General features: G+C 53.2%; 46 protein-coding genes and 6 pseudogenes (2 of these 52 running past the window's edge). 27 read left to right on the top strand and 25 right to left on the bottom strand.

Annotation, left to right across the window (positions count from 1 at the left end):
• Nucleotides 1–272 carry the 3' portion of a lipoprotein gene (locus DBR02_RS06315; RefSeq protein ID WP_107533778.1) on the top strand. It extends 43 nt beyond the left edge of the window, so the window shows 272 of its 315 coding nt (coding positions 44–315); its start codon lies off the left edge, out of view; the stop codon is at nucleotides 270–272.
• Between the two features lie 116 nt (nucleotides 273–388).
• Nucleotides 389–3,451, top strand: coding sequence for an autotransporter family protein (locus DBR02_RS06320; protein ID WP_107533779.1), 3,063 nt, complete (start codon nucleotides 389–391; stop codon nucleotides 3,449–3,451).
• Between the two features lie 61 nt (nucleotides 3,452–3,512).
• Here the strand turns inward: DBR02_RS06320 and DBR02_RS06325 are convergent, their stop codons facing one another.
• Nucleotides 3,513–4,040, bottom strand: coding sequence for a helix-turn-helix transcriptional regulator (locus DBR02_RS06325; protein WP_063451244.1), 528 nt, complete (start codon nucleotides 4,038–4,040; stop codon nucleotides 3,513–3,515).
• A 669-nt stretch (nucleotides 4,041–4,709) separates the two neighbouring features.
• Here DBR02_RS06325 and pgaA point away from each other — a divergent pair.
• The 4 genes from pgaA to pgaD are packed head-to-tail and all read left to right on the top strand — an operon-like array spanning nucleotide 4,710 to nucleotide 10,849.
• The gene (pgaA, locus tag DBR02_RS06330) at nucleotides 4,710–7,148 is read left to right on the top strand and encodes a poly-beta-1,6 N-acetyl-D-glucosamine export porin PgaA (protein WP_107533780.1); all 2,439 of its coding nucleotides are present in this window, start codon (nucleotides 4,710–4,712) and stop codon (nucleotides 7,146–7,148) included.
• Nucleotides 7,149–7,156: 8 nt separating this feature from the next.
• Entirely contained in the window at nucleotides 7,157–9,094 is a 1,938-nt protein-coding gene (gene pgaB / locus DBR02_RS06335; RefSeq protein ID WP_107533781.1) for a poly-beta-1,6-N-acetyl-D-glucosamine N-deacetylase PgaB, read from the top strand.
• Nucleotides 9,087–10,418 carry a poly-beta-1,6-N-acetyl-D-glucosamine synthase gene (pgaC, locus tag DBR02_RS06340; protein WP_063451196.1) on the top strand — a complete coding sequence of 444 codons (1,332 nt, stop codon included), beginning with the start codon at nucleotides 9,087–9,089 and terminating at the stop codon, nucleotides 10,416–10,418. Before pgaB ends, pgaC begins: the two co-directional genes overlap by 8 nt.
• Nucleotides 10,415–10,849 (top strand): poly-beta-1,6-N-acetyl-D-glucosamine biosynthesis protein PgaD, encoded by a 435-nt coding sequence (gene pgaD, locus DBR02_RS06345; protein ID WP_063451195.1) that lies wholly within the window; start codon nucleotides 10,415–10,417, stop codon nucleotides 10,847–10,849. The genes pgaC and pgaD overlap by 4 nt, the downstream gene beginning before the upstream one ends.
• 51 nt (nucleotides 10,850–10,900) lie before the next feature.
• Here pgaD and gss read toward each other — a convergent pair whose 3' ends face one another.
• Nucleotides 10,901–12,763, bottom strand: a complete 1,863-nt coding sequence (gss, locus tag DBR02_RS06350) for a bifunctional glutathionylspermidine amidase/synthase (RefSeq protein ID WP_107533783.1) — start codon at nucleotides 12,761–12,763, stop codon at nucleotides 10,901–10,903.
• A 182-nt stretch (nucleotides 12,764–12,945) separates the two neighbouring features.
• On the opposite strand from gss, the gene yghU reads away from it, so the two are divergent.
• Nucleotides 12,946–13,812, top strand: a complete 867-nt coding sequence (gene yghU, locus DBR02_RS06355; RefSeq protein ID WP_063451193.1) for a glutathione-dependent disulfide-bond oxidoreductase — start codon at nucleotides 12,946–12,948, stop codon at nucleotides 13,810–13,812.
• A gap of 91 nt (nucleotides 13,813–13,903) precedes the next feature.
• Nucleotides 13,904–14,638, top strand: coding sequence for an L-fucose operon activator (fucR, locus tag DBR02_RS06360; RefSeq protein ID WP_233157820.1), 735 nt, complete (start codon nucleotides 13,904–13,906; stop codon nucleotides 14,636–14,638).
• A gap of 2 nt (nucleotides 14,639–14,640) precedes the next feature.
• Here fucR and DBR02_RS06365 read toward each other — a convergent pair whose 3' ends face one another.
• Nucleotides 14,641–16,188, bottom strand: a complete 1,548-nt coding sequence (locus DBR02_RS06365) for a methyl-accepting chemotaxis protein (RefSeq protein WP_064909947.1) — start codon at nucleotides 16,186–16,188, stop codon at nucleotides 14,641–14,643.
• A 331-nt stretch (nucleotides 16,189–16,519) separates the two neighbouring features.
• Between DBR02_RS06365 and DBR02_RS06370 the strand changes: the two genes are divergently transcribed.
• Nucleotides 16,520–17,560 (top strand): aldo/keto reductase, encoded by a 1,041-nt coding sequence (locus DBR02_RS06370; RefSeq protein ID WP_107533787.1) that lies wholly within the window; start codon nucleotides 16,520–16,522, stop codon nucleotides 17,558–17,560.
• Between the two features lie 67 nt (nucleotides 17,561–17,627).
• Here DBR02_RS06370 and DBR02_RS06375 read toward each other — a convergent pair whose 3' ends face one another.
• Nucleotides 17,628–18,116: a TIGR00645 family protein gene (locus DBR02_RS06375; protein WP_003862473.1), complete on the bottom strand. Its 489-nt coding sequence runs from the start codon at nucleotides 18,114–18,116 to the stop codon at nucleotides 17,628–17,630.
• 43 nt (nucleotides 18,117–18,159) lie between these two features.
• Nucleotides 18,160–18,663, bottom strand: a complete 504-nt coding sequence (locus DBR02_RS06380; protein WP_107533789.1) for an ESA_00282 family adhesion-associated protein — start codon at nucleotides 18,661–18,663, stop codon at nucleotides 18,160–18,162.
• Between the two features lie 102 nt (nucleotides 18,664–18,765).
• Between DBR02_RS06380 and DBR02_RS06385 the strand changes: the two genes are divergently transcribed.
• Together DBR02_RS06385 and DBR02_RS06390 are read left to right on the top strand one after the other, a co-directional pair.
• The gene (locus tag DBR02_RS06385) at nucleotides 18,766–19,170 is read left to right on the top strand and encodes a hypothetical protein (protein ID WP_063867777.1); all 405 of its coding nucleotides are present in this window, start codon (nucleotides 18,766–18,768) and stop codon (nucleotides 19,168–19,170) included.
• Between the two features lies 1 nt (nucleotide 19,171).
• Nucleotides 19,172–19,600 carry a cytoplasmic protein gene (locus DBR02_RS06390; protein WP_107533791.1) on the top strand — a complete coding sequence of 143 codons (429 nt, stop codon included), beginning with the start codon at nucleotides 19,172–19,174 and terminating at the stop codon, nucleotides 19,598–19,600.
• Nucleotides 19,601–19,692: 92 nt separating this feature from the next.
• Here DBR02_RS06390 and exbD read toward each other — a convergent pair whose 3' ends face one another.
• Together exbD and exbB are read right to left on the bottom strand one after the other, a co-directional pair.
• Nucleotides 19,693–20,118 carry a TonB system transport protein ExbD gene (gene exbD / locus DBR02_RS06395; protein ID WP_001251472.1) on the bottom strand — a complete coding sequence of 142 codons (426 nt, stop codon included), beginning with the start codon at nucleotides 20,116–20,118 and terminating at the stop codon, nucleotides 19,693–19,695.
• 4 nt (nucleotides 20,119–20,122) lie between these two features.
• Nucleotides 20,123–20,854 carry a tol-pal system-associated acyl-CoA thioesterase gene (gene exbB / locus DBR02_RS06400; RefSeq protein ID WP_063451187.1) on the bottom strand — a complete coding sequence of 244 codons (732 nt, stop codon included), beginning with the start codon at nucleotides 20,852–20,854 and terminating at the stop codon, nucleotides 20,123–20,125.
• 250 nt (nucleotides 20,855–21,104) lie between these two features.
• On the opposite strand from exbB, the gene metC reads away from it, so the two are divergent.
• Nucleotides 21,105–22,292, top strand: a complete 1,188-nt coding sequence (metC, locus tag DBR02_RS06410; RefSeq protein WP_107533793.1) for a cystathionine beta-lyase — start codon at nucleotides 21,105–21,107, stop codon at nucleotides 22,290–22,292.
• Nucleotides 22,293–22,434: 142 nt separating this feature from the next.
• On the top strand, nucleotides 22,435–23,094 hold the full coding sequence (gene yghB / locus DBR02_RS06415; protein WP_023323743.1) for a DedA family general envelope maintenance protein YghB: 660 nt from the start codon (nucleotides 22,435–22,437) through the stop codon (nucleotides 23,092–23,094).
• Nucleotides 23,095–23,139: 45 nt separating this feature from the next.
• Here yghB and DBR02_RS06420 read toward each other — a convergent pair whose 3' ends face one another.
• On the bottom strand, nucleotides 23,140–24,039 hold the full coding sequence (locus tag DBR02_RS06420; RefSeq protein ID WP_107533795.1) for an AraC family transcriptional regulator: 900 nt from the start codon (nucleotides 24,037–24,039) through the stop codon (nucleotides 23,140–23,142).
• 195 nt (nucleotides 24,040–24,234) lie between these two features.
• Between DBR02_RS06420 and yqhD the strand changes: the two genes are divergently transcribed.
• Together yqhD and dkgA are read left to right on the top strand one after the other, a co-directional pair.
• Nucleotides 24,235–25,398, top strand: a complete 1,164-nt coding sequence (yqhD, locus tag DBR02_RS06425) for an alcohol dehydrogenase (RefSeq protein WP_107533797.1) — start codon at nucleotides 24,235–24,237, stop codon at nucleotides 25,396–25,398.
• A gap of 105 nt (nucleotides 25,399–25,503) precedes the next feature.
• On the top strand, nucleotides 25,504–26,331 hold the full coding sequence (gene dkgA, locus DBR02_RS06430) for a 2,5-didehydrogluconate reductase DkgA (protein WP_063451183.1): 828 nt from the start codon (nucleotides 25,504–25,506) through the stop codon (nucleotides 26,329–26,331).
• A gap of 33 nt (nucleotides 26,332–26,364) precedes the next feature.
• Here dkgA and DBR02_RS06435 read toward each other — a convergent pair.
• The 5 genes and pseudogenes from DBR02_RS06435 to DBR02_RS06455 all read right to left on the bottom strand — a co-directional run.
• Nucleotides 26,365–27,372: pseudogene (locus DBR02_RS06435) on the bottom strand (DUF3362 domain-containing protein); the annotation flags it as partial.
• 114 nt (nucleotides 27,373–27,486) lie between these two features.
• Nucleotides 27,487–27,816: a hypothetical protein gene (locus DBR02_RS06440; protein ID WP_000140246.1), complete on the bottom strand. Its 330-nt coding sequence runs from the start codon at nucleotides 27,814–27,816 to the stop codon at nucleotides 27,487–27,489.
• Nucleotides 27,817–28,020: 204 nt separating this feature from the next.
• Nucleotides 28,021–30,735: a P-loop NTPase fold protein gene (locus DBR02_RS06445; protein WP_157843391.1), complete on the bottom strand. Its 2,715-nt coding sequence runs from the start codon at nucleotides 30,733–30,735 to the stop codon at nucleotides 28,021–28,023.
• Nucleotides 30,736–30,859: 124 nt separating this feature from the next.
• Nucleotides 30,860–32,010 (bottom strand): IS3 family transposase gene (locus DBR02_RS06450; protein ID WP_087855188.1). Its coding sequence is split into 2 segments (ribosomal slippage): nucleotides 30,860–31,752 and nucleotides 31,752–32,010, totalling 1,152 coding nucleotides; the frame shifts between segments, so codons are not numbered across the junction.
• Between the two features lie 44 nt (nucleotides 32,011–32,054).
• Nucleotides 32,055–32,543 (bottom strand): P-loop NTPase fold protein, encoded by a 489-nt coding sequence (locus tag DBR02_RS06455; RefSeq protein ID WP_023280967.1) that lies wholly within the window; start codon nucleotides 32,541–32,543, stop codon nucleotides 32,055–32,057.
• 858 nt (nucleotides 32,544–33,401) lie between these two features.
• Between DBR02_RS06455 and DBR02_RS06460 the strand changes: the two genes are divergently transcribed.
• Nucleotides 33,402–33,698, top strand: a complete 297-nt coding sequence (locus DBR02_RS06460; RefSeq protein WP_017384073.1) for a helix-turn-helix transcriptional regulator — start codon at nucleotides 33,402–33,404, stop codon at nucleotides 33,696–33,698.
• Nucleotides 33,699–34,121: 423 nt separating this feature from the next.
• The gene (gene acuR, locus DBR02_RS06465) at nucleotides 34,122–34,778 is read left to right on the top strand and encodes an acrylate utilization transcriptional regulator AcuR (protein WP_023280966.1); all 657 of its coding nucleotides are present in this window, start codon (nucleotides 34,122–34,124) and stop codon (nucleotides 34,776–34,778) included.
• A gap of 62 nt (nucleotides 34,779–34,840) precedes the next feature.
• On the opposite strand, the gene acuI is transcribed toward acuR, so the two are convergent.
• Nucleotides 34,841–35,824: an acrylyl-CoA reductase (NADPH) gene (acuI, locus tag DBR02_RS06470; RefSeq protein WP_023280857.1), complete on the bottom strand. Its 984-nt coding sequence runs from the start codon at nucleotides 35,822–35,824 to the stop codon at nucleotides 34,841–34,843.
• A gap of 400 nt (nucleotides 35,825–36,224) precedes the next feature.
• On the opposite strand from acuI, the gene DBR02_RS06480 reads away from it, so the two are divergent.
• The 5 genes from DBR02_RS06480 to fghA all read left to right on the top strand — a co-directional run bounded on the left by DBR02_RS06480 (nucleotide 36,225) and on the right by fghA (nucleotide 39,798).
• Nucleotides 36,225–36,922, top strand: a protein-coding gene (locus DBR02_RS06480) for an IS1 family transposase (protein ID WP_223195083.1) whose coding sequence is annotated in 2 segments (ribosomal slippage) — nucleotides 36,225–36,474 and nucleotides 36,474–36,922 — 699 coding nt in all. Because the reading frame shifts where the segments join, the coding sequence is not laid out codon by codon here.
• Between the two features lie 113 nt (nucleotides 36,923–37,035).
• Nucleotides 37,036–37,311, top strand: coding sequence for a formaldehyde-responsive transcriptional repressor FrmR (gene frmR / locus DBR02_RS06485; RefSeq protein WP_017384071.1), 276 nt, complete (start codon nucleotides 37,036–37,038; stop codon nucleotides 37,309–37,311).
• A gap of 34 nt (nucleotides 37,312–37,345) precedes the next feature.
• Complete coding sequence (frmA, locus tag DBR02_RS06490) at nucleotides 37,346–38,455, top strand: S-(hydroxymethyl)glutathione dehydrogenase (RefSeq protein ID WP_017384070.1); 1,110 nt, start codon at nucleotides 37,346–37,348, stop codon at nucleotides 38,453–38,455.
• Nucleotides 38,456–38,498: 43 nt separating this feature from the next.
• A complete protein-coding gene (locus DBR02_RS06495) occupies nucleotides 38,499–38,897 on the top strand; it encodes a VOC family protein (protein ID WP_012561111.1) in 399 nt (132 codons plus the stop codon).
• 64 nt (nucleotides 38,898–38,961) lie between these two features.
• Entirely contained in the window at nucleotides 38,962–39,798 is an 837-nt protein-coding gene (gene fghA / locus DBR02_RS06500) for an S-formylglutathione hydrolase (RefSeq protein ID WP_012561110.1), read from the top strand.
• A gap of 199 nt (nucleotides 39,799–39,997) precedes the next feature.
• Here the strand turns inward: fghA and DBR02_RS06505 are convergent.
• The 3 genes and pseudogenes from DBR02_RS06505 to DBR02_RS06520 all read right to left on the bottom strand — a co-directional run.
• Nucleotides 39,998–40,454 (bottom strand): annotated as a pseudogene (locus tag DBR02_RS06505) (IS3 family transposase); the annotation flags it as partial.
• 80 nt (nucleotides 40,455–40,534) lie between these two features.
• Nucleotides 40,535–42,043 carry a group II intron reverse transcriptase/maturase gene (gene ltrA / locus DBR02_RS06510; RefSeq protein ID WP_001189109.1) on the bottom strand — a complete coding sequence of 503 codons (1,509 nt, stop codon included), beginning with the start codon at nucleotides 42,041–42,043 and terminating at the stop codon, nucleotides 40,535–40,537.
• A 672-nt stretch (nucleotides 42,044–42,715) separates the two neighbouring features.
• Nucleotides 42,716–43,401 (bottom strand): annotated as a pseudogene (locus tag DBR02_RS06520) (IS3 family transposase); the annotation flags it as partial.
• A gap of 616 nt (nucleotides 43,402–44,017) precedes the next feature.
• Here DBR02_RS06520 and DBR02_RS06535 point away from each other — a divergent pair.
• On the top strand, nucleotides 44,018–46,669 hold the full coding sequence (locus DBR02_RS06535; RefSeq protein WP_012561117.1) for an excinuclease ABC subunit UvrA: 2,652 nt from the start codon (nucleotides 44,018–44,020) through the stop codon (nucleotides 46,667–46,669).
• Between the two features lie 71 nt (nucleotides 46,670–46,740).
• On the opposite strand, the pseudogene DBR02_RS06540 reads toward DBR02_RS06535, so the two are convergent.
• Both DBR02_RS06540 and DBR02_RS06545 read right to left on the bottom strand, forming a co-directional pair.
• A pseudogene (locus DBR02_RS06540) lies at nucleotides 46,741–47,040 on the bottom strand (IS66 family transposase); the annotation flags it as partial.
• Between the two features lie 569 nt (nucleotides 47,041–47,609).
• Complete coding sequence (locus tag DBR02_RS06545) at nucleotides 47,610–48,743, bottom strand: glutathione-independent formaldehyde dehydrogenase (protein WP_022651297.1); 1,134 nt, start codon at nucleotides 48,741–48,743, stop codon at nucleotides 47,610–47,612.
• Between the two features lie 431 nt (nucleotides 48,744–49,174).
• On the opposite strand from DBR02_RS06545, the gene DBR02_RS06550 reads away from it, so the two are divergent.
• Both DBR02_RS06550 and DBR02_RS06560 read left to right on the top strand, forming a co-directional pair.
• Nucleotides 49,175–49,501, top strand: coding sequence for a four-helix bundle copper-binding protein (locus tag DBR02_RS06550; protein WP_022649401.1), 327 nt, complete (start codon nucleotides 49,175–49,177; stop codon nucleotides 49,499–49,501).
• Nucleotides 49,502–49,948: 447 nt separating this feature from the next.
• Nucleotides 49,949–50,545 (top strand): annotated as a pseudogene (locus DBR02_RS06560) (LysR substrate-binding domain-containing protein); the annotation flags it as partial.
• A gap of 41 nt (nucleotides 50,546–50,586) precedes the next feature.
• Here DBR02_RS06560 and DBR02_RS06565 read toward each other — a convergent pair.
• The 5 genes from DBR02_RS06565 to DBR02_RS06585 all read right to left on the bottom strand — a co-directional run bounded on the left by DBR02_RS06565 (nucleotide 50,587) and on the right by DBR02_RS06585 (nucleotide 55,301).
• A complete protein-coding gene (locus tag DBR02_RS06565) occupies nucleotides 50,587–51,246 on the bottom strand; it encodes an SDR family oxidoreductase (RefSeq protein ID WP_007897903.1) in 660 nt (219 codons plus the stop codon).
• 294 nt (nucleotides 51,247–51,540) lie between these two features.
• A complete protein-coding gene (locus tag DBR02_RS06570; protein ID WP_023279881.1) occupies nucleotides 51,541–52,377 on the bottom strand; it encodes a helix-turn-helix transcriptional regulator in 837 nt (278 codons plus the stop codon).
• 75 nt (nucleotides 52,378–52,452) lie between these two features.
• The gene (locus DBR02_RS06575) at nucleotides 52,453–53,304 is read right to left on the bottom strand and encodes a DMT family transporter (RefSeq protein WP_023279882.1); all 852 of its coding nucleotides are present in this window, start codon (nucleotides 53,302–53,304) and stop codon (nucleotides 52,453–52,455) included.
• A gap of 106 nt (nucleotides 53,305–53,410) precedes the next feature.
• Nucleotides 53,411–54,286, bottom strand: coding sequence for an MBL fold metallo-hydrolase (locus tag DBR02_RS06580; RefSeq protein WP_017384065.1), 876 nt, complete (start codon nucleotides 54,284–54,286; stop codon nucleotides 53,411–53,413).
• A gap of 82 nt (nucleotides 54,287–54,368) precedes the next feature.
• On the bottom strand, nucleotides 54,369–55,301 hold the full coding sequence (locus DBR02_RS06585; protein WP_158002126.1) for a LysR family transcriptional regulator: 933 nt from the start codon (nucleotides 55,299–55,301) through the stop codon (nucleotides 54,369–54,371).
• 260 nt (nucleotides 55,302–55,561) lie between these two features.
• Here DBR02_RS06585 and DBR02_RS06590 point away from each other — a divergent pair, with 260 nt between their 5' ends.
• The gene (locus DBR02_RS06590) at nucleotides 55,562–56,686 is read left to right on the top strand and encodes an alkene reductase (RefSeq protein ID WP_023279877.1); all 1,125 of its coding nucleotides are present in this window, start codon (nucleotides 55,562–55,564) and stop codon (nucleotides 56,684–56,686) included.
• Between the two features lie 95 nt (nucleotides 56,687–56,781).
• Nucleotides 56,782–57,090 carry an ArsR/SmtB family transcription factor gene (locus DBR02_RS06595; RefSeq protein ID WP_032415288.1) on the top strand — a complete coding sequence of 103 codons (309 nt, stop codon included), beginning with the start codon at nucleotides 56,782–56,784 and terminating at the stop codon, nucleotides 57,088–57,090.
• Nucleotides 57,091–57,636: 546 nt separating this feature from the next.
• On the opposite strand, the pseudogene DBR02_RS06600 reads toward DBR02_RS06595, so the two are convergent.
• Nucleotides 57,637–57,671, bottom strand: a pseudogene (locus tag DBR02_RS06600) (IS3 family transposase); its annotated part runs 654 nt beyond the window's last position; the annotation flags it as partial.

Here is a 57,671-nt window from a genome sequence, read left to right on the forward strand (position 1 = left end):
CGGGTTGTTCCACGTTGAAAACCGATCAGGCTATTCCACTTCTACAGGCAGAGACCGCTAAAATGCTGGGGCTGGGCTCATCAGATGAAATAACCGTGACCAACGTTAACGGCGCCCAGCCGGACGCACTGGGAGGACAAAAACTGACTTATCGCGCTACGACGGAAAAAGGGCGCATTTTCGATTGTTCATCAACGATGATGCCGGGAATTTTAGGATCCGCACCGACGCTAAGCGCGCCAACCTGTACACCTGTTGTCACACATAAATAATTAACGCCACATCAAAAGGCGTACATAAATAACGCCTTTTACATTATTCGACGTATCTGAGTTTTCATATAAAAACGATTTTCCTGACATCACGCTAATGAGTACGGAGATAGCCCGTGAATAACTCTACATCGCATTCTTTAGCGGTTAAGACGCCGCTTTCCAGACTTTACCTCGCTCTTTTTTCCGCACCGCTGCTACTGCTTTTACCTGTCGATGTCGCGCGTGCGGCTGATGCCATTTTTGATGGCGACTCGCGTATTACCGAAACGCTGGGTTACACCGGAGATGTTTATGTTGGACGTAACCAACGCGGAAACCTGCTGATCGATAACGGCAAAATCACCGCCTATAACATCAATATCGGTCGGCTGTTCGACGGCCAAATTTATGAAAGCGTGGTCACGGTCCGCGGGCCAAACGCTGAGCTTAATGCGGTGAACGATCGGTACGTCCTGCGCGGCGACCTGAATCTTGGTCTCGGCACCCTGCGGGTCGAAGAAGGCGCACTGGCGAGCGCAAAGGAGATCGTTGTCGGCACCACCCGCGGCTACGACAGCCACCTTATCGCCACGGGTGCCGGCTCTCGTGTGACCAGTAATTTTCTTAGCGTAGGCACCGATCTGGGGGCACGCTCCACGCTGGCGATTGAGGACGGAGCGGCGCTCAGCACCGCCTACGATGCGCGCATCGGCAACGGTACCGGGCCGGGAGAAACCGACACGCTAAGCCCGAAAGCCACCGTCACGGGGAGCGGCTCACAGTGGAACGTAGGCCGTACGTTGACGCTTTATGGCGACCTGGACGTGCTGAACGGCGGTGCGGTTAACGTGGGCGGCGTGCAGGTGGCGGGCGTCTCCGGGGCAGGTAAAACGGCTGAGCTGGTTATTGCGGGCAAAGACTCGCGTTTTACCAGCGGCAGCAGCGTGAGCGTGGGCGATTATGGCAATGGCGTGCTGTCGGTGATTGACGGCGGTTCATTTTCCGCAGGCAGCAATGCGCTGATCGTGGGGACATCGGGTTCCGGCTCGATCCGGGGAGCGCTCATCATCGGCAGCCGCGGCAATATGGACACCGGCACGGGTTTAACTGAGCCAACGCTTGGCACAGCGGGCGGCGCAGGTACCCTTGATGCGAAGACGGCAATCAGCCTGCGCGGCGGGCTGTTCGGCAGCTATGTGTACTTCAACCATACCGACGCAAATTACGTCTTCAGCAACAAGATGAGCGGTGAAGGTGAGGTGATCAACACCTCCGGGCAGACGACGCTGAACGGGGATCTTTCCGGACTCAAGGCGAACGTAACCGCGCGGGGCGGTAAAGTCATCATTGCCAGCAATATTAACACCCAGCCAGAAGACGATATTTTTGATATTCAGACGCTTAGCGCGGAGAACGGCGGCACGCTGATCCTCAACGCGACGGCGGGTTCAGACGTCAGCAACGGGGCGGGTTACAGCAGCGCCGCGTCAATCAAGGCCGGCGGCACGCTGGGTGGCAACGGCACGCTGGGCCAGACCGAGATCTTGTCCGGCGGGCATATCTCGCCCGGCGACGGCACTATCGGTAGGTTGACGCTGAAACGCTATCTGAACTTTATCGGCGAATCCTTCTATGACGTAGATATCGCGGGAGATGGCAGCAGCGACCAACTGCTGGTATCGGGCAAAACCACCATCAGCGATCAGGCTAAGGTACAGGTCACCGCGCTGGACCCGCAAACCAGCTATAAAACGGGCCAAAGCTACCGCATTTTAACCTCCGAGGGAGGGATTGACGGTGAGTTCGCTGGCGCGATTTCCAAATCCGCCTTCCTGGACGTGGCGCTCAAGCAAGGCACCAACGCCGTGGATCTGACCATCGCGCAGAAAGAGACCGGCGGCGAGAATCCTGGAGGCGAAAACCCGGGAGGTGAGAATCCTGGAGGAGAAAACCCCGGAGGCGAAAATCCGGGAGGTGAGAATCCTGGAGGAGAAAACCCCGGAGGCGAAAATCCGGGAGGTGAGAATCCTGGAGGGGAAAACCCTGGCGGTGAAAACCCGGGCAGCGGCAAGCCGGGGATTTTCCAGACCGTGGCCAAAAGCAGCAACCAGTGGAATACCGCCGGCGCGCTCTCCACGCTGACGCAAAGCGGCCCGTCGCTGGCGCTGTATAACTCGCTGCTGCTGCTCAGCGCACCGGAAGCGCGCGAGGCGTTCAACCAGCTGTCTGGCGAAGTTTATCCGTCAATGCAGTCCAACCTGATCGCCAGCAGCACGCAGGTTTTTAACGTGTTAAACCAGCGTATGCAGCGCGCGTTTGATAACGACAGCCTGCCGATACCACCGTTAGCAATGTCGCTGGTGCAGCAACCGGAGCCGCAAAATAATGGCGTCTGGGGCCAGACCTTCAGCTCCTGGAGTAAAAACAGCGGCGACGGCAATGTGGGCAAGCTGGACGGCAACACCACCGGCTTCCTGCTGGGGGCAGATCGCAAGCTGGCGGATCATAACGTGCGTGTCGGTGGCTATTTCGGCTACAGCCGGGGTGATTACGACGTCGACAGCCGTCGTTCCTCAGCGGATACCGATAACTACCATCTTGGCCTGTATGCGGCGGGTCAACAGGATGCGTTCTCCCTTCGCGGCGCGCTGGGTTACACCTGGCACAAGATTGAAGGCGAGCGCAATGTTGATTTCAGCGGCTTCTCGGATCGGCTGAAGTCGGATTACGACGCCAACTCGCTGCTGGCGTTCACCGAAGCGGGCTACCGTTTCGGCCAGCCTGATATGAATATTGAGCCGTTCGTCAATTTATCGTACATCCGGCTGCATACCGACAGCTTCAGGGAAGACGGCGGTGCCGCTGCGCTGAGCGTACGTAACGAAACGATGAACACCTTCTATTCCACACTCGGGGTTCGCGGTGTGACCGAGCTGCCGAAGAACGTTAACCTCTACGGTTCGCTGGGCTGGCAGCACGCTTATGGCGATAAGAATACCTCTTCGCGCATGGCGTTTGCGGGCAGCGACGCGTTCATTACTCAGGGCCAGGCCGTCGATGAAGACGTAATGGTGGGTGATATCGGCGTGAGCGTACAGCTGTCGCGTGCTGCGACGCTGGATGTGGGTTATCAGGGACAATATGGTGCGGATACCCGCGTCAACTCGGTTAACGCCAATCTGCGCTGGTCGTTCTGAATTATGTCCATTAAAAGAACCCGCCCTCGTGGCGGGTTTGTGCTTTTGGCTTCTGACTGAGCTAGGGATCGTTCCCAACTGCGTCCAGCAGTTTGTTTTTGAAGATGAACAAACACGCCTCGTTGAAGTTCCCCGCCCCTAACCGCTCCGACAGCACCGTTCGCTTGCGATAGAGGCTTTTGACCGACATATTCAGCTTATCTGCAATCTCTTCCATTGACCTCCCTGCCTTCAGCAACCGGATCATTACCGCTTCGTGTCGACTCAGGCGTAAGTTAAGCAGCCATTTGGTTGTCAGACGCCTGCCTTTCATATCGAGCACCAGATTGAATAACGACGCCATATCCGGAGCCGTAAGCGACGTGTTCATAAACAACTTCATACTGAGAAGATCCTCCTCTCGAGGGTGCATATCCAGCATAACGCAGCAGATCGTTTTTCTCGTTCTGGCCGGATGGCGTATCAGGTAATCATATAAACGGAGCGGCGTACGGCTATCAATCAGTACAGTATATTCATCTGCACCGGTATCAAATATGTTTCTGTCAATCGAACTGAGGCAAATTATATCCGGGAAAAATAGCCGCATCCCCCTGACAAGGAAACAATCCTGAGTCACTAACACAATTGAAGTCGCCACTAACCATCCCTTTTAGATTAAAGCAAGCCCGCCTCTTAAGAAAGAAGAACGCTTTCGCTTATAGCGCTTTACATTAACGGCAAATGTTTTCTGGCTTTGATCATCCCTCAATATGCACATTGGTGAGCTAGACTTTTCGTAGACTATCACTCAATGGCTGACGTTAATTATAAATAAAAAAGAATTTCAGAAAAGTCACTTCCCTGAACATTAAGAATTTTTGTCATGAAACTTCCCAAACACGCACCGGAAAGTACTTTAATTAACTGAGAAGAACTTCATTTCGAATATAACAAAAAGAAAAACAACCGAATAAAAAATCAATATTATCAATAATTTAAAAACAAACGCCGCGAATTAAATTATCTAAAAAACCGTCATCTTCCAGAATTATCTCAAAACACCCCACCCGCTTTTCAACTTATTTATCCCCCAACACATCGGGTGTACATTACCCCCAACTGAATCACCGAGATGAGGGCTCATAATTACCTTTAAGTAAGTATCCCGTAACGTAGCACCATTCAGATTTAATGTTCTCCTTTATGGCCTTTAACGCTGAGTTAAAAGGCGGCCGTGTTATGCAATGGATTCATGATAAACAAATGGCAAATAGATATGGAAAGATCGCTTCGCTTCACTACGTTATTCTTTTATCGCACCACAATATTATTACTCCTGCCTTTACTCTTTCCTGTTCTGGTTCAGGCTGATGAATCCGCTTATGCGCATCAGATTCAACAGGCACGTAACGGTAATTACGCTCAGTTTCTTGATTATCTACAGCGCTATGAGCAACAACATGCTTTAACGCCCGAACAGGTTGCGGACTGGTTACAGGTTGCCTCCTGGGCAGGGCGCGATGATGAGGTTATTCAGGTCTGGCAGCGTTATGGCGTCTATATGCCGCTGCCCGCTCGCGCCATCGCTGCTGTCGCGCAATCCAGGAGAAACCAAAAGGCCTGGCCATCTGCCCTGTCGCTGTGGAAAGAGGCGCGCAGCCTTGCGCCGGATAACGACGATTACCGCATCGGCTATGTGAAGACCCTGGCCGATGCCCGCATGGATCGTCTCGCGCTATCGGAAGCCCGGCAACTGGTAAAGGAAGAGCCTTCTTCCGCGCACCTTGAGACGCTCTCCTATGTCTGGATGCGCCAGGGAAAAAACAGGGATCGGCTGCTGGCGGACATGCGCGCGCTGAGCGCCGCGCCAGGGAATGAGGCCCTTCTTCGCGAGACGATCGATGCGCTAACGGATAACCGGGTAAGCACGCCCGCACTCTGGCTGTCACAAAACGCGGCGCTCTCTCCTGCGGAGCGCCGGCGCCTTGAGCGTAACGCCGCGGCTGAACGGGTACGCCTGGCGGATGTGCCGGGCAGAACGGAGAAAGAGCGCCTGCGGCTGGCACAAAGCGCATTAGATCGTTACCAGGCCCTGCTTTCTCGCTGGCAAAACGACCCGCAGGCGGCTGAAGACATCGTCCTTGCCCGTATCGATCGGCTTGGTGCGCTGTATGCGCAGGGTGATTACCGGCAGGTCATTAGCGAATATCAGGCGCTGACAGCCGCACAGCATCCGGTGCCGGAGTGGGCCATCGGCTGGGTGATCTCTGCATATTTGCAGGAGAAAAACGCCGTCGCCGCCTTCTCGCTTGTGCAACGCTATCCACAATACGCCTCCGATCCGCAGGACGAGGAACATGCGCTTTTCTACGCCTGGCTGGATACGGGACAGTATCAGGCCGCCCGCCGCTACGTTGAGCGCGAGACCCGCAGCGTTCCCTGGACCCGCTACGATTTCGGGTCCCCCACCGCCCAGCCAAACGATCGGTGGCTTACCGGGCAGTCACTCAACTTTAACTATTTGCTGGCAACCAACGCCCTGCCGGAGGCCGAAAAGCTGGCGCATCGTCTGGCGTCAACGGCACCGGGCAATCAGGGGTTACAGATTGATTATGCCGCCCTGCTTCAGGCGCGGGGCCTGCCGCGCGCGGCCGAGCAAAAGCTTAAGCAAGCAGAGGCGCTTGAACCGTCGAATCTGGAGCTTGAAAAACAGCAGGCTTACGTCGCAATGGACCTTCAGGAGTGGCGACAGATGGATTTACTGGCTGAGGACGTGCTGTCTCGCGCGCCCACCGATCGCAGCGCCCGCCGCCTGGACCGGCTCAGAGCGGTCCACCATATGTCTGAACTGCGTCTGAACGCGGGTAAAGGATTGCACTCAGATAACCCCGTCAGCGGTACCCACGACATGAGCTGGGACGCCACGCTCTATGGCCCGCCCGTGGCGGATAGCTGGCGGCTGTTTGCCGGCGCCCGCTATGCACAGGGCAATTTTGACGAAGGCAAAGGCATCAGCCGCCACCTGTTGGGCGGCGTTGAGTGGCGGCCCCGTGACCTGACGCTCGAAGCCGAGATCTCCAGCAACCGCTATCACGGTGAAAACAAGCCGGGTGCCCGGCTCTCAACGACTTACAGCCTTAGTGACAGCTGGCAGTTCAGCGGTAGCCTCGAACGGTTGTCCCGCACCACGCCCTTACGGGCGCTACGCAATGGCATAAGCGCGAACCGTGGCGAAGGCGGAGTGCGCTGGTATCAAAACGAGCGCCGGGAGTATCAGCTTAGCGCCGCCGTCAGCCGCTTCTCAGACCATAACCGCCGTCAGGAATATGTCCTCACGGGGAAAGAACGCCTCTGGCAGACCCCGTCCCTGACGCTGGATCTCGAACCGGGGATCGCCGCCAGTAAAAACAGCCTGCGGGATACGCTTTATTACAACCCGGCACGGGATCTGTCCGTCACGGCCGCCCTGTCCGTTGACCATGAGATGTACCGCCACTACGACACCCTCTGGAGCCAGCAGATTGTCGCCGGCGGCGGCAGATACTGGCAGAAAAATCAATCACCTGGCGCCATTACCCTGCTGGGTTACGGGCAACGCATTCAGTGGAATAACGTCGTGGATACCGGGGTAATGCTGAACTGGGATAAACGCCCTTACGACGGCAAACGCGAAAGCAATCTCTCCGTCTCGTTTGATGCGACTTTACGCTTTTAAGGATGACTATGCTGAACACACGTTTTTCAGTGAGACTGTTACTCACCGCCTGTCTCTGCCTCAGCGCGAGCGTTTACGCGCAGGCGCTCTCGTTTATTGCGCCCAAAGAGAGGCCGCAGCAGGAGGCAAGCAAACCCTGGCCGACAAACCAGTTTCTGGTGCTCGCCTATCACGACGTTGAAGATGATGCTGCCGATCAGCGCTACCTCTCCGTTCGCACCAGCGCGTTAAACGAGCAGATTAGCTGGCTTTTGCATAACGGCTATCACGCCATCAGCGTGCAGGACATTCTCGATGCCCATGACGGAAAGAAAACGCTGCCGCAGAAAGCCGTTTTGCTCAGCTTTGACGATGGCTACAGCAGCTTTTATACCCGCGTCTGGCCGCTGCTTCAGGCATGGAACGTTCCTGCGCTGTGGGCGCCGGTGGGCAGCTGGGTGGATACGCCGTCAAATCAAAAGGTTAACTTCGGCGGTCTGATGACGCCCCGCGATCGGTTCGCGACGTGGGACATGGTGCGCGAGTTAAGCCGCTCCCCGCTGGTTGAAATCGGCGCGCATACCTGGGCCTCACATTACGGCATTCCGGCCAACCCGCAGGGCAGCCGTGAACCGGCCATCGCCAGCCGCTTTTATGATAAAGCGACGGGGCGCTATGAAACTGACGCACAGTTCATCCAGCGGATCGGCGATGACGTGCGCAAGGTGACGGATAAAATAACTCAGGTAACCGGAAAAGCGCCGCGCGCCTGGGTCTGGCCGTACGGAGCAGCCAACGGCACGTCACTGTCTATTGCCAAAAAAGAGGGCTACCGGCTGGCCTTTACCCTGGAAGATGGACTGGGCGACGTGGGCAATCTCAGCAGCATTCCCCGCCTGCTGATTGCCGGGAATCCCTCGCTCAAAACCTTTGCCAGTACGGTCAGCCAGATCCAGGAGCACGATCCCGTGCGCGTCATGCACGTCGATCTCGACTACGTTTACGATCCCGACCCGGCTCAGCAGGCCCAGAATATCAACAAGCTGGTCCAGCGGGTCTACGACATGAAAATAAGCCATGTTTTCCTCCAGGCCTTTGCCGACCCGCAGGGCGACGGCAAAATCAAAGCGCTCTATTTCCCCAACCGCCGGCTTCCGGTTCGGGCCGATCTCTTTAATTTTGTCTCCTGGCAGCTCCAGACCCGGGCGGGCGTGAAGGTCTTCGCGTGGATGCCGGTGCTCTCGTTCGATCTCGATCCTGCCCTGCCGCGCGTTCAGCGTCGGGATCGTCAGACAGGGGCATTGCACGAGGCCACCGATCCCTATATCAGGCTTTCGCCATGGAACCCGCAGGTTCGCCAGCAGGTGACGGAAATCTATGAAGATTTGGCCCGGCATGCCAGCTTCAACGGGATTGTGTTCCATGACGATGCGGTGCTGACGGACGTTGACGATGCCGGGCAGGATACCGCGCGCCAGAGGAGCCAGTTGCTTATTGGGTTCACCCAGGCCTTAAGCCAGGCGGTAAAGGACATTCGTGGTCCGCAAATTAAAACTGCGCGGAATATGTTCGTCTTGCCCATTCTACAACCCGAAAGCGAAGCGTGGTTTGCGCAGAATCTTGATGATTTTCTGGCGGCCTATGACTGGACGGTACCGATGGCAATGCCCCTGATGGAGTCCGTCCCGGTAGAGGAGAGCAATGCATGGCTTACGCGTTTGGTTAAAGCCGTCGCCGCGCGGCCCGGCGCGCTCAATAAGACCATTTTTGAACTCCAGGCGAGAGACTGGTCGCAAACACCGCAACGCCCCGTTCCCGACGAACGTCTGGTGGAGTGGATGCGCGTGCTCCAGCTGAACGGCGTCAAAAACTACGGTTACTACCCCGACGATTTCATTAACAACCAGCCTGCTATGTCCCGCATCAGGCCTGAATTATCTTCCTACTGGTATCCTGACAATGACTGATCGCATTATCGCATTCTCTATTTTATGTCTGGTGTTCGGGCTGCCATTAGGCGTTGCCGCCCTGTTTACCGGCGAGCTGATCCTGGATTTTGTGTTCTTCTGGCCGCTGTTCATGTCCGTATTGTGGATAACCGGCGGTCTCTACTTCTGGTTTCAGCTCGAACGACGCTGGCCGTGGGGCAAAGAAACGCCAGCCCCGATGCTCGCCGGTGAGCCGTTAATTTCCATCCTTATTCCCTGTTTCAACGAGGAAAGGAATGCCAGAGAGACCATCAGCGCAGCGCTGGCTCAGCGGTATGAAAATATTGAAGTTATCGCCATTAATGACGGTTCTTCCGACAACACCGCCCGGGAGCTGCACCAGCTCGCGCTGGAGCAGCCGCGCCTGCGGGTGATTAACCTCGCGGAGAACCAGGGGAAAGCCGTTGCGCTCAAGGCCGGGGCAGCGGCGGCCCGTGGCGATCTGCTGGTCTGCATTGATGGCGACGCCCTGCTTGACCGCGACACGGCGGCGTATCTGGTGGCCCCGCTGATCCAGTATCCCCACGTTGGGGCCGTCACCGGGAATCCGCGCATTCGCACGCGCTCGACGCTGATTGGCCGTATTCAGGTGGGCGAGTTCTCATCCATCATTGGGCTTATCAAACGGACGCAGCGGATCTATGGCCGGGTCTTTACCGTCTCGGGCGTAATCGCCGCCTTTCGCCGCCAGGCGCTGGCGGACGTCGGGTACTGGAGTCCGGACATGATCACGGAAGACATCGACATCAGCTGGAAGCTCCAGCTGCGCCACTGGGATATCTTTTTCGAGCCGCGGGCGCTGTGCTGGATCCTGATGCCGGAGACCCTCAAAGGCCTGTGGAAACAGCGTCTGCGCTGGGCGCAGGGCGGCGCGGAGGTGTTTCTGGTCAACCTTCGCAGAATAGTGCGCTGGGAACACCATCGCATGTGGCCCCTGTTTATGGAGTACGCGCTGTCAACGCTGTGGGCATTTGCTTACGCGGTGACGGTACTGTTATTCCTCATCAGCCATGTCGCGCCGGTGCCCGCCAACCTGACCGTTGAAACCCTCTTTCCACCGGCGTTTACCGGGCTATTGCTGGGCGTTATGTGCCTGATGCAGTTCCTTGTCAGCCTGTACATCGAGCGGCGGTACGAGCGAAAAGTGGCGAGCTCGCTTTTCTGGGTGATTTGGTTCCCGATGGTCTACTGGATGATTGGCCTGTTCACCACCCTTGTTGCATTTCCAAAAGTTATGCTTAAGCGCCAGCGCGCACGCGCACGCTGGATCAGCCCGGACCGGGGAAAAGGACGTCTTCAATGAACGAAAATACCTTAATTTTGACTGAACACCGGCTACTCCCACGCCTTTTCGATACCGCGTTAACGCTGCTGGCGTGGGGAGGATTTCTGTTTTTTCTGTATGCCCGGCTGTGGATGCAGTTAACTGAAGAGAGCGAGTACCGGTGGGGAGACATCATTGCTTCCTTTAACACGGTGCTAATTTATTTGCTGCTCGCCGTGCTCAACGGCTGGCTGCTGATTTTATGGTATCAGTACAATCGTCGACGTACCCACGTAAGACGCCGTCGTGCGGGCTATTTGCACCATGACGAGCTTGCCAGAAGCTTTGACGTTTCACCGCAGCTTATCTCGGAGATGAGCCAGTACAACCTGCTGACGGTCTATCATGACCAGATCGGCCGCATCATTGATCTCAAGATTAGCGAACAGCAGGACGAGGAAGAAGCGTAAGAAAAAGCCCCCGCCGGTTATCCGGCGGGGGCTTTTTGTCGCGGGTATGAATTACTTATCCTTCACCACAATCAGCGGTTCAATATCGCTCTCTTTTTTCACCACCAGCGAGTCATCCCCGCGCAGACAGGTTCCGCCATAGTTCCCGCCCACGGTAAAGGTGCAGACCTGAATGTATTTGCCGTCAACCTTCGGCAGGCACCACAGCTGCTGATAGATATTTTTACGATCGACAAACTTGCCGCTGGATTTATCCAGCAACTCATCCTGAGCGCTGATGAGGTCGATGTTGCTCCCGCAGCGTCCGGCAATAGGCTTAACGGCGTAACCGGTCTGCTTCAGCAGGTCGTTCACCTCGAAGTCGGTATCCAGCAGATAGCGGTGGTTCGGGAACAGCTGCCACAGCACCGGCAGAATCGCCTTGTTACCGGGGATCACCGTCCACAGCGGTTCGAAGACCAGCACTTCAGGGCGCAGAAGGACGTCGATCAGGCGTACTTCACCCTGCGGGTGTCCGGTGCGGATAGGCACGGCGGCGAACTCGGTTTCGCTCACCTCGCGGATCTGCTCAATCGCCGTTTCCCACGCCCAGGTTTTCCATACGCAGTTGACGTGACGGCCTTCATTATCAATCAGTTGCCCGGCAGCATCCCAGCTCAGCGCGCCCAGGCCATGGAGGATTTTGGTTTCAAACCCGGCCTGGATCAGCGAGCGCTGAATAAAGAGCGCGTGGTAATCCTCTTCAGTATCGTTGTCCTGCATGATATGCACGAACGGCCGCGCGTGGCTGTGCTTCCAGGCGCCGGTCAGCTCCTCCAGCAAGCCTTCCGCCGGATTGTGGCCGGTGCCGCGATAGCCGTTTTTCACCCACTCTTCGAGAATGAGCCCGCCCTCGGTATGGCAGGAGGCGGAATCCGCGTTGTACTCGTAAACCTTGATGCCGCGCTCATCCATGCAGAAATCCATACGACCGGTGATCATATGGTGACGACGCCACTGCCAGGAGAGGCGCAGGCGCGGCCAGAGGATTTTCGGGATGTCGAAAAGTGCGAGGAGATTGTCGTCTTTCAGCACCTTGTCTGTGGCGTGGAGGTACATCAGGTGCAGTTCGTTGGTGGCTTTGATCAGCTCCTGCTCGGCGCTTTCGGTAATGGTGAAGTACTGGCAGGGATCTTTGTTGATAACGTGGCCGTTGGCGCGAACGTACGCCTGTTGCAGGGCGTCGTTTTCATTGAGCCATTTCCCGTCAAACTGACGGCTGTTCTTCAGCCGCGCGCCGCTGATTTTCAGCAGCTCACCGTCGATCTCCGGCTGAGGGATGCTGTGTTCAGTCTCCTCCGTCTGGATCATCCAGCCGAGGATCTCGGTATCGCTGAACGTGTCATGAAGCGTATAGCAGCCGTTTTCAACGCTCAGACGCAGCTCGCGCGTCCACTGCTGCCCCAGCGGCAGCGGAGCATGGATCACGTTCTGCTCCGCAATGCGCACCCTATCGTCCAGCAGTTGGGTGATGACGGCCACGTGTCCGGTCTCCTGAAACTCACCGCCCTTTTGCCAGATAAGCAGCGCCCCGGCCTGCGGCGCGCGCTTCGAGCCATTGGCAAAGGCCTGTAACGGCAAAATGTTGTCGTTCACCACCTGGCGTAAAAAACGCAGAGAGAAGATCTCCCACGCCATCCCGACGTCGGTAAAGACAAACCCGTGGTTGAGAAACAGGAAGCGGCGCGCAAACTCAACGCACTGCCATTTATGACCCATGTATTCGTTGCCGATATAGCTGCGAAACTCCGCGTCTTCCGGGTAGTGGCGCGGATCGAGACTGCCATAATTTGAAGAGTAAATCGCCACGCCACCCGGCGCATAACCTAATAACGTCCCGAAGGGTGCGTCACTGCTTAACGTTCCTTTACGCATGTGTCCAACCTAAAACAGGCAGGCGGCAATTTTTTGTGGGGTTGTCGTCGTCTGCACGTTGTAATTAACTGACAGAGGTGGCGTTATCATACACCCGCCCTGACCATTACGCTCGCATCGTTAAACGGTTCCTATATCTCCTGCTACACTGCCTCAACACAACACCAAAAAGGCAGGCCAACATGTCCGAAAATACCTATCAGCCACCGAAAGTGTGGGAATGGAAACAGAATAACGGCGGCGCGTTCGCCAATATCAACCGTCCCGTCTCGGGCGCCACGCACGAGAAAGAGCTCCCCGTGGGCGCGCACCCGCTCCAGCTGTACTCTCTGGGTACGCCGAATGGACAGAAAGTTACCATCATGCTGGAGGAGCTGCTGGCGCTGGGTGTAACGGGCGCGGAATACGACGCATGGCTAATCCGCATCGGTGAGGGCGATCAGTTCTCCAGCGGGTTTGTCGACGTGAACCCGAACTCGAAGATCCCGGCGCTGCGTGACCACTCCACCACCCCGCCGACGCGCGTCTTTGAATCCGGCAATATCCTGCTCTATCTGGCCGAAAAGTTTGGTCACTTCCTGCCAAAAGATCCGGCAGGACGAACGGAAACCCTGAACTGGCTGTTCTGGTTACAGGGCGCGGCCCCGTTCCTCGGCGGCGGTTTCGGCCACTTCTACAACTACGCGCCGGTGAAGATTGAGTACGCTATCGATCGCTTCACCATGGAAGCTAAACGCCTGTTCGACGTGCTGGACAAACAGCTGGCGCGCGGCCGCTACGTGGCAGGCGAAGAGTACACCATCGCCGATATGGCGATCTGGCCGTGGTTTGGCTGCGTGGCGCTGGGCAGCGTTTACAACGCCGCCGAGTTCCTCGACGCCGGGAAGTACACCAACGTGCAGCGCTGGGCAAAAGATGTGGCGAATCGCCCTGGGGTTAAACGCGGACGCATCGTTAACCGCACCAACGGCGAGCTGAGCGAGCAGTTGCATGAGCGCCATTCAGCGAGCGACTTCGATACCCAGACGGAAGATAAACGTCAGGCCTGACGGATGACCGGGCGGTTCGCCGCCCTTCTTCTGCGATGAGAAAAGTGAGTCAGCACGCGTGCGCAAGGAACCTCGTATGTCAGACCAGACGCTGAAAGCAACCCGACAGCAGCGCCTTATCGCTTTGCTGAGTAAAAGCGACTGGCTGACCACCGATGCGCTGTCTGAGAAGCTCTCCGTCAGTAAAGAGACAATCCGCCGGGATCTGAAGTCGTTGCAGCAGCAGGGGAAGCTCCTGCGTCAGCACGGACGAGCGCGTCTGATTCATCCCGATAGCCGCGACAGCGGTGAACCCTTTGGCGCACGGCTGAAAAGCCACTATGCCGACAAAGCCGATATTGCCCGCCACGCGCTAGGCTGGATCAGCGAAGGGATGACCATTGCCCTTGATGCCAGTTCGACCTGCTTTCATCTGGCGCGCCAGCTTCCGGATATCGAACTCACCGTGTTTACCAATAGCCTGCCTATCTGCCACGAGATGGCAAAGCGCGAGCGGATCACGCTTATCTGTTCCGGCGGAACGCTTGAGCGTAAGTATCGCTGCTATGTTAACCCGGCGCTGGTGACGCAGCTAAAAGGGCTGGAGATCGATCTGTTTATCTTCTCGTGTGAAGGGGTCGATGAGCATGGCGTCCTTTGGGATCCGTCCGAGCACAACGCGGGCTTTAAGGCGCTGCTGTTAAGCCGCGCCAGCCAGTCGCTGCTGCTGATCGACAAAAGTAAATTTATGCGGGCAAGCGAAGTGAAAATCGGCCAGCTGTCGCAGGTGACACAGATGATTCAGAGCGATAAACGTCAGGCCGCCAGTGACGGCCTGACGCGATGATGTTACGCGGAGAGACGGAACTTCTGCACTGAGCGCTGAAGCTCTTCAGTCTGCCGCTCCAGTGCGGCGGCGGCGGCAGAAACCTGCTCCACCAGCGAGGCGTTCTGCTGGGTCACGCCGTCCATCTGGGTGATGGCCACGCCCACCTGCGAAATGCCTTTACTCTGCTCCTCTGACGCGGTGGCGATCTGCTTCATAATGACGGTCACCTCCGTCACGTCCCGCAGGATGGCTTCCATCGTCGTGCCGGTATCGTTCACCAGCTGCGCCCCCTGCGCCACGCGGGAAACGGAATCTGCAATCAGCCCTTCGATCTCCTTTGCCGCGTTCGCGCTGCGGCTGGCCAGATTACGCACCTCACCCGCAACGACCGCAAAGCCACGCCCCTGCTCCCCTGCCCGGGCCGCCTCGACCGCGGCGTTAAGCGCCAGAATGTTGGTCTGGAAGGCGATACTGTTAATCACGGAGGTGATTTCAGCAATCTTCTTCGAGCTGGCTGAGATGCCGCTCATGGTGGTGACGACCTCGTCGACCAGCGAACCGCCGCGGCTGGCCGTGCCGGAGGCAATGTCCGCCAGCTGGCTGGCCTGGCGTGCGCTTTCGGCGTTCAGCTTCACGGTTGCGGTAAGCTGCTCCATGCTCGCCGCCGTCTCTTCCAGCGCAGCAGCCTGCTCTTCGGTACGCGAAGAGAGATCGTTATTCCCGCTAGAGATCTCCGTTGCCCCGCGCCAGATATTCTCGCTGCCGGAACGGATGGTGCTGACCGCCTCACGCAGGCTGTCCTGCATGGCGCTCAACAGCGGCACCAGCTGGCCCACGCAGTTGCGGCCAATGGGTTCAATCGGCTGGCTGAGATCGCCCTGCGCAATCTGGCGGAACTGCTGGCGGATGCGTTCCAGCGGCTTCACCAGCAGCGCCACCAGGTAGCGGTCGGTGAAGAGCAGGATCAGCAGACCGACGATCGTGGCGGTAACGATCACCGTCCGGGTTATGCTGGTGAGGCTATCGACCACCACGCGCGTACTGTCGAGCGCCGTCACCGCAGAATTGTTAAAGTTCTCAACCGCGGCGCCAAACGCGCGGCTCAGCGGCGGCGTGACGTTGTTGGCCTGCTGACGATAGCCTTCGAGCGTCGCCTGCTTCGCCTGCGCCATCTGCGGCGTAACGCCCCGATCGAGCAGCGCCTGCCAGGTGGAAATGACCTGCGCAGAGACCTTTTCATCCATCGGGCCCGGGGAGATGGCCTTCATCTCCGCCAGCTTTTTGCTCATGTTATCCAGAGCCTGCTGGGCGGAAGCCAGGTCCGGCGTGCCGCCCGCCGCTTTAACGTCCATCGCGCGGCTCAGGCGGGTGACAAAGCGAAAATACTGATCGTTACCCTGGCTCAATACCGTCATTTGCCGGACCAGCTGACGGTCAACGTCGTTACCATCAGAAACGCGGGACAGAGACCAGGTGCTGTAAAGCCCTACGCCCGCCCACATGACACAAAAGATCCCCAGTATCGTCAGCATGACGAAACGGATGGTGAAATTACGAAGCATGTTCATTGAGTGTTCCTTGCCGTGAGGGTGAATTCGCCCAGAGGCGAGTGCTATCCTCGTTATCGGCAGGGACAGGGGAAAAGATAACCCCTTGTGATGATTTATTTAAGCAGTGCTTATTATTCCAGATGCTTTTTAAACCAGCTTAACGTTCTCGACCAGCCAGCTCGGCTTCGGGCTGGTCATAGCGTGGGCATAATAGTCATCGTAATCAATCAGCTCGTGCGGAAAATTCTTGCTAGTCAGGCGCGTCGTCGCTTATCTCCACGATTTATGATTTGATAGGCTTAGAATAAAAACGCTGTTTCGAAAATTCACCGATAAGAAAGGAGACATCATGTCCTGGCACCCTTACTCCGGCCGATACGAAAATATGCAATACCGATACTGCGGCAAAAGTGGCCTGCGCTTACCGGCGCTGTCGCTGGGCCTGTGGCACAGCTTCGGTCACGTTCAGGCGCTCGATTCCCAGCGTATGCTGCTGCGTAAAGCCTTCGATCTCGGCATTACCCATTTTGACCTTGCCAATAACTACGGCCCTCCTGCGGGCAGCGCTGAAGAGAATTTTGGCCGCCTGCTGCGGGAAGATTTTGCCGGTTATCGCGACGAGCTGATTATCTCCACCAAAGCGGGCTACGACATGTGGCCAGGGCCGTACGGTTCGGGCGGTTCACGTAAATATCTGCTCGCCAGCCTCGACCAGAGCCTGAAACGCATGGGCGTGGAGTATGTGGATATTTTCTATTCTCACCGCGTTGACGAACACACGCCGATGGAAGAGACCGCCGCCGCGCTGGCACACGCGGTGCAGAGCGGAAAAGCGCTGTATGTCGGCATTTCGTCTTACTCCACGGAACGCACGACGGCGATGGCCGAATTGCTGCGCGAGTGGAAGATCCCGCTTTTGATCCACCAGCCGTCTTACAACCTGCTTAACCGCTGGGTCGACAAAACTGGCCTGCTGGACGCGCTGGAGAAAAACGGAACGGGCTGTATCGCCTTTACCCCGCTGGCGCAGGGCCTGCTGACCGGTAAATACCTGAACGGTATTCCGGACGGTTCACGCATGCAGCGGGAAGGAAAGAAAGTGCGCGGCCTGACGGAGAACATGCTGACGGAAGCTAACCTGAGTAGCCTTCGTCTGCTGAATGAAATGGCGCACGCGCGCGGGCAGACGATGGCCCAGATGGCGCTAAGCTGGCTGTTGAAAGACGCGCGCGTGACGTCGGTGCTTATTGGTGCGAGCCGCCCGGAGCAGCTGGAAGAGAACGTGCAGGCGCTGAATAACCTGCGCTTTACCGAAGATGAACTGACGCGCATTGACCAGCACGTGGCGGACGGTGAACTGAATTTGTGGCAGGCGTCGTCGGATAAATAGCGCGCCTGCTGCCCTCACCCCGGCCCTCTCCCACAGGAAGAGGGTTAGGGTGAGGGGCGCGGTGAATTTATTTCTTACTGATCTTATCCAGATACCCCATCACAAACGCCGACAGCACAAACGTCAGGTGGATAATGACATACCACATCAGCTTATTGTCCGGGACGTTCTTCGCGTCCATAAAAACGCGTAACAGGTGAATAGACGAAATCGCCACAATTGACGCCGCGACTTTATTTTTCAGCGAGGAGGCGTCCATTTTCCCCAGCCAGCTGAGCTTTTCTTTATGCTCGGCGATATCAAGCTGAGAGACGAAATTCTCATAACCGGAGAACATCACCATCACCAGTAATCCCCCCACCAGCGTCATATCCACCAGCGACAGCAGAACCAGAATCAAATCGGCTTCTGCCACGGAGAAAATGTTTGGCAGGACGTGGAAAATCTCCTGGAAGAACTTGATCGTCAGAGCGACCAGCGCCAGGGAAAGACCAAAATAGACGGGTGCGAGCAGCCAGCGAGAGGCATACATTGCGTTTTCAAAAAAGCGTTCCATAAAATCCTGTCTGCAAACGAAACCAGCGCTCAGTATATCTCAACTACACATCGTTGGGATCTACATCCGGGCGCGCATACTCCGGCCAGACCAGCGCAACCAGTTCCGGGTAGGCTTCCAGGCTAAACTCGCGAAAACACTGGCGCAAATTTAATACGTCCAAATCGGAGTACGACACCTTCTCACCATTCAGACAGCGCTTTTTGATATTGTCATAATATTTATAGACGGCGGAATTAAGGTCGCTACAGCGGCGCTGCGCATCGAACAGGCCGGGCGTGTCATTAATGTCGGACATTTTCATCCGCTTAATTGTCGCATGAAGAAAATCGATATATTCGTGATTCACCCGCCAGTACCACACCGGCGTCACGGCGTTCATCAATACGGAGAAATGATCTTCCCCCTCCTCTTTGGACATCAATTCAGGCGGTGGCGGTTCACTGACGTCTTTTGACACTTTCGTTTTATTAAACTCTTGCATCAATAAAAGCACGCCAGCGGTCAGTAATAGTAACGTTATGACCGTAAAGAAAATGCTGTTCATGGGTAGGCTCCATTTTTTTTGATTTTAAAATTGCCTCATGTTATTGTCAACGAATCTCACCCTTTTTCCAACCCCACCCTTTTGAAATTAAAGGAAATTAAAATGCTGCCCGACAATATTGTCCCGGCAAAGTACCACATTACGCCTGTGGAACAGCCTTCGACGGAAGCAGATAAAGAGGCGAATTTCACTCAAGGAAAAAGAAAACTCTCCGACTACGAAGCCGACATATTAATTGGTGTTTCGCGCACCGGCAAATCTCGTAATATGGTGCTGGAAGAGCATGATCGCCATTTAAAAGAACGTTTATTTCGGGCCATCAAGATTGAAGCTCTGGTTCATCTGCTGAATGATTTACAGGCCGAAGGGGAAATAGATGCCCAGACTTTAAGTCAAATAATGGCCGAGAAAACGCAGCAAATAAATGAAGCGGGCAATGAAATTTGGCTTAATTTAATTACGCGTGAAAAAAACAATCCCATTTTTTATCAGCTGGGGGAAGATTAACGTGAATAATGATACCGGTAATAACGTTTATTTGACTTTAGATGATAAGAAAAGCGATGAATTTATCTTAAAGCAAAATCTCGACGCCCTCAAAAAGATAAAAAATGACGAGATGACGCGAATTACGCAGGATTTAATTTCAATTCCGGCCACGCTGGTGCGCCTGAAATGGCAGAACCGCCGGGAGATTTATGCCTTGCAGGTCAAAGAGGAAATTTACGGCGCGGTGATGAACGCCATTATCGAACAGCACCCTGAGCTTAAGGAGAAGATCCTCGGGCGGCTGGAGGCGAGCTATCAGTACCTGCTGGCACGCGAAACCGCCACCCTGCGCCTGACCCGTAAACTCTCGGAAGGCAACTATCGCACATCAAACGTCACCTGCGTGGCGCTCGATGAAGAGGCGTCAACAACATCTTCCGACTGCTGACAACGTGGTTCGCCCGGCGGCGCTAGCCTGAGATTGTAGGCCGGGTAAGGCGAAGCCGCCACCCGGCACGGAAGGCGGCAAAAGCCATCGTTTTACTTCGCGGCCGCTTTCTCTTCGCCGACCAGACCAATCTTCAGGTAACCCGCCTGATGCAGCGTGTCCATTACCTTCATCATGGTTTCGTAATCGACGGTTTTATCCGCGCGGAAGAAAACGGTGGTGTCTTTCTTGCCGCCGGTTAGCTGGTCCAGCGCCGGAATAACCGAGGCATCCGTCACCGGATCGTTGCCCAGGAACATGGATTTATCAGCCTTCACCGACAGGTAGATAGGCTTTTCCGGACGCGGCTGCGGCTGGCTGGAGGATGCAGGCAGATTCACTTTTACGTCCACCGTCGCCAGCGGCGCGGCAACCATAAAGATAATCAGCAGAACCAGCATGACGTCGATAAACGGCGTCACGTTGATCTCATGCATTTCACCGTTATCGTCCAGATTTTCATTAAGACGCATTGCCATACAATCAACCTACGCGCAGTTTGGAGGCCGCATGCACCGGCTTAACGGCGCTGGCGTTCAGGTCCAGGTCGCGGCTTTGCAGCAGCAGAACCTGCGCGGCAACGTCGCCCAGCGTGGCTTTGTAACTGCCAATCATGCGCGCAAAGATGTTATAGATAACCACCGCCGGGATAGCGGCAACCAGACCGATAGCCGTTGCCAGCAGCGCTTCTGCGATACCCGGCGCGACGACCGCAAGGTTAGTGGTCTGCGTCTGGGCGATACCGATAAAGCTGTTCATGATGCCCCAGACGGTACCAAACAGGCCGACGAACGGGGAGATGGCGCCGATAGTTGCCAGGTAGCCGTTACCGCGGCCCATATGACGGCCTACGGCTGCAACGCGACGCTCCAGACGGAACCCGGTACGCTCTTTAATGCCTTCGTTATCTTCACTGCCTGCGGAGAGTTCCAGCTCGTTCTGAGCTTCATTCACTAACAGGGTAGTCAGGCTTTTCGCATGGAAGGATGAGGTGATATCAGAAGCCTGATCCAGAGAGCGGGCTTCTGCCAGCTGCTTCTGCTCACGCTTGAGGCGACGTTTTTGTGAAAGAAGTTCGGCGCTCTTGCTGAAGAAGATAGCCCAGGTGATCACGGACGCCAGAATCAGGCCGATCATCACAATCTTAACTACGATGTCAGCATGATGGTACATGCCCCAAACGGAAAGATCCGTCTGCATCAAATTATTACCCACTCTGTATCTCCAGGACGCAAATCACAAATCTGAACGTAATAATATCAAAACGTCGTCGAATTGATAGTAGTTCTCATTAGTATTTACATAGTGCCGTAATTTTCGCTCACTTTCCTTGCGCTTACGCAGTAAAAATTTTTTATGCGTATTTTTAATAATATTTTCTGCTTATTCGATAAGCATCCGGATGCACATTCTGACAATCATGGTAGTCTGGACGTCCAGACGTATAAAAATAGGGTTAGCGAACATGACTAAAAAGCAGCTTGAGACCACGCTGGTGCAGGCAGGACGCAGTAAGAAATACACCCAGGGCTCCGTCAACAGCGTGATCCAGCGCGCCTCCTCGCTGGTGTTTGATACCGTCGAGGATAAAAAAATCGCCACGCGTAATCGCGCGAAGGGCGGGCTGTTTTACGGTCGTCGCGGCACACTAACCCATTTCTCGTTGCAGGAAGCCATGTGCGAACTGGAGGGCGGCGCGGGCTGCGCGCTGTTCCCGTGCGGCGCGGCGGCGGTCGCCAATACCATTCTGGCGTTTGTGGAACAGGGCGACCACGTCCTGATGACCAATACCGCCTACGAGCCAAGCCAGGACTTCTGCACCAAAATTCTCAGCAAGCTCGGCGTCACCACCAGCTGGTTCGATCCGCTGATTGGGTCAGGCATTACCGGGCTTGTTCAGCCGAACACGCGCGTGGTGTTCCTGGAATCTCCCGGCTCCATCACCATGGAAGTGCATGACGTCCCGGCCATCGTGAACGCGGTGCGCAGTATCGCGCCGGAAGCGATTATCATGATCGACAATACCTGGGCGGCAGGCGTGCTGTTTAAAGCGCTGGACTTTGATATTGATATCTCCATACAGGCGGCGACCAAATATCTGATTGGCCATTCCGACGGCATGATCGGTACGGCGGTAGCTAACGCCCGCTGCTGGGATCAACTGCGTGAAAACGCCTACCTGATGGGTCAGATGGTGGATGCCGATACCGCCTACATGACCAGCCGGGGCATCCGTACGCTCGGCGTGCGTCTGCGTCAGCACCACGAAAGCAGCCTGCAAATTGCCCAGTGGCTGGCGCTGCATCCGCAGGTGGAGCGCGTTAACCATCCGGCGCTGCCGGGCAGCAAAGGCCACGAATACTGGCAACGTGACTTTACGGGCAGCAGCGGGCTGTTCTCATTTGTTCTTAAAAAGCGCCTGAATGACGCCGAGCTGGCGCGCTATCTGGATCACTTTACCCTCTTCAGCATGGCCTATTCCTGGGGTGGATTTGAATCGCTGATCCTGCCTAACCAGCCGGAGCAGATTGCGGCCCTGCGCCCGGGCGGCGAGGTGGACTTTGAGGGGACCTTAATCCGCCTGCATATCGGGCTGGAAAATGTGGACGATTTAATTGCGGATTTATCGGCAGGGTTTGAGCGCATCGTGTAAAGTGCTGGCTGAAATGTACTCCCCGGAAGCCATTCTGAACACCGCAAGTGGAAAAGTCTGTATGAGATGCGCCTGCGATCAACCCCGACAGGCAAATTTGGGAGTACAATAGCGTTATATCTGCTGTTCCACAGGAAAGTCCATGGCTGTTATTCAAAATATCATCACGGCGCTCTGGCAACACGATTTTGCCGCGCTGGCGGACCCGCATGTCGTCGGGATTGTCTATTTCGTGATGTTCGCGACGCTGTTTCTGGAAAATGGACTACTGCCAGCCTCATTTTTACCCGGAGACAGCCTGCTTCTGCTCGCAGGGGCGTTAATCGGCAAGGGCGTGATGGACTTCGCACCGACAATGGTGATCCTCACCTCTGCGGCCAGTCTCGGCTGCTGGCTGAGCTATTTGCAGGGGCGCTGGCTTGGAAACACCCGCGTGGTGAAGGGCTGGCTGGCGCAGCTGCCGCATAAATATCACCAGCGTGCGACCTGCATGTTTGACCGCCACGGCCTGCTGGCGCTGCTCGCCGGGCGTTTTCTGGCGTTTGTGCGTACCCTGCTGCCGACCATGGCGGGGATTTCAGGCCTGTCTAACCGCCGCTTCCAGTTCTTCAACTGGCTGAGTGCCCTGCTCTGGGTGGGCGTGGTCACTACGCTCGGCTACGCGCTGAATATGATCCCCTTTGTTAAGCGCCATGAAGACCAGGTGATGACATTCCTGATGGTGCTGCCGATCTTCCTGCTGGTTGCTGGGCTGGTGGGTACCATTGCGGTGGTGATTAAGAAAAAGTATTGCAGTGCATAAACAAAAGCCGGGTGGCGCTACCGCTTACCCGGCCTACGTTTCTCCTCAGGCTCCCTGCATGGTTCGGATGCGCGACGCATCTTCCCCCGGCGTAACGCCGAAGTAACGCTTAAACTCCCGACTAAACTGCGACGCGCTTTCATATCCAACTCGCATCGCCGCCGCGCTGGCCTTCATGCCATCGTGGATCATCAGCATCCGCGCCTTGTGCAGACGGTAGGTTTTGAGGTACTGCAACGGCGACGTGCTGGTGACGGATTTAAAGTTATGGTGAAACGCCGAGACGCTCATATTGGCTTCCGCCGCCAGCTGGTCAACGCTGAGGTTTTCCGTGTACTGGCTCTCAATGCGCTTCAGCACGCGGCTAATCAGGCTGAAGTGCGTTTGCCGGCTTACCAGCGCCAGCAGCGCCCCGCCGCCCGGCCCCAGCAGCACGTGATAAAGAATTTCGCGGATAATCTGCTTTCCGAGAATACGGGCGTCCAGCGGCCTTTCCATCACATCTAACAGGCGTTCGATCGCGCAAAGAATTTCATCCGATAAGGTCGCGGAATTGATACCGCTTGCCGCCATCGACGGCCGGAACAGTTCGTCCTCCCCAATCTCCATCAGCAGCTCCTGCAACTGGAGGATATCGACGTTGACGCGGATCCCGGCCAGGGGCACATCCTCTGTCGCGAAGGTTTCACATTCGAAGGGTAAAGGTACTGTCAGAAGCAGATATTCATTGGGATCGTAACGGAAAACGCGCTCGTTGATATAGCCAATCTTATGGCCAGAAAAGAGAAAAACGATGCCGGGCTGATACATCACCGGGGTGCGTGTCCCGGGCTGGGTTCCGTAGAGCAGCCGAATATCCGGCAATAGCCCGGACACATTATTTACATTATCTGTCAGTCTCTTAATCTGCGACGTTAGCTGATGGCAGATGGCATCACGGTTCATTTTCAGTTACTCCGGGTACGGTTTCCGACGTTAACAGTGTGCGCATTTTCTTACCGTTTCTCCAGCGCGCTGTAGAAATGGGCAAGACATCGGCAGGAATGTGCATTGAGAGGATAGCGCCTGCCCGCGACAATGTGCAGCATCAGGTTGCCTTCTGCGGCACCACGATTTTTTACCCACTACAGGGAACAAGCCATGAACAACTTTAACCTTCACACCCCAACCCGCATTCTGTTTGGTAAAGACGCTATCGCTGACCTGCGTGCACAAATCCCGACGGACGCCCGCGTCCTGATTACCTACGGCGGCGGCAGCGTGAAAAAAACCGGCGTACTGGATCAGGTTTACAGCGCGCTGGAAGGACTGGACGTGCGCGAGTTCGGCGGGATCGAGCCTAACCCGTCTTATGAAACGCTGATGAACGCGGTGAAAATCGCCCGCGAGGAGCAGATCACTTTCCTGCTGGCGGTGGGCGGCGGCTCCGTGCTGGACGGCACCAAATTCATCGCGGCGGCAGCGCATTACGCTGACGGCATCGACCCGTGGCATATTCTGGAAACGGGCGGCAGCGACATTAGCAGTGCCATCCCGATGGGCTCCGTGTTGACGCTGCCGGCCACCGGCTCTGAATCCAACAAAGGCGCGGTCATCTCCCGTAAAACCACCGGTGACAAGCAGGCCTTTATGAACGAACACGTTCAGCCCGTGTTCGCGATCCTCGATCCGGTTTACACCTATACCCTGCCTGCACGTCAGGTGGCGAACGGCGTGGTCGACGCCTTTGTTCACACCGTTGAGCAGTACGTGACTTATCCTGTTAATGCCAAAATTCAGGATCGCTTTGCGGAAGGCATTCTGCTGACGCTGATTGAGGAAGGTCCGAAAGCGCTGAAAGAGCCCGAAAACTACGACGTGCGTGCCAACGTCATGTGGGCCGCCACCCAGGCGCTGAACGGCCTGATCGGTGCAGGCGTGCCGCAGGACTGGGCTACCCATATGCTCGGCCACGAGCTGACGGCGATGCACGGACTGGATCACGCCCAGACGCTGGCGGTGGTTCTGCCTGCGCTGTGGAACGAAAAACGTGACGTTAAACGCGCCAAGCTGCTCCAGTACGCCGAACGCGTGTGGAACATCACCGAAGGTTCCGACGATGCGCGTATTGATGCCGCAATTGCAGCCACCCGTCAGTTCTTTGAAAGCCTGGGTGTGCCAACGCGTCTTTCTGACTACGGCCTGGACGGCAGTTCTATCCCTGCCCTGCTGGCGAAACTGGAAGCACACGGCATGACGCAGATCGGCGAGCATGGCGACATCACCCTGGACGTCAGCCGTCGCATTTACGAAGCGGCACGCTAAGCGTTTTTAGGATCCTGACTTTCGTTTTTTGACATTTCGTCCAGACTTAATGCACATCACATCGTCGGAGGTTCCCTCCGGCGATGAGCACCTGAAGGAGGAAAAATGGCAAACCAAACCGTAATCAAGCTACAGGACGGCAACGTGATGCCCCAGCTGGGGCTAGGTGTATGGAAAGCCGGTAACGACGAGGTCGTCTCCGCCATTCATAAAGCCCTGGAAGTCGGCTATCGGTCCATCGATACTGCCGCCGCCTATAAAAACGAGGACGGCGTGGGGACCGCGCTTGCCAGCGCTGGCGTTCCCCGCGATGAGTTATTCATCACCACCAAGCTGTGGAACGACGATCAAAAGCGTCCCCGCGAAGCGTTGCAGGAGAGCCTGGAGAAACTCCAGCTCGATTTTGTCGATCTCTATCTGATGCACTGGCCGGTTCCGGCTATCGATCATTACGTTGATGCCTGGAAGGGGATGATTGACCTGCAAAAAGAGGGGCTGATTAAAAGCATCGGCGTCTGTAATTTCCAGGTTCATCACCTGCAACGCCTGATTGATGAAACGGGCGTCGCGCCGGTGATTAACCAGATTGAGCTGCACCCGCTGATGCAGCAGCGCCAGCTTCATTCCTGGAACGCCACGCACAAGATCCAGACCGAATCCTGGAGCCCGCTGGCTCAGGGTGGCGAAGGGGTGTTTGATCAGAAAATTATCCGAGAGCTGGCGGATAAGTACGGCAAAACGCCGGCGCAGATTGTCATCCGCTGGCATCTGGACAGCGGTCTGGTGGTGATCCCGAAATCGGTCACGCCGTCGCGTATCGCCGAGAACTTCGACGTCTGGGATTTCCGCCTGGATAAAGACGAACTGGGTGAGATTGCGAAGCTGGATCAGGGTAAGCGCCTTGGGCCGGATCCGGATCAGTTCGGCGGTTAATAAAAAACCCCGGCTTGCCGGGGTTTTTCTTTTTTACGCTTTGCGCTTCACGGGCTTCTTCGCGCTGGAATTACCGTTCGAACGCTGATGCACAATCGGCGTGTGCTTCGTCAGCGCCGGGCGCGTATTGCGGTTCTGGCGGCGCGCTTCGCGCATCTCTTCCAGCGTTGGCGCAGGCACCAGACAATCACGACGCGAGCCAATGAGGTGCTTTTTGCCCATCTCTTCCAGCGCCTGACGGATCAGCGGCCAGTTTTTCGGGTCGTGATAGCGCAGCAGCGCTTTGTGCAGACGGCGCTGTTTATCCCCTTTAGGCACCACCACGTCTTCACTCTTATAGCCAATCTTACTCAGCGGGTTCTTGCCGGTGTAATACATGGTTGTCGAGTTAGCGAGCGGCGACGGATAGAAGTTCTGCACCTGATCCAGACGGAACCGACGCTGCTTCAGCCACAGCGCCAGGTTCACCATGTCTTCATCACGCGTGCCAGGGTGCGCGGAGATGAAGTAAGGGATCAGATACTGCTCTTTCCCCGCCTGTTTTGAGTAGGTGTCGAACAGCTGTTTAAAGCGGTCGTAGCTGCCCATGCCCGGCTTCATCATTTTGGACAGCGGGCCTTCTTCGGTGTGCTCCGGGGCGATCTTCAGATACCCGCCCACGTGGTGCGTCGCCAGCTCTTTAATGTAGCGCGGATCTTCCACGGCGATGTCGTAACGCACGCCAGAGGCGATCAGGATCTTCTTGATGCCTTTGAGATCGCGCGCGCGGCGGTAGAGGTTGATCGTCGGCTCGTGGTTGGTGTCCATATGCTCGCAAATGCTCGGATAGACACAGGAGAGACGGCGGCAGGTCTGTTCGGCGCGCGGCGATTTACAGCGCAGCATATACATGTTCGCCGTCGGGCCACCCAGATCGGAGATCACGCCGGTAAAGCCCGGCACCGAGTCGCGAATCGCTTCGATCTCGTTAACAATCGACTCTTCGGAGCGGCTCTGGATGATACGGCCTTCGTGTTCGGTGATCGAACAGAGCGAGCACCCTATAATTCTGATCATTTAGAAATTTTTTTGCGTTTAAAATCAATGAATTGAAAGATTTCATTTTTCTAAGTCTGATAAAACAGATGAAAACCCAACTGACTATACTCATAAAACTCAATCTTTGCGCTGCTGTACGATACCAGTAATTACAGGCGCCGAGTTTAACATCATGAAAAGTAGCCCAATAATGAATGACGCAACGCCAGCTGCGGTGCCTAACTTCTGACTGAACACCATTGAAACAAAGTACATATTTGGGATAAAAACGGACATAGCAATCACGAAAAGTAACTTATTCAGATAATTATTTATTCGGGTCTTAACCTCAACTCTATCATAAAAAGCCATCGAAACGTAAGCAGTTATCAGTGAATAAAAAGACCATGTCATATAGTTAACCGATTCATTAAATGCCTCTCGCAAAAGCAAAGCACTTTCTGTCATTCCCTACCTCATTAAATCAATAGAAAATAAATCTGAATAATTTATTTTTAAAAGAAAAGAACACAACATAACTTCAGTAGTTATGATTAATCCCTGAATGATTATTTCTTAGCAAGATATAACATGCTTAATGTATATCAGGCAATAAAAAAACTCCCAAAGACCACCGCTGTGGTCTTCAGGTATAGGATTTAAAGAACGAACTCAGTCCGGAAACGTATCACTATCTTCTGTAACGTCCGCTTTCTCTGGTAACATTCTGTTTTTAATATACTGTGAATTCCTGCAGATGAGAGGAAAAATCTCCGAGTTATTCATTATACAACTCGTTGCCGTACGGGCGTCCTCCGGAGACCATGATGAAAATGAAAACGTCTGACGGTCAAGCCATTGAGACAATAATACATTATCAACAGAAGCGCTAAACAGCGCCGCAATAGCCCTGCGTTCAACGGCCTTCTCAGGTTCAATAAACGACAACTCATTATGAAAACGGGTAATAATCGCAATACGGCTGTCAATACGAATATGTCTTTCAAGTAAGACATCGTGCAACTCATCAAGTACAGTCTCTCTCTGGGTATCGTCGAGGCAAGACCACAGGAAATGAATGTTCTCGGCATTTGTGACAACGTCTGGCTCTGCATCACGGAACCATGATGCAAAGATACCCACACTACCTTCCATCCGGATATGCTGCCCCTGAAGTTGCATTTGTTCAAGGATAAAGCGCATGTTCACAGGAAGAACCGTAAAACACTCAATAAGCCTTTCAGAAGAACTAAATACTCCACATGCCAGGGCGTTCAGCTTTTTCTTCAAAATATCAAACTGCTCACCTGACTGATATACGTCATGGAGAAATACTGGACCCATAGCATTCACATCAGACTCAATTATTTTCTCTGACAGTGCTTTTTGACGCTCTCGCACAAATATTAAAAGAGAGGTTGCATTTGTAGCTTCTTTGATGACGTCATACTGACCTTTAACAAAGCTCAGGACAGGTATATTCACCAGAAGACCTAAATCAACAATCCTGCCAACAGCATTTTTGATGTACGGCAGAACATTTTTATCCTTAAGTGCTATAAAGATACTCTCGGCAGTACGTAGATAACGAAGATATGCAGCCAAAGCCAGGTCAAACCGTTCCTCACCAATATGTTCACTGTACGACTCGATACCGGCATAGTTACCATGGAGCACCATGTGAGCAACAGCCTGTGCAGCAAATTCCGCAGGGAAGAGATTCCTCGTCGCCGTATTATTAAGATAATATTGATTTAAAACATTATTATTCCAGTCCGGGCTCAGAACAATTTTTCTGAAATGGATAACGTCCTCAACAACCTGACGATTTTTAAGCGTCATTATTGCAGAGCTAACCTGAGCCCCACCTGTACCATCATTCTTTCCAATTACGTTCTGTACCGCCTTCGATGCAATATTGATATGCCGGATAATTCCCGGATTAAAAAGGTCTATCTGAGGTTGCTCAGCTCCATAGCGTAACATCTCCTCCCGACCGTGATTTCCGATATCTAGTGTGCCAATTTTCAGGTTTGACAAGGTCTCTTCATTATTGACAAGGTATTCCACATAAAATACGCCATCTACAAAATTCTCCATTTTATTCAGTAGTGATTCACCGGCCAGAACAGAGTATGAATCAGCTTCCTGCAGCAACGTCTGCGTGGATTCAGCCTCCAATTTTTCTGAATCCTGAATTTCATCAAGTTTACTCACAATAAACGATATTTGCCTTTCGACGAAAGGCTCTAGGCTTATCCGCCCGTCAGCCATCAGTTTCTGCAGACTCAATACGAAACCTTCATCATTCTTTTCTCTGAGTGAAACAGCATAACTCTGATTCAGCATTTGCACTGCGACTTTGAGTTGCGGTTCGGCGAGAGCCTGACACTTCTCATCCATCCGGCTATAAGAAACCAGCCAGTCTCGCATCTGAATATGTGGTGCCACTCGCTGCCATGCTTCAGCGAAACCCCACAAGGCCGTCAGTTCTTCAAGCCGTGGGATATTTATAGCACCAATCGCGTCTTTAAGAGGCGTATCAAGCAACTCGCTCCTGGCAAGCTCCACCGTGGACTGATAGTGGATGCTCATCAGAAATTCGCTCCATCTTTCTGTATCGTTATTAAAAATTCGGGATATTTGTTGATAAGTTAGCGAGAGCATCTCGTCAAAATCATCCGGAGCAATACCGGGTTCGGTCTGACTAGCTTTGGGATCGCGAAGTAATACTTTAATATCTCGCTCCCCGTATCTGACCACCAGTAAGTAGAGAGCAATAAGAATATGGCGATGATCTTCTGTTGCAGGAACGGTAAGGTTCAGAATATGAATATCATTAACAAACTTCTTCATTAATCGCGGTGTGATACGAGGATACTCAGAGGGTTTCCAGCGCTCAAGCAACACCGTTGCTTCCCGGCACGCTATCCCTGCATCCTCATTTACTGTTTCTTTCCAGTACTGCCTTAACGCTTCCTGCCATCCTGCCGAAATAAGAGGAGGAACCTGAAAACTTACAGGAATCCGCTTTGCAATAAACTCACGCCCGCTGAAACCCGCCACAGAAAGTGAGGCTGAAACCTGTCTTGCCGAATAGGGCACCACTATCCTGAAGTGTTCATGAGTGGCTCCGGCAATAAGCTCCATATCACTCCAGAGCTCTTTCACTTTGTCTGCACTGATTCGGTCCAGATTATCAATGATAAGGATGAAGCGATCTCCATGGGAAATGACCTCTTTGGAGGTAAATCCCTGCAGAGCTTCAGCCAGCTCAATAGCTCCGACCTCCTTATTAACTAGCCAAGTCTCTTCAATCCTGTCAGTACTGTTGCGTTTGAACAAATCACCAATACTCGAATACCCTTTCTTTCTGTACCATTCCATGTTCTGCAGGCATGCCAGTCCTGCGACCATAATGGCAGGAGAAAGAAACGCGGCCACCTCAACATAAAAAAGCCACCCTAATAATGACTCCTTGTGATCCTACCCACGTAATGTGGACACGGCCCTAAGCGAGGTTCTGGTTTTCAAATTGTTCGGGACTGAGTCCGCCACAGGCACTGTGTCGGCGCCACCGATTGTAATCACACTCGATATAATTAAACACCGTCATCCGCATGATTTCCCGGCTGATAAGGCGTTCCCCGTGGATACATTCCACCTTCAGCGAGTGGAAGAAGCTTTCCGCGCAGGCATTGTCGTAACAACATCCTTTGGCACTCATGCTACCGTGCAGATTATGCCGCTTCAGTAACGCCAGATAGTCTGCCGAACAGTACTGCCCGCCTCTGTCCGTATGCACGATGACATTTTCCGGGCGCTTACGTCGCCAGAGTGCCATCTGTAGCGCATCGCAGGCCAGCTGCGCTGTCATCCGCGACGACATCGACCAGCCGATGACAGCACGGGACCACAGGTCAATGACCACCGCCAGGTACAACCAGCCTTCGTCCGTGCGCAAGTACGTGATGTCACCCGCCCACTTCTGATTCGGGCCACTCGCGTAAAAATCCTGTTTCAGCAGATTTTCAGACACCGGCAGGCCATGTTCGCGGTATCGGACCGGGCTGAACTTCCGGGCCGCTTTTGCGCGAAGCCCCTGACGCCGCAGGCTGGCGGCAATGGTTTTGACGTTGTACTCAGGCAGTTCGTCAGCGAGACGAGGCGCACCATAACGCTGTTTTGCCTCAGTGAATGCCTGACGGACAGCAGTATCACAGACGAGCCGGAACTGCTGACGTGGTGTTATCTGCTGACGACGCAGACGCCACGCATACCAGCCGCTACGGGCGACCCGCAGTACCCGGCATATGGCTTTGACGCTGAACTCAGCCCGATGTTTTTCAATAAAGACATACTTCATTTCAGGCGCTTCGCGAAGTATGTCGCGGCCTTTTGGAGAATGGCCAGCTCCTCTGCCTGTTCCGCCAGTTGGCGCTTAAGACGGGCAATTTCAACGGACATTTCCTGCTCACGTTCGGAAGAGCTGCGGGCATTGTTAATCTTACTGCGCCATGCGTAGAGCTGGGATTCGTACAGGCTGAGTTCCCGGGCAGCGGCAGCAACACCGATACGTTCCGCAAGCTTCAGGGCTTCGTTGCGGAATTCAGGCGTGTACTGTTTGCGGGGCTTCTTACTGGTTGATGCTGGTTTTGTCATGAGTCACCTCTGGTTAAGAGTTTACTCACTTAGTCGTGTGTCCACTATTCGTGGGTAAGATCATTGTTAGTAAAATATTGATTAAGGTCTGTTAGCACATAACGAAGCATCTGCACGGAAAGCAATGACAGTAAAATAAAAACGACGGTCAACCAGCTTAGCCTGCTGCTGACCCTCTTGTCGTATTCAACGATGTTACCCAGAGCCAGATTTTTATACTTATCCAACACATCCCGGGAGCCCGGACATTGTAGGCTGACCCCGTGGTGGATGACATCGATAAGCGCTTTTTTAGTTGAGCCATGATGGTAACGTTCTGCATCAAAGTTAATGAACGTAAAATCATCTTTAAGCTTTTTCTGCAGGAACTTCAATATTGTTGACTTACCTGAACCCAGCTCACCTTCCAGACCAATAATATTGACATCAGGTGTCCTGATGATCTGAGCCACATTCTCTGCAACTTTTTCATGACTGCTGCCTCTAAACATATCCTGGTCAGCGGGTGATTCCGTCTGCAATCGTAGAGTCATTCAGCAATTTCCTTCGTTATAACGTAAGATTCTTTCACTATTAGACACAGTACAGAGCCCACAGCAACCAAATGACTGCAGCCGGGGCAGTTTAGTTTTAAGCATGCATAAGCCGATTTCGATGGAATCCCTTTCACACAATAATATTGAATTGAAGCAATGAAAACATTAATGTGTTTGTTGTGACTAGCTGCAGGGGCCTGGAAGAAATTCCAAAGCCTGACAAACCGGAACAGGGCTTGCTCTGCTCCGGTTTTATCCAGTTCATCTTGAAGCCCTTGTTTTTGTTACATATCCCTGCTCACTCTTTCAGCCATTGTTAAGCTTCTTGTGTGTAATCTGCGAATAATACGGATGCAAAATTGATGCAATGGATTATACATACCTACAGCGCACGTTACGCTGAGCTGAATCGAATTTCAGAGAACGTTCTTCGCTATTACCCTGCCCAGCCAGTTGAACACATTTTATCATCCGGCCCCGAGAGTGACATGTTCTCTGCCTGGTACAGCCTTCATCAGAGTCAAACTAGACGTTATTTACAGGCAAAAGAAGACAGCTACAGAGTTTAAGTCTGACATTATTCGTGGCTGTGTCTGCCTTCGGAGTTTTCAGCTTATCCCGATAACAGCGGTTTTGAAAAATTGACGTTTTTTACACCGGTACATTGCCCGAACGCAATCTCCCCCGTAGCGAAATACCGCCCCGCAGAAAATCGTCCATGCTCGGCATGCCCCTGGAACATCAGCATCTTTTCAATAAAGGTTTTACAGCCTATAGTCTGTATAACACAAAATACACCTTACCTGCTGTATTACAGGGCGGTACTCCCTACTCAGTCTGCGAGGCAGGTCACTTATGAATAATCAGTTCCCGATAAAAACGCTGAACCAGCTCAGACCTGTGCTAATCGGGTTTCGCAAAATCAAGGGCTTCACGCAAAAAGATGTGTCTGAGAGGCTTGGCGTAACGCAGCAAACCTATGCCCGCCTGGAAGCAAACCCTGCTAGCGCCAGTATTGATCGTCTGTACAAGGTATTCAGTATTCTGGGCGTAGAAATAACGCTGTCATCTATTTCCCCTTCACCCTTCATTTCCCACACAGAGATGAGGGGGGCATTTGACAGCACTCCCGCCAGACGGGAGAAATGGTGACTATTAGAAGTTTGCTAGTTTTGTCGAATGACGCCAACTACATGTCCGCATCCATCGAGTAGTGGCTTCAAGCCACGATTGTCACTGCCTCCGCTGCCTTTTTCCAGTAACTCTCTCCTTTTAATTCTAATATTTAGGGGTGTCAACGCAAAGCAGAAACGGCACCTTCTTTGCGAGACAGAAATGACCTGTGATTGCCTGGCCGATTTATGGCAGCTAAGTGCGAGAAGCGGATATAGCGAATTCGCCATTGTACGGGATTAGCAGGTTTACTGAAGCAACCTGCGATGGCGTTATGGCAATAGTCAGTCCCCTGTCCAGTCGGCATAGGTGGCCACCTCGTCACCGCCGGGGATAAACTGATTGAAGCCTCCGCGCAAAATCACTTATTCTTTTCCGTTAATAAAATGCAGGAGCAAAGTCATGACTGGCGAAATTCGTGGGCGAGGCAGGCCACGAAAAACAGAGAGTACCTATACAGATACCCGTAATGACCTGATCCGAAGCGGGCTTGAACTGCTCACGCAGAATGGTTTTCTTTCAACGGGAGTCGATGCCATTGTCAAAAATGCCAGTGTTCCTAAAGGCTCATTTTATTACTATTTCAAGAGCAAAGAAGAGTATGCCCAGACTGTTCTGAGCGCCTATGACAGTTTCTTTGTGCATAAACTCCAAAAACATCTGTATGAATCATCCTTCACACCAATGATGCGTCTGGAAAATTTCATCGACGATGCCTGCGACGGCATTAAAAAGTACAATTTCACCCGGGGCTGTCTGGTTGGCAATATGATGCAGGAGAGTCCGGGTCTTCCACTGTCCTTTATCAAACAGCTCCACGAAATACTTGAGCGCTGGCAGGCGCTTGTGGCGTGCTGTCTGTCCGACGCGTTATCTTCGGGCGAAATCCGTTCCGATATGAATAATACGCAACTGGCGGCCATTTTCTGGAGCAGTTGGGAGGGTGCCGTAATGCGTGCCAAACTTTATTGCTCAACCCAGCCTGTGTACGACTTCTGGAGCTATTTCAAAAAGTCAGTACGCTATCAGCCCTCTAAGGACACGGCTGTTGAAAAGTAAAAAAGGGGCCGCAGCCCCTGATAATAATTATCAAACCCAGGCTGAGCCTGGCTTCCACTTCATTAGCTACACTGAATTACTGCCCGGCCACGAATTCCGCCACTCAGAAGTTTTTCGGCCACATTGATGGCATCACTCAGCGGATAAACGGTGGTCAGGCTATCCAGTCTGGACTCCGGTAAATACTGTACCGCCTGCTGCCAGATCGCCGCTCTTTTTTCCTTCGCGAACATGACACTGTCAATCCCTTTCAGCGTGACGCCACGCAGGATAAACGGAGCCACATTCCCCATTAGTTCCATCCCCTGTGCCATGCCGCAGGCTGCAACAATACTGCCATAACGCACCCCGGCGCATACATTGCAGAGCGTATGGCTACCGACTGTATCAATGGCGGCAGCCCAGCGTTCTTTCTGTAACGGTTTTCCGGGACAGGAGAGCTCGGAACGGTTAATAATCTCGTCCACACCGACCGTTTTATAGAGCCAGGCAGCCTCTTCCGGGCGTCCAGTAGACGCCGTAACGCGGTACCCCATTGATGCAAGGATCATGGCCGCAATGCTCCCGACGCCGCCGCTGGCACCGGTAACAAGTACCGGACCATCTTCAGGCTTAATACCATGATTCAGAAGTGCGTCTACGCACAGCATCGCGGTAAACCCAGCTGTTCCGATTGCCATTACGTGTTTGCCGTTAGCGCCAGCCGGGAGCGGCGTCAGCCAGTCTCCATTTACCCGTGCTTTTTCGGATAGTCCGCCCCAGTGTTTTTCCCCAACACCCCAGCCGGTCAGGAGAACCTTATCTCCGGCCTGATATTCGGGATGTGAACTGGCGGACACTGTACCGGTAAAATCAATGCCGGGCACCATGGGAAAGCGTCGGACGATTGGGCCCCGGCCCGTAATGGCCAGTGCGTCTTTGTAGTTGATGGATGAATAGTCAACATTGACCTCCACATCCCCCTGCGGTAGTTCACTTTCAGCGATTTCAGCAAGTTGCGCACTATAGCGTCCATCTGTTTTGTTGATTAATAAAGATTTAAACACGTTCACCTCGTTTGTCCGGGCGTTTACCGTTCAGTCATTAAGTCGTCAATAAATAATATTGACCGATCGTCTAATAATCAACACTACTATCCCAGTGCTTTGCCAGCATTCAAGAAACATTATTCATTTCATGCACTTAAAGCTGTCTTTTTTGACCGACATCAAACTGTATTCTGGTTTATCTGGTGCAGAGGGAAAATCAGCATCCCTGAAGATACATAGCTAATGCTTCAGAACACGGCTGATGATGCGATAAAACAACCAGGCTTTAATGAGTTAGTCTGAGCGGACCTTCGGCTCAGTAAATAGGTCCGCTCCGTGCCAAGAGCAGACGCTGGTAATTCGGGTAATGGTGCCAACTTACTGATTTAGTGTATGATGGTGTTTTTGAGGTGCTCCAGTGGCTTCTGTTTCTATCAGCTGTCCCTCCTGTTCAGCTACTGAAGGCGTGGTGCGTAACGGTAAAAGTACTGCCGGACATCAGCGCTATCTCTGCTCTCACTGCCGTAAAACATGGCAGCTACAGTTCACTTACACCGTCTCTCAGCCCGGTACACACCAGAAAATTATTGATATGGCCATGAATGGCGTCGGATGTCGCGCCAGTGCACGCATTATGGGCGTTGGCCTCAACACGATTTTACGACACTTAAAAAACTCAGGCCGCAGTCGGTAAACTCACGCATACAACCGGGCAGTGACGTCATTGTTTGCGCGGAAATGGACGAACAGTGGGGTTACGTCGGCGCTAAATCACGCCAGCGCTGGTTGTTTTACGCGTATGACAGGATACGGAGGACGGTTGTGGCGCACGTATTCGGTGAACGCACGTTGGTCACGCTGGAGCGTCTTCTGGGCCTGCTGTCGGCCTTTGAGGTCGTGGTATGGATGACGGATGGCTGGCCGCTTTATGAATCACGCCTGAAGGGAGAACTGCACGTTATCAGCAAGCGATATACGCAGCGCATTGAGCGGCATAACCTGAATCTGAGGCAGCATCTGGCAAGGCTGGGCAGGAAGTCACTGTCGTTCTCAAAATCGGTGGAGCTGCATGACAAAGTCATCGGGCATTATCTGAACATAAAACACTATCAGTAAGTTGGAGTCATTACCGGTGCTCTGATATATTTATTATACTATAGTGGGGTATGTGTTGATCTTAATGTAATACTCCCCTATAGTATAAGAAATACAGAGCAGTGAGGTAAGCAATGCCCAGTACTCCTGAAGAGAAAAAAAAGGTCCTAACCCGGGTTCGCCGTATCCGGGGTCAGATTGATGCTCTGGAAAGAGCACTTGAAAGTGGCGCTGAATGCCGTTCCGTTCTCCAGCAAATCGCCGCCGTCCGGGGCGCCGCTAACGGACTGATGGCAGAGGTGCTGGAGAGCCACATACGGGAAACCTTTGACCAGAATGACAGCTACAGTCATGAAGTCAGTAAATCAGTTGACGATACGATTGAGCTGGTTCGTGCCTATCTTAAATAGGTGAGGCCATTATTACATTGAGGATATATTACGTATGAAATCACGTGCCGCTGTTGCATTTGCACCAGGGAAGCCCCTGGAGATTGTTGAAATTGATGTTGCTCCGCCTAAAAAAGGCGAGGTGCTGATTAAAAACACCCACACAGGTGTCTGCCATACCGATGCCTTTACCCTCTCAGGGAATGACCCTGAGGGCGTTTTCCCGGTGGTTCTCGGCCACGAGGGAGCCGGTATCGTCGTTGAAGTTGGTGAAGGCGTCACCAGTGTGAAGCCGGGTGACCATGTTATTCCGCTCTACACCGCTGAATGCGGGGAGTGTGAATTCTGCCAGTCCGGTAAAACGAACCTCTGTGTATCGGTTCGCGAGACTCAGGGCAAAGGACTGATGCCTGACGGGACCACTCGCTTTTCATACAACGGTCAGCCTCTTTACCACTACATGGGATGTTCCACATTCAGTGAATACACCGTTGTGGCCGAGGTTTCTCTGGCAAAAATTAACCCGGAGGCGAACCATGAACACGTCTGCCTGTTGGGTTGTGGCGTGACTACCGGTATTGGCGCCGTCCATAACACGGCTAAAGTGCAGCCGGGCGATTCAGTTGCCATTTTTGGTCTGGGGGCAATTGGTCTGGCTGCGGTACAGGGGGCCCGTCAGGCAAAAGCGGGACGTATTATCGCTATCGATACTAATCCGACAAAATTTGACCTGGCCCGTCAGTTCGGGGCCACTGACTGCATTAACCCGAATGATTATGACAAACCGATTAAAGATGTTCTGCTGGATATCAACAAGTGGGGTATTGACCATACCTTTGAATGTATCGGTAACGTTAACGTCATGCGTGCAGCGCTGGAAAGTGCTCACCGTGGGTGGGGGCAGTCCGTTGTCATTGGTGTCGCAGGGGCCGGACAGGAGATTTCCACCCGTCCTTTCCAGCTGGTCACCGGGCGCGTATGGAAAGGTTCCGCGTTTGGCGGAGTAAAAGGCCGCACTCAGCTCCCCGGTATGGTCGAGGATGCCATGAAGGGGGATATTGACCTTGAGCCATTTGTAACCCATACGATGACACTGGATGAAATCAATGACGCCTTCGAGCTTATGCATGAAGGCAAATCTATCCGGACAGTGATTCATTACTGATCCCATCAGAATTTTAATCAACTCAAACTGAAGGAAGTGGAAAATGACAACTCCGGTAATTTCTGGTGACGGCATCTTTTCTCATGTGTTCATTGGCGCAGCCGATGTCGAGAAATCCTCCGCATTTTACGATGTCGTCCTGGGCACGCTTGGTATCAATAACCTCGGCCCGTTTGGCAACGGCTGGGTACTCTATGGCCGCGAAAAGCCGGCATTTATCATTGCCCGTCCGGGCAACGGTGAAGCACCTTCCGCTAACGGGGTGACTGTCGGCTTCGCTGCTGCCACCCCGGAAGAGGTTGATGCTTTCCATGCTGCCGGCCTTGCCGCCGGTGGAGCTGATGAAGGTCAACCTGGCCCGCGTGGTCACCTTCCCGGGGCCTATGCTGCCTACCTGCGGGATCCGGCGGGTAACAAAATCACGGCGTATACGTTTATCTGACGTCCGGATTTAAAGATACTTCCCCTGGCTTCGGTCAGGGGAAATAACCATGAGATAACGGCTGATGGAACTCATTGAGCAGCATGCCAGCTCTGGCGGCTGGCAAAACGTGTACCGGCATTATTCACAATCCCTTAATTGTGAAATGAATTTCGGTGTGTATCTTCCTCCCAAAGCAGTAACAGAAAAACTGCCGGTACTATACTGGTTGTCGGGCCTGACCTGTACTGAGCAGAATTTCATCACCAAATCAGGTATGCAGCATTATGCAGCCCGGCATAACGTCATCGTTGTTGTCCCGGATACCAGTCCCCGGGGTAATAATGTCCCGGATGCCGACAGTTACGATCTTGGCCAGGGGGCCGGTTTTTATCTGAACGCGACGGAACAGCCGTGGAATGTTCATTACAGGATGTATGACTATATTCTCAGAGAGCTTCCGGATGTCGTCATGAATCATTTTCCTGCAACGGCAAGAAAATCTATATCCGGTCATTCTATGGGAGGGCTGGGTGCTCTGGTGCTGGCTCTGCGAAATCCTGGTGAATATGTGAGCGTATCAGCATTTTCCCCGATAGTATCGCCTTCTCAGGTGCCATGGGGGCAACAGGCATTTAGCGCTTACCTGGGTGAAAACAGAAAAACGTGGGAAGCCTACGATCCAGTCAGCCTCATTTTACAGGGTGAAAAATTACCAGAAATCTTCATTGATCAGGGGCTGAGTGACGCCTTTTATGAAGAGCAACTGCGCACCAAAATCCTTGAGAGAGTATGCAATGAGATGAACCTCAATGCGTCGTTCCGATATCATACTGGATACGACCACAGCTATTATTTCATTTCCAGCTTTATTGGTGAGCACATTGCTTACCATGCCAACAGGCTCAGGCTGTCAGCATGAGTTGATTTCCAGCCTCAGAAAATGTGCTTAATTTTCAGGCCTGAACAGGGCCTGAACCCTGCAGACCTGAGATGTACTGTAACTGAATCGCCACGGATAATCTAGACACTTCCGAGCCGTTGATGGACTGACCCCGCCCCGGTAGACGATCCTGCCCTATAGTTTGGACTGACCCCACGCCTGTAGACAAATCCTGTCCTCACGACGAGGCCTGTTCGAAGGCCTCCGGACTGACGTCGCCGAGGTGGCTGTGGCGCCGGGACCGGTTATAGAAGACTTCAATGTAATCGAAGATCCGCCCGGGCCAGATCCCTGGTTTTATATATGCGTTTTCTGATCCGTTCTTTTTTCAGCGAACTGAAGAACGATTCGGCCACCGCATTATCCCAGCAGTTGCCACGCCGGCTCATGCTCGGCGCCAGGTTATTGGCCCGGTAGAAGCGCTGCCAGTCGTCACTGCCGTACTGGCTGCCCTGATCGCTATGTACGATAACCTCGCTGTCTGGTTTTCGGCGCCAGACCGCCATCATCAGCGCGTCGAGCGCCAGTTCGCGTGAGAGAGTGGGTTTCATCGACCAGCCGACCACATTACGGGCGAAGAGATCGATAACCACCGCCAGATACAGCCAGCCCTGCCAGGTGCGGAGTAGAGTAAGAGGCAGGGCGTAGTCGGACTATTTCCCTGCCTCTCCTCCCCGAACCGGACGTGCACCTTTCAGCGCATCCGGCTCTCCATTTAAATGCTGGCGAACGCCATTGCCACTTCTGTAAAGCGCGATGTATACGTGTTTCTGGTCTCCGTCCTCAGATAGGGATTACCTTCGGGTAGCCGCCAGCGGAACAGCTTCTTGCCTTGCCCCACCAACCGGTACAGTATTTCGCCGCTGAGCTTGCCGTGATTGGTTTTACCAAATAAAACCCACGTTTTGCTCTGACCCGGTTTCGGTGATTTACACCACCACCTCATCAGGGAAGCGATACCTGTACGGTATTTGCGGGCCAGCCAGTGAGCCAGCTTCCAGAACACGACACGGTCGATATAACTGAAGACTTTGGCCTTAAAATCAACGAACTTATAGAACATGGCCCAGCCTTTCAGTTTTCGGTTGAGTTGTTCAGCCATATCGACTTTGCTTTCACTGTAGTTGCCTGATAACAGTGCTGTCAGCGATGCGGCGAAGTTTCTGGCTTTCTCCTGCGGGATCGTTGAGACCACTCGCATCTCGCCATAACGACTGCGTTTGCGAATGATCCTGTGCCCCAGAAAGATAAAGCCGTCATTAACATGGGTGATTTTAGTCTTATCCATGTTCAGCCTGAGTTTCAGACTGCCTTCGAGCACACCCCGACACTCCTCCCTGATGGCTTCCGCCTGTGCTTTGGTGCCTTTGACGATGAGGACAAAATCATCGGCATAGCGGCAGTACGCCACCGCGGGTTTCCACTGCCAGTTTTCTCTGACCGCCGTACTTCGGCCCCGTTGGATACTGTTATTCCAGTACCACCGATCTTTTCTGGCTTTCCCGCTCAGGTAGCGCTCATGCAGGTATTGATCGAACTCATTCAGCATGATGTTCGATAATAGCGGCGATATAACACCGCCCTGTGGCACACCTTCACTGGCCGCCCGAAAGAGACCGACATCGATATGTCCCGCCTTGATGGTTTTCCACAGCAGAGTCATGAAACGTGCGTCACTGATCCTGCGGCGTACAGCCTTCATCAGCAGTCGATGATGTACGGTGTCGAAGTAACTGGACAGGTCGCCTTCAATCACCCAGCGTCCCCGGGTTTCACCGCAGTCTGTGAGCTGTAATTTCACCGTGCGGATCGCGTGGTGGACACTGCGCTCAGGCCGGAAGCCATATGAGAGCGTATGAAAATCACTCTCCCATATCGGCTCCATCGCCATCAGCATGGCCCGCTGAACAATACGATCCCGCAACGCGGGGATACCCAGTGGTCGCAGTTTGCCGTTGCTTTTAGGGATGTAAACCCGTCTGGCGGGCAAGGGCTGGTAGTGGCCTGAGAGTAATTCATCCCTGAGGATTTGCAGCTCAACAGCCAGTCTGGCCTGTAGCATTGTTTTGTTCACGCCATCAACGCCGGGGGTATGCGCCCCCTTTGATGAAAGCGTGATCCGCGCCGCTTCAGCCAGCCATTCTGGTTGTGTTATCAGACGCAGCAGCCGTTGAATCCGTAGGGACGGATCGGTGGCCGCCCATGTGGCAAGCTTGCGTTGCATTTCGCTGATTATCAAAGGTCTTCACCTCGTTAGGTCAGTTAATTCACGTCGCAAACACATTCAAACTGCTTCCCTTCGCCATGTAATGGGCTTTCCCCATCGCGGACTACTACGGAAGCTCCGCCAGCCAGCGCGTCATCGGAGCCATGCCCCCTTAACATCCGTCGCTGACCTTCCCCGGTTTACCTGCCTGGACTCAGGCATACTGAGGAGGCTGCCCGTCGCACTCTTTATCCTTGCTTGCCGCAAGTTGGCAGAAGTCAGCAACGCAAGCGTGATAGACGCTGCTGCCCCGGTGTTTCGCATACATGTCAAAACACCTTCGACCGGCAGTGCTTACGTATCACTGCCAGTTCCTCCTGCACGGCCTGTCAGATCACGTAGGCCGTGGTGACGTTTTCAACCCACAGAGGCGGATTAACGGGTTCATGTTCTTCAGCCTTTCAGTACTTAACCTTGAGGATCATCTCGGCTTAGTGATCTCGCCTCAATCCCCGTTGTCAGCGGGTTACATCACCCTGCGGGCATGCCGCAGGTCACTGCCGCTCAGGTTCTCCACCGTCACACCCGGTGGGATTGTTGGGTTTCTCATCGTGAGTTACCGGTTCAATATTCCAGACAGACTCGCGGTTCATTTAAGCATCCATGCCCGCCCTGAACTCCGGGCACACTATAAGTAATATCGGTGACCCAGACCTGGGTGGCCCGGACAACGGTGAACTGCCGCTGCACGAGATTAGGAGCAACGACTGAAGGCCTGCCAGCGATACGACGTGGCGCTTTATAGCCGCGCACAGCTTTAATCCGGTCCAGTTGCATGATCCGACCCACCCGGTTTCTACCACAGGTTTCCCCGATTTCGTTCAGATCGCCATGAACCCGCCGGTAACCGTATACGCCTCCGCTCAGGGAATATGAGTCGCGGATAAGCATCAGCAGGCGCTGGTTATCTTTATCACGCGCCGAGACAGGGTTATGCAGCCACGCATAGAACCCGGCCCGGGCGACATTCAGTACCCGACACATCGTCATCACACCCCATACAGTTCGGTGCTCATTGATAAAGCGGTACTTCAGTCGGGCTCCTTTGCAAAGTACCGCGCGGCCTTTTTCAGGATATCCCGTTCTTCTTCGGTGCGTTTTAGCTGCGCCCGGAGTTTCAGGATCTCGCTTTTAGCTTCCAGTAAATCCCGGGCATGCTGCTCGCTGTTATCAGGTTTGATAGCCCGTAGCCACTTGTAGAGGCGGTGTGCAGAGACGCCCAGACGCTCAGATACTTAGGCGACGGAATAACCGCGTTCCGTTATCTGACGGACGGCTTCTTCCTTAAATTCAGGTGTAAATCGTGGTGTGCCCATACGCTCCTCCTATACTCAAACTATAGGGCAGGATCGTCTACCGGGGCGGGGTCAGTCCAGGGAGCCGTTAACGACCTGATGGCGGTTGTTCTGGAAAGCTATCTTCGGGAGGAATTCCCCGATACGGGCAAACGAAATGAGTCGCAGAAGAGGTCAATCGACGACACCATTTCGATAGTCCGCTCCTATCTCCGTTAACTCTGCCAGGCAGATGTCTGATGGGGTCTAAAACTGTAATGAAAGGAAATGACATATGAAATCACGTGCATTATTCATCTGTATTTTTTAATTGGTACCCGAAACCGCCTGAGTGTCGCCATCAGCTGGGTCTGGAACCACAGCGTCGCGTACCGGGGAGCCCGCATTATCACGGGAGCCAAATCTCCGGTCCCGGGTACGCCGCCAGCCAGTTCTCATACAGAAGGCGGATCCGCAGGGTACCGCTGAAACTTCAGCGGTGTCCCACATGGTACCACCGGGCCCAGCTTCAGCAATCTGTTTCCAGTCACACAAACGCTTTTTTCGACGGGCTTTCTGATCGAGCGGTCCGGCACACCAGATACCGTCACAAGAGGTGGCCTTATTAAGAGCGGACACACCTAGCACAGGAAATTCTATGGCAAAGAAACTTTTCGGTTATCATCCCATCCTGACTGACGACAACAATTCAGTTGTGATTCGCGGTGCTCGCGAGAACAACCTTAAAGAGGTGGATGTTTCCATTCCGCGCAACGCATTGGTTGTTTTTTCGGGTGTGTCAGGCTCGGGTAAGTCTTCACTGGCCTTTGGCACCATTTATGCTGAGGCGCAACGGCGCTACTTTGAATCGGTTGCCCCCTACGCTCGTCGCCTCATTGATCAGGTCGGGGTTCCGGATGTGGATGCCATTGACGGACTGCCGCCAGCCGTTGCGCTTCAGCAACAACGCGGTGCCAGTAACGCGCGCTCCTCTGTCGGCAGCGTGACCACCTTATCCAGTCTGGTGCGAATGATGTACTCACGGGCGGGCGCTTATCCTGCCGGACAACCGATGCTGTATGCCGAGGATTTTTCTCCCAACACGCCGCAGGGGGCATGCCCTTCTTGCCATGGTCTGGGCCATATCTATGAGGTAACTGAAACACTGATGGTGCCCGATCCCTCACTTAGTATCCGTGAAAAGGCTATTGCTTCCTGGCCCCCGGCCTGGCACGGACAGAATCTGCGGGATATTCTGGTGACGCTGGGGTATGACATCGACACTCCCTGGAAAAATCTGCCAGCGGAAGACCGTCAGTGGATCCTTTTTACCGAAGACACCCCCACTGTACCGGTTTTCCCGGGACTGAGTCCGGAAGATACGCGCGAAGCCGTCAGGAAAAAAATGACGCCGGGTTATATGGGGACCTTCACCGGGGCACGTCGTTATGTGCTACATACCTTCGCCAGCACGCAAAGCGCGTTGATGAGAAAACGAGTCTCCCGTTTTATGGAAGGCAAGCTGTGTCCGGTCTGTCACGGGAAAAGACTGAAGTCAGAATCATTGTCCGTCACCTTTGCCGGTGTGGACATTGGTGAATTTATGCAGATGCCCTTAGACCAGCTGGCGGAATTGCTCCTTCCAATCTCCCGGGGGGATTTCAGTGCCCACCACGCCGGCGCAGATGCCGACAGGGATATCACCCGTCGGGATCTGACAGAGCGTGCTGCATCCGGAAAAGCGGTCCATTCCGATAACGCCGATGTCTGCCGGACATCGGCGTTATCGGAAGAGAAACGACTGGCGGCACAACGGCTGACCGGTGGTGTCATGGCCCGGTTGTATCAGTTGCAGAAGCTGGGGCTGGGTTATCTTACGCTGGACAGAGCAACCCCAACTCTATCTGCAGGAGAGCTTCAGCGACTGCGTCTTGCCACGCAACTCAGTTCGATGCTGTTTGGTGTGGTCTATGTTCTTGATGAACCGTCTGCGGGTCTGCACCCCTCAGACAGTAAAGCGCTTTACGATGCGCTTGAGAACCTTCGTGATGCCGGCAACTCGGTGTTTGTCGTTGAACATGATCTTAACCTGATGCGACGGGCGCAATGGCTTGTTGATGTGGGACCGTCGGCTGGTGAACAGGGAGGACATGTTCTCTACAGTGGTATTCCTGAAGATCTGAAAGCCGTCACCCAATCTCGTACCGCGCGTTATTTATTTGATGAAGTCCGGCCACCACAATCTTTTGCCCGTATCCCATCCGGGTGGCTGAAACTGCAGGGGATCCATCGCCACAATCTTAAGTGGATCGATGTTGATATTCCTCTGGGTGTGCTGACAGCCGTGACGGGAGTCTCTGGCTCCGGTAAATCCAGTCTGATTGCCCAGGCCTTACCGGAACTGGTGCTTTCTTCACTTGGCGGTGAGCCAGAAGACGTGCTTTCCGAAGCCAGCGACGCTGAGGGGCCATCCGTAACGGAGAAAACGTACGGTACCCTGACCGGTGATACCGGACTGGTAAAGCGTCTGGTTCAGGTTGACCAGAAACCGATAGGCAGGACCCCCCGTTCAAACCTGGCGACATATACCGGGTTGTTTGATCCTGTTCGTAAGCTCTTTGCCGGAACGACTGACGCCAAACTCCATCATTACGATGCGGGTCAATTCTCTTTCAATGTGGCAAAAGGCCGCTGTGCAACCTGTGAAGGTGAAGGATTCGTCAGCGTGGAGCTGTTGTTTATGCCGAGCGTGTATGCACCGTGCCCGACCTGCCATGGCGCGCGGTATAACCGGGATACTCTCAGGATCTGCTGGCAGGACAAAAATATCGCGGAGGTCCTGCATATGACGGTGGATGAAGCCAGTCAGTTCTTTGCGACTGAAGAACCAGTGGCTCGTCCCCTCCGTCTGCTGAGTGAAATTGGTCTGGGCTACCTGCGTCTGGGACAACCAGCAACCGAGTTATCCGGAGGGGAGGCGCAAAGGATCAAGCTGGCAACCGAACTACAACGTAGCCAACGTGGCCACACGTTGTATATCCTAGATGAACCGACAACCGGCCTGCATGCTTCAGACGCCGACCGCCTCCTTGTGCAGCTGCAGCGGCTTGTTGATGCAGAAAATACGGTGATAATGATTGAACACGATATGCGGGCGGTTACTCAGGCAGACCAGGTTATCGACATCGGTCCTGGAGCGGGACATGAGGGAGGACGCCTGGTTGCCGCAGGAACTCCCGAACAGGTATCGCAGGTCAAAGAAAGCCGTACCGCACAGTATATTGCCAGGGAACTCTCACGGAACGGTTAAAAAGGGCTGTGTCGTCATTGCGTCAATGGCGGCACATTCCCGGCGTGTTCTGTATCAGTAATCTCCCGCAGGTATAATTTCAGCGCATCCCACTGGTTCAGCGCGTACGCGAACGCCTTCGACAGCTCCGAGTGCCGTGACAGCGTTTTCTGCTTTTCACGCAGCCAGCCCTCCAGCGCGGTCAGCAGCGGTACCGCTTTTTCCTGCCGAATGGCCAGCCGTTCCGCCGCGCTTTTGCCCCGGATGCCCGCCTCGATGCCATACAGCTCGCCGATACGGCACAGCGCTTCGGTCGTGGTGTCAGAGGGCGTCCGCACGTGCACGTCCGCCTGCAACACCCCGCTGAACCCCGCAAGATGCGACTGCGGATGTGTAACGCTGGCGTGATAGAAATTTTAAGTCAGTCATCAGGTGTCCACCTAATTAGGGGTCAGTTTGGATATCGAAAATTATTGTACGTCAAGGTTATTTTTTGACCTCTCTACTTTAGCGGGCCTCAGCCGACGAAACTTATCGGAAGCCGGTACCGGCCAGTCTGACTGAAGATGGAAGCAAAATTAATGCTGTGGGCTACCATACCTTCTTTAACAGGTGATTTGTGAACTGCAACTTCTCGGAACGGGAGTTTGCGCAAGGACCGGAAGTCCGCTTTTCGCTCATAGCGGACCGTTCCTGCGCACATGTCTGCTATGTGGTAGAGGCAGACAATACTTACAGCACAGGGCGTTAATAAATACGGAACAGATCAACCGCAGATGCCTCCTCCTGAATGTATTAATTTTGCTATCTCGTCGGCAAAATCAGGGAACAAGTCTGGATATGGAAGCGCCTGGCAGCTGAAAGTATGAATAATAACGCCCTGACAGGATATTTTATTGCACCCTGTCAAAAGTCATACATTCTTTCCCGGTTTTTGCTTTCTCATACCGGATAACTCTATTTAAGGCTTAAGGATAACCTTCGTCCATCCTTCATCCCGCTCATCGAAGTGCTTATATCCGGCAGGAGCCTCTTCAAGCGAAAGACGATGAGAAATTATTTTGCCCGGACTGGCTTTATCGTGATGGATGAGGCGAGACAGCTGACGGTTATAGGCCTTAACGTTCGCCTGGCCGGTACGGATTGCCTGTCCTTTAAACCAGAAACTCCCAAAATCAAATGGCATCTTACCCTCTCTGGCAAGCTCCGATTCAGCCCCCGGATCCTGAGGAATAAAGACGCCAACCACACCAATTCCCCCGGTTGCTTTCGTCGACGCAACAAGACTGTTCATGGTAACAGAGTTATCTTCATGGCCATGTTTGTTACAGCACTGATAGCCAACACATTCGCAGCCACAATCCGTACCGCGTCCATCCGTCAGGTCGAGAATTTTTTGTACAGCTTCATCGCCAGTAGCATTGATGCCCGTCGCCCCCATTTTTTCAGCCAGAGCCAACCGGTCTGTGTGCGTATCAACCACAAACACCTGTGAAGCACCTTTAATGATCGCCGAATGAGCTGCCATCAAACCGACCGGCCCCGCGCCATAAATGGCCACGCTTTCACCAGGCTTCAATCCGGCAAGTTCTGTTGCATGCCAGCCGGTAGGAAAAATGTCAGAGAGCATCACATAATCATCTTCTTTTTCTGCCGCATCAGGGGGAAGAACAAGGCAGTTAAAGTCGGCAAATGGCACCCGAAGAAGTTCCGCCTGACCTCCCTCCCAGGGACCCATTTCAGCAAAACCATAAGCTGCGCCTGCCGTACCCGGATTGGTAGTGAGACAAAAGCCGGTCAGACCTTTTTCACAGTTTTCGCAAAAACCACATCCCACGTTAAACGGCAGACAAACATAGTCGCCCACCTTAATACGTTCAACGCCTGAGCCAATTTCGACCACTTCACCCAGGTTTTCGTGACCCAGAATCCGTCCCTGTTCAAAGCTGGTCCGGCCCTCATACATGTGCAAGTCCGACCCACAAATGTTGGTGGTGGTGATGCGGACGAGTACATCCGTGGGGCGGACAATTTTCGCATCCGGTACGTCTTTTACTTTTACATCATAAGGACCGTTGTAAATTACTGCTTTCATGATCTTCTCCTTCTTGCGTGCGGAAAGGAAATGCTGCCCCGCGGATTGGGGTATCAATCGAGTTTAGCTGCCATAACAGATCTCGCGATCGGCGAAAGGACGATTAGGATGTTTCTTAACTAAGTGCATTGAAGTCTGTAAGACAGGTACTTACCGATGAAGGCTGCCTGGAAAACGTAAAAACATCACACGTTAATCCGGTTTTTTTAAGCAGGCAAGGGATTACGGACAGCTTTGAGCGAGAAGCGGATAAAGTAAATCTATCTCATTTCTGCATTGTGCCAGAAGTAGACATAGGTGAATTAGGTAACCCTAGAGATGCACTTTGAATCAATGATATGAAATGCTGAAAAGGTAATTAACTAATTCAAAATTTGAATAATCAGTTATCTCTTCCATGCTTAATACGTAACCTTAGCTAAGGAGAAATTATGTTAGACGAATACAAAAAATGCATCGAAGCCTGTTATCTATGTGCAACGGCATGTGATAACTGTGCGGCTTCGTGTCTCGACGAAGAGAATCTGGAGATGATGCGCGAGTGCATAAAACTGGATATGCAGTGTGCAAATATCTGCCGTCTTGCAGCTCAATTCATGACACTAAATAGCGGGTCTGCCCAGGATCTTTGCCGTCTTTGCGCTGATGTTTGTCAGAAGTGCGGTGACGAGTGTGGAAAGCATGAACATGACCATTGTCAGGATTGCTCAAGCGCTTGTCATCACTGCGCCGAACAATGCAGAAAGATGGCCGCCTGAGAAAAACTCAAATTACCAAACCCGCTTCGGCGGGGTTTTATATTCCCGGTAATAAGTCGTAGAAGGATGAGATAGATGAGTTTAAGAGTACGGGCGGGAAATAGATCTACTCGAAAGTACTAGCCTCAATGACAAATTCTGGCACAGATTATTTGATTGGCTCAATGTCCGTTTTCGCTGACAGCGGACTGCACCCCGCCGGGGTGACCGCTTCGTGCCAGAATTGGACGTTTCCAAAATCTGCATGCACTAATCGGTGGAGAGCAGATCTCACTGCATAGCCATGCAGACGCGCAGAAATCATCAGGGGCGTTTGAAAGGTGCCGGAAACAGGCGGGAGGCCGCAGAAACGTGCTGAGGGCGCCTGCGGCGGTGCGCCCAAGGGTTGTTATGTTTAATATGGCAGAACTTTCCTGTCGCTATCATTTTGACGCCCGCTATTCGCTCATAGATATGCCTGTCGCGTTTGCGGCTTTACTTGTTATACCCAACCTGCCTGATTTTTATCGCCAGCATCCCGGAATTGAAATTATCCTGAGCAGCTCAGACCGCCGACGGAATATGCTGCATGATGGCCTGGACTGCATACTGAGGGTGGGGGAGCTGGACGATGGCGACTATATCGCAAAGGAGGTGGGAACCGTTAAAATGACGACCTGCGCCAGTCCTGCGTATCTTGATCAACACGGCACCCCGGAAACAATGGACGAGTTGCAGCAGCATCAGGCCGTCAACTGGATTAACAGCAGCAACAGACAAGTTATGCCCTGGACATTCGGGACGTCAGAGGGCTCCACCGAAATTGAACTTCCAGGCAGGCTTGTCGTGGATAACTCAGAAGCCTACATTGCAGCAGGCCTGGCGGGGCTGGGAATACTACAGGGCATGAATATTTTTTTGCAGCCTTATCTCGATCGCGGGCTGTTGGTAGAGGTTCTGCCAGATAATACGTCCCCGAATCGCAAACTGTAACTTCTGTATCCGCACCGCCATCTCTCCCGAAAAGTACGGGCGTTTACCGACTGGCTGGAAAGTTTATTGTAAACGCCTGGGGGCCTGCAGCCTGCTGGTACGTGCGCTGCCTTTTATCGGCCCGCCAGCTTCTGTATGGCTTCACGGACAGGAGCATCGCCAGACGTCAGCTCAATGATGACGCGGCTGACGGCAGGTTGCTCAATGAGTTCAGCCAGCGTAGCCGCCACGTCATCACGGGGCACGTTACCATACGGGATGGCCAGGCCGGCACGTACATAACCCGTACCAGTCTTATCCTGCAGCGCGCCGGGGCGCAGGATCACCCAGTCAAGCTCGCTTTGTGCTAGTTCCACATCGGCCATTTTTTTAACACGCATATAATTTTCGAATGATTCAGAAGTGGTTTCTCCCCGTGCGGACTCCGGGAATGCAGAAACGAGCAGAAAGCGAGACACACCGGCACTGAGGGCGGCAGCTACCGACTTTTTCAGCCCTTCGCCGTCGACCGCATTGGTCATCTCCTGTCCCCCCTTACCGCCGGCACCGGCAGTAAACACCACTGTATCACTACCTGCAAAGTGCATCGCCAGCGCAGCTGCATCCAGCTCTGTCAGGCTCCCACTGACGGGCTCAGCACCCAGCTCGCCTAGCAATGCCTGCTGCTCTGGCTTACGGTAGAGGGCACGAACAGCATGCCCCCTACCTGAAAGGATCCTGCACAGACGCTGGCCGATTTTGCCTGCACCACCGATAATGAAAACATGAACCACAGTTGTCTCCTTCTGGGGTTATGATGTGTCCGAAATTATAACCTGACATCAGGTCAGTTCCTTTGAGCCTGACCGATTGCACTGCATGCTGCTGCCAGCACCAGACAGCTGGTCAGATACTCAGTTGTTCTTATAGCTGAGAACAACAGCCGTACCGATTTAGCTCTCCCGTCACGATGAGAACTCCTGAACCGGTTACACGCAATGCCGGCCAATATCTTCCGTTATATTCGAAAGATCCACGCAAGTTACTGAAGTGCGAGGGACGCAATGTGTACCTTGAACGAACTGAAGTCAGCGGAACCCTGAAGGTTCGATTCCATAGCGTTCAGAAAACTGCTTGCTGAAGCTCGATAGTGAATTGTAACCCACCCGCCCCGCGACCGTTTTTACCGGCAGCGTCGATGTCATCAGCAGGCGGAGAGCCTCCGCGATACGTGCATCGGCGATAACTGAGCGTAAGCTGGTTGACTCACTGGCCAGGTGGCGCCGAAGCGTGGGGCCACTGAGTCCCGTCAGATCTTCAATTTCAGCAGCACTCCAGGGATGAGCCGGTTTGTCCGCTACCATCTGACGGATTTTCATGGCCAGACTTGGCTGCCGGGCTCGCAGCAAAGCATGGTATCCCATGCCATAAAGCCAGAGCACCACTTCAACCATGGCGTGCAGGGAAAGCGGACGCTTCCCTTCCCGCATTGCGGCTGTCCAGCGGTTAAGGGGTGAAAGAAGAGCTGATACGGAAATGGCTGCGATGCTGCCGGTGTCCTGTGGTGGTGGTGCGGCAAGTAACAGCCTGGCTGCTTCAAGCTGTTCCTCCGCGAGCACCACGCTCAGGGCAACAAACTCACCACTTTGTTCTGAAGGGGCATATTCTATATCGATGCTACGGGCATTCGGGACGACCATAATCTCGCCCGGGATCACCCGGTGCCATTTCTCATTTTCACGATACCGGAATTCTCCTTCCAGCGGGAAGGAAAGGGTCGCACCTTCCACCTCGAACTTCTTTACCTGATGCGTCTGTTCTGCGCGAAGGCAATCGCAGGGAAGTGGAAAACGGGAGCGTGCCAGGGTAAGAAGCTCAGCGAGGAGATCATCAACGGGAGAATCGGAAAAGCTGACTGTTTGCATATTCATCCGGAATTTGACTTTGACCGCTATTATACGTCGCCATATACAAAAGCATACAGCGACGCGTGCGGTTGTCTATTCCCGGATGACAAAAATCAGGCCGATTATAGTTATTGCCATACCCACAAGCATGGGCAATGTAATGGCCTCTCCAAACAGCAACCACGCTTCAGCTGCCGTGAGAATGGGAACCAGGTAAAAGTAAGTAGCGACTTTGGTTGCTTCACCGCTTCGTATCATAAAAATCAGCAACATAATCGCCAGAACCGATACGCCAATAACCAGCCAGCCCAGACCCAGCGCAAATGATAAGCTCCACTGCGTCGGAGCAGATTCGAACATCAGGCTAATTGCACCCATCGATATTGTCAAAGTGACGTACTGTAAAAACGTGTTCGCAAAGATATGTCCATCTCCCTGAGCACGGCGCTGATAAAGCGCTCCGATCGTTACGCCAAATAACCCCAGCATGACCGACCCAAAAGCCACAGGATCCAGTGCAAAACTATGCTGGCCTGGCGAGAGCACCAGGAAAACGCCCGCAAAGCCAATCGCAATACCCAGCCATTTCCGGGGATGCAGGGACTGACGGTGCATGAGTGAAACCAGTATTGCAGTCAGTACCGGCTGCAGGCCGGTGATGAGCGCCACAATGCCTGACGGCATGCCACGATGGATGGCATAAAAGCATCCGCCCAGAAAGAAGCTCTGCAGGAAAAGTCCGACAATCAGGTTGCGAACCATTCCTCTGCCGGACGGAAAACGGGCCCTGAACCCCAGTGTAAGCAGCAGAAGGACCAGACAGGAAAATGCGCCACGCAGGAATAAAAGATGAAACGGCGCGCTGTACTGCACGGTAAATTTGGCTGCGACAAACCCTGACTCCAGAGGAATACAAAAAGCCAGGGCGCAAGAGTAATGAGCCATTTTTTTGTGAGGCAGTGATATTCATAGTATTGCAGGTGGGTTCTTGTCGGGCGATATGAAAGGGGATCTTCCCGGTCACTATTGTGTGCACCGGGAAGGAAGGTGATCAGACTGCGGGTGACCACAGGTCGTAATTCAGTGCGAAGCTGTTACCTTCACGGATAACCTTACCGGTAGTAGGCAGGTTGAAGTGCATACCACTGACAGCCAGGTTATCGCTCGCTGCGCGGTCAAGCACTTTGCTACGGATGGCCGCCGCCGCCGCAGGATCGCTGTCGAACGCGATAGTAACGTCAGGCTGAGCAACCTGAATGTGCGGGAAGTGAACAATATCACCCCAGATGAGCAGCGACTCTTTTTCATCACCCAGCAGATAACCGGTATGTCCTGGTGTATGGCCGAACAGCGGTACAGTCTGAATACCTGGTAAAATCGCTTCCTCGCGGAATGGCACCAGTTTGTCGTCATAAGCGCTGAAGGCGTTCCTTGCTACTTCAAAGAACGGCTTGAATGCGTCAGGCGCGCCAGCGGAAATGGTTTCATCACGCCAGAAAGCGAGTTCTTTCTCATGCACAAACAACTGCTGAACATTGCGGAAAACGGGAGTCTGCAGGGGGCCTGCAAGCCCGCCGATATGGTCAGGATGCGCGTGAGTCAGGAGAAGGGTATCAATCTGAAGCGGGTCAATGCCTGCCGCGGCCAGGGCTACCTGAAGCCGACCGCCCCAGCCATTGATACCTCCGGCACCACTGTCAATCAGGATGGTTCGCTCAGGCGTCTGGATAACGTAGACGTTGATATTAATACGGGGTACTGCTGGCACACCGCGCTTCTGCAGTAAATCCTCGGCACGTGAGCCGTCAATACCAGACAGCAGCTCAAAAGATACGTCCAGATAGCCATCACTCAGCATGGTCACAGTCATGTCACCTACTTTTTTGCGATTGATAGCCGGGGCCTGCCAGTTCAGTTGTGAAGTCATATTGGTCTCCGTTACGATTAGAGGTCATCAGGTTTTACTTTAGCAATAGTAACGAAATTTCTGGTTCGAACTGCTCATCCTGCTACGTAAACCGCTCATTCTTAAAATCCGGAGCACAGCAGGTTATATTGCTTTTGCCTTTCTCATGTAAGGTGTCGGTATTATCTTTACCGGAGCCTGTAATGGACATTATTGGAATTATCATGTCGGCGGGAAAAGCCTCTGACCAGTCCTCAAGCACCCGACAATAGTGTCCCGCCTCAATCCCCGCCAGGGCAGAAGACTCCGGCAGGTAGGCCAGGCCGTAGCCATCTTTTACTGCCTGAAGCATTGGATAAATGCTTGAAAAAGTAAGCTGCCCGTCCACTTTTTTCACAATCTCCCCCTGCCTGACAAATTCCCAGCCATACAGCGGGCCTGTGGGTGACAGACGTATATTGATGCAGTCATGTTTTTCCAGCTGAGAGGGATGTAGCGGCAGACCTCTTTCTGCAAGATAGGTGGACGATCCAATGACGACAAACCGTATGTCCGGTGCGATTCGGACGGCCACCATATCCTTTAATATGTCATCACCAATTCGGACTCCGGCATCAAAATTGCCCTCAACAATGTCGACAAAACCGTTCTGCTGCGACATTTCCACCTTGATATCCGAATATTTTTTTAGTAACGGTGACAATCGTGGCCAGAGACATTCATGAATCATGTGATCTGATACCGTAAGTCTGACCAGCCCAGCCGGTGTATGGCGCAGTCTCTGAAGAGCTGTCACGCCCGCTTCAATGCGCGCAAGACCGGGTTCAAGCGTCAGTAATAATTGTTTACCGGCTTCGGTGACAGCCACCCGCCTGGTTGTACGCATAAGTAACGGCATGCCAACGCGCTCCTCGAGACGACGTATCGTGTGTGAAAGCGTGGATGCCGAGATCCCGAGGCGGACAGCAGCCCGTGAAAAACTGCACTCCTGTGCTACTGCCATGAATGCAACATAGTCATTAAAATCGTGACGCATACCGTTCCCGTTCAGGATCTCCGATAACATTATCAGAACCATTTAGGTTCATGATGCCGATTCTGTGAGCCATCAGGCAACCCCCCCGTTCCGCTCATCCGATCATAATTTTTATAAATCTAGATATTGGTAAATCTCAATATGTGGAATAAAGTGTCGTGGTTCTGCGGCTACATCGGCCGAACGACGACATGCCAGGTCGTAAATGCTGAGACATGGCGTTTCAGTGATATTGAAAATTCGCTATATCAGGATATGTAATGAAGACGAAAAACCTGTTCTCTCCCACCAGACTAGGTCCCTACACCCTGAAGAATCGTGTTGTACTTCCGCCTTTAACCCGCTCACGGAGCTCACAACCGGGTGATATTCCGAACGAACTGATGGCTGAATATTACGCACAGCGCAGCAGTGCCGGGTTTATGGTGACCGAAGGAACACAAATCGAACCTCGTGGGCAGGGTTATGCGTGGACCCCGGGGATCTACAGCTCACGGCAAGTGGAAGGCTGGAAGAAAGTGACGCGGGCAGTGCATGAAAAAGAAGGCATCATTTTTGCCCAGCTCTGGCATGTCGGAAGAGTATCCCATAACTCCCTGCAGCCATGTAACGCCTCGCCTGTCGCTCCGTCGGCGATACCGGCAGGGGAAAACGTTAAGGTATTCATCGAAACCGGGCCGGGAGAGGGTGCGCTGGCTACCGCTTCCTGCCCCCGCGCACTGGAAAAAGAGGAAATTAGTGAGATTGTCAGGATGTACGCCGGGGCAGCTCAGAACGCCCTTGATGCCGGTTTTGACGGTGTGGAAATTCACTGTGCAAATGGATACCTGGTTAACCAGTTCATGTCATCCCATAGCAACAAAAGAGAGGATGAATATGGTGGCTCATTACATAACCGGCTGCGGTTTCTGCGCGAAGTGACGCAGGCTGTCGCTGATGTGGTCGGTAAAGACCGTGTGGGAGTCCGTTTTGCTCCGCTCTTTCAGACCACGGATGAAGTAAGGGTCTATCTTGGCCTGGTGGAAGATGATCCCCATGAAACCTATACCGAAGCCGTTAAAATTCTTGAAGAAATCGGAATAGCCTATATTTCTCTTGCTGAAGCCGACTGGGATGATGCTCCCGAATTGCCTGAAGCATTCAGAGCTGAAGTCCGTAAGTTATTCAGCGGTGTAATTATGTATGCCGGGCGATATACGCAAGAAAAAGCCGAACGGATTATCGGTGCTGGCTGGGGAGACATTATCGGATTTGGCCGCCCGTTCATAGCTAATCCGGATTTACCGCAGCGCCTTTATCATGAATGGCCACTGAATCCGGTCGATCCAACAACCATGTATGGTGGAACGGCAAAAGGCTACACAGATTATCCCGCCTTTGGCTAACCATTCTTATGAGCATCAGCTTTTCAAAAGCTGATGCTTAACGTAGAGAAGTATCGTAACATTGCAATTCCTCAATGCGACAAGTGACAGAGTTTATGCCTGATATTGATTTGAATGACGTGATTAAGGCGCTGGGAAACCCTGTTAGAAGAAAAATTCTGCATATGCTCAAGGAACCGAAAATACACTTCCATCAGCCTTATGCTGATGCGGACGAGTTCGGTGTGTGTGTCAGTATCATTCAGGAAAAGGTCGGGCTCTCACAGTCTACCGTTTCTCTTTACCTCTCAGCTCTTCAACGGGCACAACTTGTTACTTCTCAGCGCATCGGTCCCTGGACGTACTACAAACGTGACAATGATAAAATAAGGGTTGTTCTTGAGTTGCTGAAAAATACAATCTGATACAGGACTGAGCACATTCAGTGTAACAGTACCGGGGGTTCGTACTTGCGATCCCGGCAGGCATTCCATGAAAGCGCACTAATTCCTCAATATCAGGCTGCAGACCGGTCATAAGAGGCTAATAGTTTTGCAAAATATCCACCAGTTTGGGTCAAATCACTCTGTCGGTTGGTGTGCATACTCGGTGCAAGGACCTGCAGATATTTAAGATGGCGGATAGCTTGTTACAGTGCCGCTGATGACATTCCGACCCTGTTGCCGTCCGGGTAAGATAATACCTCTGACAGCGGTCATAAAAGCCCAACATAATTGTCTTTCGAGCCATATATTAATCGCTCATCGCGCTCTCTTTTTCGAAGAGGTGTCACTTAATCATGATCGGTCAGTACAAAAAGACAGTGCTTTTCCAAATTCCGGACGGTTGTATGCGAAAACGGTGAAGCTCAACAAATGGTGTCATCGCTGTGCAATGCTCTGCGGGCTCATTCTTTCAGTTAACTGTTTGGTTACAGCTTCAATGAAGTATTTCAGTTAATTCACAGCGAGGGTTTGAGGAAACCACGCTGTGATTACCCAACGCT

Origin of the sequence: Enterobacter cloacae complex sp., from assembly GCF_900322725.1 — a bacterium.
Classification (GTDB): domain Bacteria; phylum Pseudomonadota; class Gammaproteobacteria; order Enterobacterales; family Enterobacteriaceae; genus Enterobacter; species Enterobacter quasihormaechei.

What these genes read in the sequence shown, in the direction of transcription:
- DBR02_RS06535 (WP_012561117.1), top strand. Translation starts at nt 44,018, where the DNA reads ATGGCAAAGAAACTTTTCGGTTATCATCCCATCCTGACTGACGACAAC.
- DBR02_RS06365 (WP_064909947.1), bottom strand. Translation starts at nt 16,188, where the DNA reads ATGAACATGCTTCGTAATTTCACCATCCGTTTCGTCATGCTGACGATA.
- DBR02_RS06380 (WP_107533789.1), bottom strand. Translation starts at nt 18,663, where the DNA reads ATGAACAGCATTTTCTTTACGGTCATAACGTTACTATTACTGACCGCT.
- yghB (WP_023323743.1), top strand. Translation starts at nt 22,435, where the DNA reads ATGGCTGTTATTCAAAATATCATCACGGCGCTCTGGCAACACGATTTT.
- DBR02_RS06545 (WP_022651297.1), bottom strand. Translation starts at nt 48,743, where the DNA reads ATGAAAGCAGTAATTTACAACGGTCCTTATGATGTAAAAGTAAAAGAC.
- exbD (WP_001251472.1), bottom strand. Translation starts at nt 20,118, where the DNA reads ATGGCAATGCGTCTTAATGAAAATCTGGACGATAACGGTGAAATGCAT.
- DBR02_RS06580 (WP_017384065.1), bottom strand. Translation starts at nt 54,286, where the DNA reads ATGACTTCACAACTGAACTGGCAGGCCCCGGCTATCAATCGCAAAAAA.
- yqhD (WP_107533797.1), top strand. Translation starts at nt 24,235, where the DNA reads ATGAACAACTTTAACCTTCACACCCCAACCCGCATTCTGTTTGGTAAA.
- DBR02_RS06455 (WP_023280967.1), bottom strand. Translation starts at nt 32,543, where the DNA reads ATGACTCTACGATTGCAGACGGAATCACCCGCTGACCAGGATATGTTT.
- gss (WP_107533783.1), bottom strand. Translation starts at nt 12,763, where the DNA reads ATGCGTAAAGGAACGTTAAGCAGTGACGCACCCTTCGGGACGTTATTA.
- pgaB (WP_107533781.1), top strand. Translation starts at nt 7,157, where the DNA reads ATGCTGAACACACGTTTTTCAGTGAGACTGTTACTCACCGCCTGTCTC.
- DBR02_RS06445 (WP_157843391.1), bottom strand. Translation starts at nt 30,735, where the DNA reads ATGGAATGGTACAGAAAGAAAGGGTATTCGAGTATTGGTGATTTGTTC.
- DBR02_RS06420 (WP_107533795.1), bottom strand. Translation starts at nt 24,039, where the DNA reads ATGAACCGTGATGCCATCTGCCATCAGCTAACGTCGCAGATTAAGAGA.
- DBR02_RS06370 (WP_107533787.1), top strand. Translation starts at nt 16,520, where the DNA reads ATGTCCTGGCACCCTTACTCCGGCCGATACGAAAATATGCAATACCGA.
- pgaD (WP_063451195.1), top strand. Translation starts at nt 10,415, where the DNA reads ATGAACGAAAATACCTTAATTTTGACTGAACACCGGCTACTCCCACGC.
- ltrA (WP_001189109.1), bottom strand. Translation starts at nt 42,043, where the DNA reads ATGCAACGCAAGCTTGCCACATGGGCGGCCACCGATCCGTCCCTACGG.
- DBR02_RS06440 (WP_000140246.1), bottom strand. Translation starts at nt 27,816, where the DNA reads ATGACAGAAAGTGCTTTGCTTTTGCGAGAGGCATTTAATGAATCGGTT.
- DBR02_RS06550 (WP_022649401.1), top strand. Translation starts at nt 49,175, where the DNA reads ATGTTAGACGAATACAAAAAATGCATCGAAGCCTGTTATCTATGTGCA.
- DBR02_RS06585 (WP_158002126.1), bottom strand. Translation starts at nt 55,301, where the DNA reads ATGCGTCACGATTTTAATGACTATGTTGCATTCATGGCAGTAGCACAG.
- pgaC (WP_063451196.1), top strand. Translation starts at nt 9,087, where the DNA reads ATGACTGATCGCATTATCGCATTCTCTATTTTATGTCTGGTGTTCGGG.
- DBR02_RS06495 (WP_012561111.1), top strand. Translation starts at nt 38,499, where the DNA reads ATGACAACTCCGGTAATTTCTGGTGACGGCATCTTTTCTCATGTGTTC.
- DBR02_RS06385 (WP_063867777.1), top strand. Translation starts at nt 18,766, where the DNA reads ATGCTGCCCGACAATATTGTCCCGGCAAAGTACCACATTACGCCTGTG.
- fghA (WP_012561110.1), top strand. Translation starts at nt 38,962, where the DNA reads ATGGAACTCATTGAGCAGCATGCCAGCTCTGGCGGCTGGCAAAACGTG.
- pgaA (WP_107533780.1), top strand. Translation starts at nt 4,710, where the DNA reads ATGGAAAGATCGCTTCGCTTCACTACGTTATTCTTTTATCGCACCACA.
- acuR (WP_023280966.1), top strand. Translation starts at nt 34,122, where the DNA reads ATGACTGGCGAAATTCGTGGGCGAGGCAGGCCACGAAAAACAGAGAGT.
- DBR02_RS06590 (WP_023279877.1), top strand. Translation starts at nt 55,562, where the DNA reads ATGAAGACGAAAAACCTGTTCTCTCCCACCAGACTAGGTCCCTACACC.
- yghU (WP_063451193.1), top strand. Translation starts at nt 12,946, where the DNA reads ATGTCCGAAAATACCTATCAGCCACCGAAAGTGTGGGAATGGAAACAG.
- DBR02_RS06375 (WP_003862473.1), bottom strand. Translation starts at nt 18,116, where the DNA reads ATGGAACGCTTTTTTGAAAACGCAATGTATGCCTCTCGCTGGCTGCTC.
- DBR02_RS06595 (WP_032415288.1), top strand. Translation starts at nt 56,782, where the DNA reads ATGCCTGATATTGATTTGAATGACGTGATTAAGGCGCTGGGAAACCCT.
- frmR (WP_017384071.1), top strand. Translation starts at nt 37,036, where the DNA reads ATGCCCAGTACTCCTGAAGAGAAAAAAAAGGTCCTAACCCGGGTTCGC.
- DBR02_RS06570 (WP_023279881.1), bottom strand. Translation starts at nt 52,377, where the DNA reads ATGCAAACAGTCAGCTTTTCCGATTCTCCCGTTGATGATCTCCTCGCT.
- DBR02_RS06460 (WP_017384073.1), top strand. Translation starts at nt 33,402, where the DNA reads ATGAATAATCAGTTCCCGATAAAAACGCTGAACCAGCTCAGACCTGTG.
- DBR02_RS06325 (WP_063451244.1), bottom strand. Translation starts at nt 4,040, where the DNA reads ATGCGGCTATTTTTCCCGGATATAATTTGCCTCAGTTCGATTGACAGA.
- metC (WP_107533793.1), top strand. Translation starts at nt 21,105, where the DNA reads ATGACTAAAAAGCAGCTTGAGACCACGCTGGTGCAGGCAGGACGCAGT.
- DBR02_RS06575 (WP_023279882.1), bottom strand. Translation starts at nt 53,304, where the DNA reads ATGGCTCATTACTCTTGCGCCCTGGCTTTTTGTATTCCTCTGGAGTCA.
- dkgA (WP_063451183.1), top strand. Translation starts at nt 25,504, where the DNA reads ATGGCAAACCAAACCGTAATCAAGCTACAGGACGGCAACGTGATGCCC.
- frmA (WP_017384070.1), top strand. Translation starts at nt 37,346, where the DNA reads ATGAAATCACGTGCCGCTGTTGCATTTGCACCAGGGAAGCCCCTGGAG.